Genomic DNA, 57671 nt, shown 5'->3' with positions numbered 1-57671 from the left:
AAACCTTCCTCTTTAGCTTTTTTAAAAGCTTTAGCTAGTTGCATAACGGCAACTGTTCCAGAGCCATCATCATCGGCACCATTCATAATATTACCTTCATCATCCATGCCTACATGGTCATAATGTGCAGACACCACAATTACTTCTTCGGGTTTTTCAGTTCCTTCAATAAAGGCTAATATGTTTTCTGAATCATTGTATTGGTTGTTGAAGTTTGAAGCGGGGATAGCTTGAAAAAATTCACCATTGTTACCAGCTGGAATAGTATTTTCGGTGAAGAAATCAACAATAAAATCAGCGGCTAATTTTTGTCCTTCTTCGCCTGTCATCCTTCCTTGGTACTTATCTGATGAAATTTCATGAAGCAAATCACTTAAGGCCTCTGGAGAAATCATTTCAGCAACTTCTTCTAAAGGCTCCTTTGTGCTTTGTTGCTCTTCATTGTTTTGCATATTACTTTTACACCCGGTAAAGATGAAAGCGATGGCTATACTTAAAAAAAATATATTTTTCATGATTTCTAATTTTAATTTAAACAAAAATACACTTATTTTAAAAACTCAGAACTTAATTGATTCTAGCTTTTTAATTTTCAACGAAAAACAGAATTAAAACACTTGTTTTTAAAAGTGAATAGGTACTAACAAACTAATTTTTTTTATAGTTATTAAACTAAAGCCTATGAAAAACAAAAACAATTTCAAGCTAATAAGGTTTTCTTGTTGTAAGTAATTAGCGCTTAAGGTATTGATTTAGGTTGTAATACTCGGTAAGTTCAGACCACTGAGAATCGTTCATTTTTTGGTCAACATTTTCTTTTTTCAGTGATATTTTTTGTGTTCCAGGTATGGGAATTGGTGGGGGAGGAGTATGTTCTGATTTTCTTATTTTAATTCCTTCAACTAATTCAATAGCTTTGAACCATAAATCGTCATTTTTAGGTGCTAGTTTCATAAAAAGCGCTTCATTTTGAATGGCTTCAGAAAATATTTTTGGAGGGTACAAAACACCATTTACGCCAATGGTCATTTGATTTTCTGAAGGAGCTTTTTGCTTGTATTTCCAAGAATCATAAGGAAGAGCTTTTCCATTTTCATCAAATTGAATCGTTCTTAGTCGATGTCCTATTATGGAGTTTGGATAGTTTACATGTGTTTCATAAAGTGACTCCAACCAGTTTTTATGATAAATCACATCATCATCACAAGTAATGATAGGAGATTCTTTTTCTTCTAAAAGGGTATGGATTAATTTTTTATGAGCTGTTTTTAATTTTGTTTTTTTTATTTTTAAAATATCACCTTCTAAATCTAACACCTTTTTTGGAATTAGGTTCCAATCATTAACATTAATCCATAAATAAATAGTCTTAGGACATAAACTTTGAGTAAGTACGCTTTTTAAGGTAAGGTCTAAAATATTAAATCTTGAAGGAATGGAAGTTAAAGAAACCACTACATTCGCTTTTTCTCTTTTTCCTGCTTCGCTTTTGGCATCAGAAAGTCTTAACTTAAGACTTTTGTACAATGAACTAGGAAGTTGTTTTAGTTTCATAAGCTTATCAACTATTCTACTTTTAAAAATTTAATTTTATTAGATAGGCTAGCTATTAAAGTGCCTATACTTATTCCAATAGTACAGCCCACAATAATATCACCGGGGTAATGAACGCCTATGTAAATTCTACTATAAGTAACAATAATCGCCCATGGAATCAACCAATAATGAATTTTTGGCAGTTTCTTTTTTACTTGTAAAATAAAAAAAGTAGCTAGGGCAAAAGTTGTTGAGGCATGCGCAGAGTAGAAACCAAAACTTCCACATCTTTTTGCTAAAAATCTACCGTACTTCATAAAATCTTCATTGCATGGCCTTGGTCGTTCAAAAAAGTGTTTAGATAAATTAGCTAATTGATCACTTATTAAAATCACAAAGAAAATGGACAGACAAAAAACACCTACTTTTTTAAGATTGTAATTTTTATAAATAAGTAGTAATAAGACCAAAAAAACAGGAATAGAAGTCCATTTTTCAGTCATAATTATCCAGAACCAATCCCACTTTCTACTACCTAATTGATTGAGATAAAGGAATAAATTTGAATCTATTTCATTAATCCATTCAAGCATCTTTTAGTTTTATTTGTTGTTTTTTTGCATAGATTATTAATTCTACTATGCTGATAAAAATAATGGCATAACCCAGCAGTTCAATACTTTCTTCTGAAGCATCTTTTATACTTCTGTATTGCTCTGCAGGAGCATCTATTTTTTCAAATAAATTAATCCAATTATCTTTTTTTCCATAGAGTCTCGAAAAAACGTGAAGTACTGTCAATCCACTAATAAACACCCCGAAACTTAAGTGTTCTTTTATTTGATAAACTTGATTTAAAAAATTATTCCAATTTTTAATAAGTACATAAACAGCAATAGCAACAAAACTATAGGCAAAAATTTTCCATGCGTGCTCCATTAAATATTCGTCAAAAAAAGCATCGTTTTCTCTTATAAAATGAGTAGCTAAAAATAAGCCTAAAATACTAGTATAAATCTTAAATATGCTGAATTTATAAGAACTAAAAAAAAGCAAAACTATTGACAAACCTAAGAAAACTAGTTGAAAGCTTTCTACATAACCATCTTCATTAAATTCTCCGTCAATAAAATCAAACTTTATAATTTGTGTAATTGTTAGCATAACTGCTACATAGAGTGGAAGTCTAAGGTAAATGGAAGTTAAATCGCTAAGTTTTTTATTCATTCTCAAACGGTTTTAATGGGAAAAAATGTTTTTATTACTTTCCAAAAAAAAATTATGCATTGTAATTTAAGCAAAAGAACACATTATTTTTGAAAATGACAACTTATACTAATTTTTAAAATTCATCAGGTTTTAAAATCTTTGTAAAATTAAAACAAATCAAGCTTAATTTAAGTCAAAGTCTTTTTTTTATACTTCAGACTTTTTACAACGAGACTTATAAATTGAACGAAGAATTAGACTCAATTTTCTTAATTTAGGTCAGGTATCAGACAGCGCATTTATCTTTTTACTCGTCAAAACCTAAATTTCACTAAAAATAAGTAAAGCCTTATTGTTTTTTAGTGTTCAGTTTTTTTAGCGACTTCAACTAATTGAACGAGTTATTTATTTATTGTATTTTTGCAAAAAAATAAATTAAGTGGCAAAAATAGGAGATATTGATGTAGGAGATTTTCCATTGTTATTAGCCCCAATGGAAGATGTTAGTGACCCACCTTTTAGAGCTTTGTGCAAGGAACAAGGGGCAGATGTTGTTTATACAGAATTTATTTCTTCTGAAGGTTTGATAAGAGACGCCGCTAAAAGTGTGATTAAACTAGATATCTACGAAAAAGAACGACCTGTTGGTATTCAGATTTTTGGAGCTAACTTAGATTCAATGCTGAAGTCTGTTGAAATTGTTGAAGCTACAAAACCAGATATCATCGATATTAACTTTGGATGTCCTGTAAAAAAAGTTGTATCTAAAGGAGCAGGAGCAGGTATTTTAAAAGACATCGATAAAATGGTTTCACTTACTGAAGCCATGGTGAAACATACTAATTTACCTATTACCGTTAAAACACGTTTGGGATGGGACCATGACCACATTAAAATAATTGAAGTAGCTGAACGTCTTCAGGATGTAGGTTGTAAAGCTATTTCTATTCACGGAAGAACACGGGCTCAAATGTATAAAGGAGAAGCTGATTGGCAACCAATTGCAGCCGTAAAAAACAATCCTAGAATGCATATTCCTGTCTTTGGAAATGGCGATGTTAATACGCCTGAAAAAGCCATGTTGATGAGAGATGAGTATGGCTTAGATGGAGCTATGATTGGAAGAGCAAGTATTGGTTATCCGTGGTTTTTTAAAGAAGTAAAACATTTTTTTGAAACTGGACAACACTTACCTCCTCCAAGTATTCAAGAACGTGTTTATGTAGCAAAAAGACACTTACAAATGGCTATTGATTGGAAAGGAGAGAAATTAGGAGTTTTTGAAACGAGAAGACATTATACCAATTATTTTAAAGGAATTCCTGGAATTAAACCCTATCGCATGAAAATGGTAACCGAAGATCAGGCTGTTGATGTTTTTAAAGCGCTAGATGAAGTTGAGAAAAAATTTGCAGATTATGATTTTATTACTGCATAAACTTCTAATAAATACTTACTTTTGCAATCATTAATCATATATTGTTTAATTTAAGGTCTTGTTAAGTTAGACAAAATCTTAGTCTTTTCTTAAAATTAATACATGACTTTAAAAATTTTTGTTATTTTACATTTAGATTGAATTCGTAATCTTTAATAAACTAATTTCATGAAAGGACCTTTATTTTATTCTAAAATCTTATTGTTTGGTGAATACGGTATTATAAAAGATTCTAAAGGCTTATCAATTCCTTACAATTTTTATAATGGAGCTTTAAAAATTGATGATGAGCCAAGTCAAGAAAATATCAAATCAAATTCTGAGTTGAATCGTTTTGTAACTCATTTAGACCAACTTCAAGAAGAACAACCTGAATTGGTTAGGTTTGATTTAGAGGCTTTGAAAACCGATGTTGCTAAAGGTATGTATTTTGATAGTTCTATTCCTCAAGGCTATGGAGTAGGGAGTAGTGGGGCTTTAGTTGCCGCTATCTATGACAAATATGCTTTTAACAAAATAACTGTACTAGAAAACTTAGAAAAGTCTAAACTGACTAAGCTTAAGCATATTTTTGCTGCTATGGAGTCTTTTTTTCATGGTAAATCTTCAGGTCTAGATCCGCTAAACTCTTACTTAAGTTTACCAATTTTAATTAATTCTAAGGAAAATATTGAACCAGCAGGTATTCCTTCGCAAACAGCCGATGGAAAAGGAGCGGTGTTTTTATTGGATAGCGGTATTATTGGAGAAACTGCACCAATGGTAAATATTTTTATGGAAAACATGAAACAAGAAGCTTTTAGGAAAGTTATCAAAGATTCTTTTATCAAGAAAACAGATGCTTGTATTGATGATTTTCTGAAAGGCGACCTTAAATCACTTCTTAGCAATGTGAAACAATTATCAAATATCGTTTTAGACAATTTTAAACCAATGATTCCAAAACCCTTTCACCAACTTTGGAAAAAGGGAATCGAAACCAATGCCTACTACTTAAAGCTTTGTGGATCAGGTGGTGGTGGTTACATACTTGGATTCACAGAAGACTACGCCAAAGCTAAAGAGTTATTAAAAAATCATAAATTAGAAGTAGTTTATACTTTTTAAACTTTTATCAATGCCCAAAAAATCATCAAAGCTTTTACTGAAATTAGCTGGTCTTTTTTCAGTAGTTAGAGGCTATAATATTTTGATGATTATTCTTGCTCAATACCTGGCTTCAATTTTTATTATTGCACCTAATTATCTAAGTACAGAAGAAATCCTGTTAGACGTTAATTTATTTTTGTTAATCTTGTCTAGTTCGTTGGTAATTGCTTCCGGGTACATTATTAATAATTTCTACGATTCAGAAAAAGACTTAATTAATCGTCCGCTTAAAACACATATCGATAATTTGGTTAGTTCTCAAACTAAACTCTCTTTCTACTTTATTCTTAATCTTTTGGCTGTAATTATAGCTAGTTATGTTTCATTTAATTCGGTAATCTTTTTCTCAATCTATATCTTTACTATTTGGTTGTATTCACATCGTTTAAAAAAATATGCTTTTATAGGAAATTTTGCTGCTGCACTCCTGGCCGTAACTCCTTTTTTCGTTATTTTTATATATTACATTAATTTTGACTTGGTTATTTTTGTGCATGCCCTCTTCTTATTTACTATAATCAGTATGCGTGAATTGGTTAAAGATTTAGAAAATTTACGTGGCGATTTTGCACAAAATTATCAAACTATCCCTGTAAAATACGGGGCTAAACTCTCAAAAAAGCTGCTAACCTTCTCTAGCGTATTAAGTTTAATACCTGTTTATATTTTACTTAATTTTTTTGAAGTTGGTTACATGAAATACTATTTTATTTTAAGTTTGTTGCTCTTACTCCTATTTACAATTAGTGTTTGGTATGCTAAAAAGAAAATCCATTATTTGCTGTTGCACAACCTTTTAAAATTTATAATAGTTTTTGGCGTATTTTGCATTTTGTTGATCGATTTAGACGTTTTTATAAAGCGAATTTTGTAATTAACTTCATGCTTACTTGTAGGATAATTACTTTAGCTTTTTGTAATTTTGAATTCATTAAATTAGAATAGATATACATATATGAAAGTACATTTTATAGCCATTGGCGGAAGTGCAATGCATAACTTAGCTTTAGCTTTACTTGAAAAGGGATATGAAGTAACAGGAAGCGATGATGAAATTTTTGAACCTTCTAAGTCAAGGTTAGGGCAAAAAGGTTTGTTGCCTCATGAATTTGGTTGGTTTCCAGAAAAAATCACCACCCAAATAGATGCTATAATTTTAGGAATGCATGCTAAGAAAGACAACCCTGAACTACTTAAAGCTCAAGAATTAGGATTGAAAATTTATTCTTATCCAGAATTTATTTTTGAGCAATCAAAATATAAAACTAGAGTTGTTATTGGCGGTTCTCACGGTAAAACAAGCATTACCTCAATGATACTTCATGTGTTGAATTACCATAATAAAGAAGTAGATTTTATGGTTGGTGCTCAATTAGAAGGCTTTGATAATATGGTGCATCTTACTAAAGAAAACGATTTTATTTTATTAGAGGGAGATGAATATTTATCATCTCCTATCGATTTAAAACCAAAATTCCACTGGTACCAAGCCAATATAGCTTTAATTAGCGGAATTGCTTGGGACCATATCAATGTCTTTCCAACTTTTGAAAATTATGTGAAACAATTTGAACTTTTTGTAGATGGAATGACTAGAGGCAGTACCTTGGTTTATAATGAAGACGATGTTGAGGTTAAGGAAATTGCCGAAAAAGCTACTAACCCAACACGCAAACATCCTTATTCTATACCTGCCCATTTTATTGAAGATGGAGAAACTTTTTTAGAAACTCCTGAAGGACCCATGCCAATTGAAATTTTTGGTAAGCATAATTTACAAAACTTAGCTGGTGCAAAATGGATTTGCCAACACATGGGCGTAGATGAAGATGACTTTTATGAAGCTATTGCCAGTTTTAAAGGCGCCTCTAAACGACTTGAGTTTTTGTATGAGTCAGATCGAGTGAAAGTTTTTAAAGATTATGCTCACAGTCCATCAAAGGTCAATGCAACTACCCAAGCCGTAAAAAAACAATTTGAAGATAAAAATTTAATCGCTTGCTTAGAATTGCACACGTATTCTAGTTTAAATAAAGATTTCCTAAAGCAGTATAAGGGAAGTCTTACTTATGCCGATGAAGTAGTAGTTTATTATTCTTCTAAAGCTTTAGAAATTAAAAAAATGCCACCTATTTCTAAAGAACAAATAGAAGCCGCTTTTAATTTAAGTGGAATTACTGTTTTTACACAAGCAGAAGATTTTCAAAATTATCTTAAGATAAAACATTACCAAAACGATATTTTACTATTGATGAGTAGTGGTAATTATGGAGGACTAGATTTTGAACAACTAAAGTCCTGGATTGCTTAGTAAAAGAGCAAGCTTAAACCGTATTATTTCTAAACAGATTTTTAAAATTCATCAATTTTTAAGCAGCAACAACTATGGATTCATTAACTCAAATTGTACTTGGTGCTTCAGTAGGGGAGGTGGTCTTGGGTAGAAAAATTGGTAATCGAGCACCACTTTACGGAGCTATTGCTGGAACTATTCCTGACTTAGACGTAATAACAGGTTATTTTTTAGATACGGTAACTGCTATAGAGGTACATCGTGGTTTTTCTCATTCCATAGTTTTTAGCGTTTTAGCTGCTCCATTATTTGGCTATTTACTTTCTTTTTTTGAATCTAAAGCAAGCTGGAAAGAATTGAGTTGGTTGATGTTTTGGGGGCTTTTTACTCACCCGTTATTAGATGCGTTTACTACCTGGGGAACTCAATTATTTTGGCCACTAGATATTCAGTTAGCCTTTAAAAGTATATTTGTCATAGATCCTATATACACGCTTCCATTTTTGTTTTGTTTGATTGTGGCTATGCGAAAACCAAAAGCTTCATTACAAAGGAGAAAATGGAATTACTGGGGAATTGGATTGAGCTCTACTTACTTATTAATAGGCATAGTTTTGAAATTTTTCTCTTACCAGGCTTTTCAGAATGCCTTAGAGGAACAAAATATGAGTTATATTGAATTACAAAATAGACCCGCGCCACTTACTACTTTACTTTGGTCGGCTAATGTAAAAACAGAAGAAGGATTTTATATAGGCGATTATTCTTTTTTTGATACTAAAGAAATAGATTTTAAGTTCTATCCGATGAACAATCATCTAGCTGAAGATATTGTTCAAGAATCAGATGTACAACGACTTAAGTCAATTAGCGAAGGTTGGTACACTTTTACTTTAAATGATGCTAATGAGTTATTTTTTAATGACCTTAGGTTTGGTTTATTAAGTTTTGAACCTGAGGAAAATCGATTTGTATTCAGCTATCGACTTTATCATGACGAAAATAACTTTCAAGTGGAAGAATTCAGGAAAACTCCTGAGGATGGAAAAGCCTTAATGATACAATTGTGGGAAAGAATTAAAGGAAAATAATTCTGTAACCAACACCTTCTATTTTTTGTAGTAATTGTGTGAGATTTTAAATTCAGTTAATAAATCTAATAATTGTGTTATTCGTTCTTGCTCCTTGTATTTAAGCACCTTAATAGCTTTTAAAAAATGACTTTTGGTTTTATTTTGAGACATTTTAAATTGTGCTTTCCCTTTTTTGTAATGCTTCTCCATCACTTTACTAATTTTACCCCAATCTAAAAGAGCATCTATTTGGGTAATTTTTTTAATCTTTCTTGTTCGTAAATCACAAATACAATCGGCAAGGGTTGGGTTTTTATGTGCTTTCATATTTTTTTCCTTGCAACGGTCTTAAATGGTATAATCCCGCTCTAATAAAAAATATAATTTAAATTCGAACAGCACTAGGGACAAGCGAAGTATAATCGCCATTATTTCTAATTACATCCCTTACAATAGAAGAGGAAATATAGCTTTTGCCAGAAGAGGTAAGCAAAAATACCGTTTCAATTTTTTCTAACTTACGATTGGTGTGAGCAATGGCTTTTTCAAACTCAAAATCGGCTGGATTTCTCAAGCCTCTTAAAATAAAATTAGCCTTCATTTTTTTACAATAATCAACTGTTAAGCCTTGATATGTGGATACTTTTATTTTTTTTTCGTCTTTAAAAGTTTCCTGTAAAAAAGCTTTTCGTTGCTCTAAACTAAACATGTATTTTTTTTCAGCATTAACTCCAACAGCCAAAATAATTTCATCAAAAAGCGTAAGTCCACGTAGGATAATATCAAGGTGACCATTTGTAATTGGATCAAAAGATCCTGGGAAAACTGCTTTTTTCATAGGAATTCTATTTCTTCAAAGGTATGAAAATTTAAACTTCTTTATTTTTTAAAACACGCATTAATTGCTTCGGTAAACAAATCTTGGAGCTGGATTCCTGCGGCTTCTGCTTGTTGAGGCAATAAACTAGCTTCAGTTAGCCCTGGACAGGTATTGACTTCTAAAAAGTGAGGTTGGTTATCGTGAAAAATAAATTCAGCGCGGGTAAATCCTTTTAGATTTAGCACGTTAAAAACTTTTATAGCTTCTTGTTGAACTTCATTAGTTTGTTGTTCAGTAAGTTGTGCAGGCGTAATTTCTTTCGATTTTCCTAAGTATTTAGCATCGTAATCAAAGAATTCATTTTCAGAAATAATTTCAGTAACTGGTAAAGCGGTAGTTTCGCCGTTATAATTAATGACCCCTACTGAAACCTCTCTTCCGTCAAGAAAAGATTCAATAATCACCTGATCATCTTCCTTAAATGAGTGGTTGATAGCTTCTTCTAAGTCTTCGGTCTTTTTAACTTTTGAAATTCCAAAGCTACTTCCAGCTCTATTGGCTTTTACAAAGCAGGGTAAGCCAAGCTTTTGCACTATTTCTTCGGGCTTAATTTCATCTCCTTGATTCACAAAGTAGTTTTTAGCCGTTTTAATTCCGTAGGCTTGAAGTACAGAAATGCAATCACGTTTATTGAAGGTGAGGGCAGCTTCATAAAAATTACAAGCTGTTTGCGGAATTTCCATTACGTTTAGATAAGCTTGTAGCAGGCCATCTTCACCGGGAGTTCCATGTATTGTATTAAAAACAGCATCAAATTGAATGAGTTGGCCATCTACTTTAGCCGTAAAATTAGATTTATCTATCAGATGCTTATTATTATTGTCATCCACTAACCACCAATTTTCTTTGGTAATATGAATCTGATAAGGCACAAATTGGTTAGTGTCTATATTTTTGTAAACGGTCTCACCACTTTTAATTGAAATATCAAATTCGGTGGAGTAGCCTCCCATGGCAATGGCAATGTTCTTCTTCATTATTGAAAATCCTCTTTTTTATGTTTCCAGCGCTTGTGAATCCAAAAGTAAAATTCGGGTGCTTTTCTTATTTGCGCTTCAACTAATTCAAAATATTGATCAGTGATTTTAAAATTTTCTATGGATTTTGGTTTTTCTGCTAATTGAATTAATTCAGCTTGGTAAACACCGCGTTTTACTTTGTTTATTTGGAAATAATACACACTAAAATCTAGTCTTTTGGCCATAATTTCAGACCCCACAAACATGGGGGTTTCTTGTCCCATAAAATTTCCCCAATAAGTAATTTTAGCGGCTTTTGGAGATTGGTCTGCTACCATTCCATAATAGCCTCCTATGTGATTTACTTTATTTCTAAGCATTGTTTTGGTAGCTTCGTTTTTGTCAATGATATCAGTATTAAAGCGAGTTCTTATTTTTTTCACCATATTATCAAAATATGGATTCTTTATTTTCTTGTAAATACCAAAGGCTTTTAAATCGGCATCGTAGGTTTTAATTGCAGTAATCCACTCGTAACTTGCGTAATGAGCGCACATGATGATAGCGCTTTTACCGCTGTGATCAATTTCCTTGATAGCTTCTGGATTAGTAATGATAAAGCGTTTTTTTAAATCTTCTGGTTTAAGATCAAGAGTTTTGATCATTTCAAGGAAGATGTCACAGAGATGATGATAAAATTTAACTTCAATTGATTTTAATTCTGCTATAGATTTTTCTGGGAAGCATAATTTTAAATTACTTCTTACTACTTTTCTTCGGAAGCCAAAAATATGATATATCAACACAAAGACAGCATCAGAAAATACATAAATAGCTCTAAAAGGCAGCTTAGAAATAAGCCATAATATAGGATATACGAGATAAAAAATCAGTGCATTCAATCGATGTAATTTTTTTCAAAAGTAAGTAAAATTAATCGGTTTTTATCAAGCAAAAGGACAGGAGGTTTTTCTGCTGTATTTTTTAATGCTTTTTGCCTTAATTTATCTTAACTACCAATGCATGTCTTTCTCTCTAGAACGTCGAAGCAGTGAGGTCTTTCAGAATAAAAGTTGAAGTGTAAGCTGGACAATTGTATTTAAGTGGGGTTTTGGCTTGTAAATACTTGCTTTTTATAGTCGTAATAAGATGAGGATGTTTTTTGAATGTATATTTCGAATTAAAAGCCTAAATTTGAAAACAAAATTTTATTTATGCTTGGTATTGATTTATTAACTTTAATTATCATAGCAGCAAATGTGCTATTTTCTTATAAAGGTTTCCAAGATTACGGATTTTTCCATAAATATAAGTTTAATATAGAGGCTATTAATCGAGGAAACAAAATAGCCTTTATTTCTTCTGGCTTTCTTCATATAGACACTACCCACTTATTAGTTAATATGCTAACGCTTTATTTTTTTGGTGGTATTGTAAGTCAGGCATTAGGTCCTTTTGGCTTTCTGTTAGTTTATTTTGCAAGTTTATTATTGGGGAATTTTTTGTCCTATCAATTTCATAAAGACGAACCTCAATACCAGGCTGTTGGGGCTAGTGGAGCGGTAATGGGAATTTTGTATTCAGCTATTTTGCTTCAACCCGACATGATGTTAGGTTTGTTTTTTATTATTCCAATTCCAGCCTATGTATTTGGAATAGGTTATTTATTGTATTCCATTTGGGGCATGAAATCCAGAACCGATAATATTGGCCATGATGCCCATTTTGGGGGAGCAATGGGAGGCTACTTTTTTACTATTTTGCTACAACCTAGTATTATTGAACAAAGTTTGTATATGGTTATTTTATTGGCCATACCCATTGTGTTATTGTTTATTTTACAGAAGCGGGGAGTGATATAAACCTCAATTTCCTTTAACTTTTTTATAAGCTCGATTGCTTTTCTTTTTCTTATTTTTCGCATAAACAATACTACACATGTTTCAATTAAACAACCCTTACAACCAAAAAGAAATAGCTACATTTAAAGCTCATACCGAAGCTAAACTCACTATTTTTTTAAAGGAAGCTGAAACGGCAGTTCATCTGCACAAGCAACTAACAGATGATGAAAAGCGAAAAATTCTGTTAGAAATAGCTAACCAACTTGAAAACAATAAGCAGTATTTAGCGCACAGCATTACCCAAGAAATAGGAAAACCTATTTCTCAGTCTATTGCTGAAGTAGAAAAATGTGCTTGGTTATGCAAACATTATGCAGCTATTGATTACGCTATTCTACATCCACAACACCTAACAACAGACGCTAACGAGTCTTATAAAACTCTTGAACCTTTAGGGGTTTTGTTAGGAATTATGCCATGGAATTACCCACTATGGCAAGTTTTTCGATTTTTAATTCCGGCTATTGTTGTTGGCAATGCGGTGCTTTTAAAACACGCGCCTAATACCTTTTTATCAGCTCAAAACATTGAAAATTTACTCCAAAAAACCAGTTTAACCAAAGGGTTTTTTAAGTCACTTTTCATTGATATAAAAGCTACAGCCCAACTCATCAGGCATCCTTCTATTAAAGCTGTAACTTTAACAGGAAGCACAAAAGCAGGGGCTGAGGTTGCTAAAATTGCTGGAGCTGAAATTAAAAAAACAGTCCTTGAACTCGGCGGAAATAACGCCCTATTGGTAATGAAAGATGCACCTATTGCTAAAACCGTAGATACTTGCGTTCAAGCTAGGTTTCAAAATACTGGACAAAGTTGTATTGCAGGGAAACGACTTTATGTGCATGAAGCAATTTACAAGGAATTTGTAACTGAATTAAAAGCAAAAGTAAAGCAATTAAAAGTAGGAAACCCTGAAGAGGATGCTACTTATATTGGAGTTTTAGCCAGAAAAGATTTAGCCAAAAACTTGAATAAACAATTAGAAAAATCAATTGAAATGGGCGCTCAACTACTATTAGGCGGTAGTTCTAAGGGTACTTATTTTGAGCCTACTTTAGTTGAAAATTGCCACATGGAAATGCCAGTTTTTAAAGAGGAAACTTTTGGTCCATTGCTAGGAATCGCAAAATTTAAGGAAATAGAAGAAGCTATTGATGAGGTGAATAAATCTGAATACGGACTAGGTGTTTCTATTTTTACAGAAAATGTTCAAGCGCTAAAAAAGTATATTCCAAAGTTTAATGAAGGTGCTGTTTTTGTAAATGAATTAGTAAAAAGCGACCCAAGGCTTCCTTTTGGAGGAGTTAAAAAATCTGGCTACGGAAGAGAACTTTCAACAGAAGCATTAGTAGAATTTGCCAACATAAAAACTGTATATATCAACACCAATAAATAGAGATAAACTAACTCAAATTCAACAGAAGCTAATTTGTTACCCGTTGTTTTAGTTTTGTTTGTCTTGAGTTTTTTTCAGTTCTTGGATTTTGATTGTTATTAGTTTATTAAACCTATTTCTTCCTTTAGTTTACTTAGCAGTGAATCAACATCCTGAAGCTAAAATCATTGCAGATTGTTTAATTCGAAATGCTTTTAGGATACTTATTTTGCCTGAATTTAAATAAAAATAAAGTATATTAATAATTTTTCAAAAGTCTAGTTTTGCTTATTTTTGAACAGATTTAAAAAATTTGGTTTCAACTATGGATATAAAATTTAACAGAAACGAGGACTTCAATAAACTTAAAGTTTCAGAATTAAACTCTAAACTTAAAAAGGTTTATTTAGGTGGAGGCGAAAAGCGAATTGAAAAATTGCATGCTAAAGGTAAAATGACCGCTAGAGAACGCATTGATTTTCTGTTAGATGATTCTAAAGAAGCCATTGAAATTGGTGCTTTTGCTGGTGATGGAATGTACCAAGAGCACGGCGGTTGCCCTAGTGGAGGAGTGGTTGTGAAAATTGGAAGTGTTTCAGGAAAAAAAGTGATTGTTGTAGCAAATGATGCTACTGTAAAAGCAGGGGCATGGTTTCCAATTACAGGAAAGAAAAACCTACGGGCGCAAGAAATTTCCATAGAAAATAAGCTTCCTATTATTTACCTAGTAGATAGTGCAGGTGTTTATCTTCCTATGCAAGATGAAATTTTTCCAGATAAAGAACACTTTGGTAGGATTTTTAGAAATAACGCCATTATGAGCAGTATGGGAATTACCCAAATTGCAGCAGTGATGGGAAGTTGTGTTGCAGGAGGTGCTTATTTACCTATTATGAGTGATGAAGCTCTTATTGTTGAGAAAACAGGAAGTATTTTCTTGGCAGGGAGCTATTTAGTAAAAGCCGCTATTGGAGAAAGTGTAGATAATGAAACGCTTGGAGGTGCTTCTACACATTGTGAAATTAGTGGTGTAACTGATTATAAAGCTAAAGACGACCAAGACGCGCTAAACAAAATTAAAAATATAGTAGATAAAATAGGTGATTTTGACTTAGCCGGTTTCAACAGAAAAAAACCGACTCAACCAAAACTCAATCCCGAGGATATTTTTGGCTTGCTGCCTGAAAAACGAAGCGACCAATACGATATGAATGAAATAATCCTTCGCTTGGTAGATGATTCTGATTTTGAGGAATACAAAGCAGGTTTTGGGCAAACCATTATTACAGGTTATGCTAGAATTGACGGCTGGGCTGTAGGAATTGTGGCTAATCAACGCAAAATTGTAAAAACCAAAAAAGGAGAAATGCAATTTGGCGGGGTAATTTATAGTGATTCAGCAGACAAGGCAACGCGCTTTATAGCCAATTGTAATCAGAAGAAAATTCCATTGGTTTTCTTACAAGATGTTACTGGTTTTATGGTGGGAAGTAAAAGTGAACATGGCGGAATTATTAAAGACGGTGCTAAAATGGTAAACGCAGTAAGCAACTCGGTAGTACCAAAATTTACTGTTGTTATTGGAAATTCTTACGGTGCTGGAAATTATGCCATGTGCGGAAAAGCTTATGATCCTCGATTGATTGTTGCCTGGCCAAGTGCCGAGTTAGCAGTAATGAGCGGAAATTCAGCAGCTAAAGTTTTATTGCAAATTGAGACTGCTAGGCTAAAAGCAAAAGGTGAAAAAATTGATGAAACTAAAGAAAAAGAATTATTCGATAAAATAAAGAATAATTACGATGAGCAAACAAGTCCGTATTTTGCAGCAGCAAGAATTTGGACTGATGCTGTGATTAATCCACTAGATACAAGAAAATGGATTTCTAATGGAATTGAAGTTGCCAACCATGCTCCAATTGAAAAAGACTTTAATTTAGGAGTGATTCAAACCTAATATTTCCTAATCAGTTTTAAAGACAAGGCTGAAGTGTTTTCAAGATAAAAGCTTACTTTTGTACAAAATTTAAAGTATGCGAAATTTATCAACAACCGACTGGAAAAGCGAATTAGCAGACGAAAATGCTGTTATTTTGGATGTAAGAACAATTGAAGAATACAATAATGGATTCATTCCTAATTCAGTATTAATAGATATTCAAGATCCTGCTAAGTTTACCGAAGAGATTGAAAAACTAGACCAATCAAAAAAATACTACGTGTATTGTAGTTCAGGTAAACGAAGTACGTTAGCTTGCCAAGTTATGGAAAATATGGGCTTTACCAACTTAGCTAATCTTGAGGGAGGAATATTAGATTGGGATGGCGAAGTTAAACAAGCTTAACATGCGTTATATATATGTTTTTTTTATATTGATAAATGCAGTTAGTTGGGGGCAAACTAAATTAATTTCTGCTGATGAAATGCAGGAGATACTTCAGCAAGAAAGCGTTCAATTAATTGATGTGCGAAGCGTTGAAGAGTTTAATGAAAATTTTGTAAAAGGAGCTCAGAATATAATTTATAATGAAGATTTTGAAAGTAATATTCAGGAATTAGATAAATCGAAACCGGTTGTAGTTTATTGTCAAACAGGAAATAGAAGTAAAGATTGTTCCTCAATCTTACTTGAAAACGGATTCAAGAAAGTAATGGAACTTGAAGATGGATTAGATCAGTGGATTTTTGAAGGGAAACCCACATCAACTAAGTTGAAAAATACTTCTTCTAAATCAGCTGAAAAGGATAATGAAAAATAATGTATCTCATTTTAATTTTTCAGCGCTACTAATAGTTGTCTTTTTAAGTTTTTTAGCTTGTAAAAACGAAACAACAAAACAAGGCTGGAATACCTACAGAACTCCTTACTATCAAATAACTTATCCAGAGAAATTTGAGTTTGTAAAAAAAGGACAATATGATGAAAAAGGAGATCAGATGCTTCAACAAGCAGAATTTTTCTTATATGTTAACGATTCAACTTCAGATGAAAAAAAAGGCTTTCGTCCTAATATAAATTTACTTGTTCAAGACATTTCAAATTTAAATTATACGTTGAAGGATTATGTAGAGTTATCTGAAAAACAAATACTTAATTTGATAAAAGATTCAGAAATTGTAACGAGTAATTCACACAATGATTTCCATAGAATAACGTATAAGGGTAGTTTAGATCAACGAGAATTATTCTTTTATCAACATTACGAAATATACAACAAACAGGCTTTTATACTTACATTTTCAGCTCAAAATACCACTTTTAAAGAGCAAATTGAAATAGTGAAAAGTGTCTTTGATAATTTTAAGCTGAAGTAATTAAGCTTTCTCTTTTCATACTTTTCTAAATTTTATCTAGCATTAGCTATATTTGTAAAATATCTTGAACTAATGAAAATTCATTTTTATAAATACCATGGAGCAGGAAATGATTTTATAATGATTGATGATAGAAATCAAACACATCAACTAACTTCAGAACAAATTTCATTTTTATGCCATAGGCGATTTGGTGTAGGGGCTGATGGACTCATTTTGTTACAAAACGCAGAGCAATACGACTTCAAAATGCTTTATTTTAACGCCGATGGTAAGGAAAGTACAATGTGTGGAAATGGAGGCAGGTGTATTGTAGCTTTTGCACAACAACTGGGAATAGTTTCAAAACAATGTCAGTTTGAAGCTATTGACGGCTTGCACAAAGCAACTATGCTCACAGATGGAGTGAAGCTTGAAATGCAAAATGTTAATGCGATTGTAGTGAACGATAATCAGTTATTTCTGGATACGGGCTCTCCTCACCATATTTTATTTGTAGATGATGTGTCCTTGGTGGATGTAAATGTGGAAGGAGCTAAAATTAGAAACTCCGCACTTTATGGTAAAGCTGGAAGCAATGTTAATTTTGTAGAAACTGATGGTAATTCAATCGCCCTACGAACTTATGAACGTGGCGTTGAAGCAGAAACTTTGGCTTGTGGAACTGGTGTCACCGCCGCAGCTTTGGCATCACATCACCAAGCCAAAACCAAATTGACCTCAATTGAGGTCAAGGCGCAAGGAGGAAACCTGAAAGTCGATTTTAAGTGGGATGAATCTCAAAAAAAATATTATGATATTTGGCTTAGCGGACCAGCTAAATTTGTTTTTGAAGCTTATATACAATGTTAACATTATCAGGCGAACATATTAAATTAAGAGCCTTAGAGCCAAGTGATATCGATTTTCTTTTAGCTATAGAAAATAACGAAGATTTATGGCATTTAAGTTATACTAATCAGCCTTTTTCAAGACATATTTTAATGAAGTATATTGAAAATGCTAACCAAGATATTTACCAAGCTAAGCAATTGCGATTAGTAATTTCTGACGAAAAAAATACTCCCCTTGGGCTAATTGATTTATACGACTTCGATTTTCAGAATAAACGCGCTGGCGTTGGTATTATAGTTGACCTGAATCATCGCCGAAAAGGTTATGCCATAGAAGCACTAAACCTAGTTTGTAAGTATGCCTTTACAAGGTTAGAGTTACATCAACTATTTGCTTCAATTAATCACGGAAACGAATCGAGTAAACATCTTTTTGAGCAGGCAGGTTTTTCTCAAACTTCAGTAAAAAAAGAATGGAATTTTATAGGAGGTAAATTTTACGACGAATATTTTTATCAAAAAATTAATTATGTACATTAGAAGAATTGTTTTAGCTGTTTTATTAATTGGGTTAGTAGTTATGGGCTTTATTAGCTATACTATTTACCAAACTATTTTTGGTCCTAATACTTCTTTTGAAGAAGAAGAGATGTATATTTTTATTGAAACTGAAGCCACCTATGAAGATGTTTTTCAGCAGTTAAAACCTTATTTAGCCGATAGTGGAGGTTTTCATCAAGTAGCCGAAAAAAAGAGTTATCCACAAAACCTTAGGCCTGGGAAATATAGAATAACAAATGGAATGAATAATAATGAGTTAGTTAACGCTCTGCGTGTTAATAATATTCCTGTTCAAGTAAAATTTAATAATCAACACCATCTTCCTTTATTAGCAGGTAAAATTTCTAAGCAAATTGAAGCCGATAGCACAGCCTTAATTAATGCTTTTATGGACCAAGAATTCTTAGCAAAAAATCAGCTTACTGAAGAAAATTTAATGAGCATTTTTGTACCTAATACCTATCAGTTTTTTTGGAATACTAATGCGGAAGAATTTAGAGATCGAATGTTGAAAGAGTACCAAATTTTTTGGACAAGTAAACGCAGAGAAAAAGCAAAAGCCTTAAATCTTAGTACTTTTGAAGTAAGTACATTGGCTTCAATTGTTCAAAATGAAACAGCTAAAGTAGATGAACGACCAAGGGTAGCAGGTGTTTATGTAAATCGGCTAAAGGCTAATATGAAACTTCAAGCAGACCCTACTTTAATTTTCGCGTTAAAAGAAAGTACTCAGAATTTCGATACTATTGTAAAACGGGTCTTGAACAAAGATAAACTGATTCAATCAAAATACAATACTTATTTATATGCTGGTTTACCTCCTGGCCCCATTGCTATGCCTGATATTTCAAGTATAGATGCGGTTTTGAATTATGAAGATCATCAATATTATTATTTTGTTGCTGATGTACAAAATCCAGGTTATCATAAATTTGCTAAAAACTTGAGACAGCATAACCAATATGCTAATCAATACAGGAATTGGGTAAATAAGCAAAAAATTTATAGATAAACTGAACACCAGTAAGTTTACTAAAATCACTCAAATGAAAATATTATTGCTTAGCGATACCCATTCTTATATAGACGATAAAATTCTGTCTTATGCTGCTCAGGCAGACGAGGTTTGGCATGCAGGAGATATAGGTGATTTAAAAGTTACTGATGAATTACAAAAAGTAGCTTTGCTTAGAGCAGTTTATGGCAATATTGATAGTTACAAAATAAGAGGTGAGTTTCCTCTGCATCAACAATTTGTTATTGATGGTTTGTCTGTTTGGATTACACATATTGGTGGTTATCCAAATCGATATAGTAAGGAAGTAAGGGCTAAACTAATACATCAAAGTCCAGATTTATTTATAAGTGGACATTCGCATATTTTGAAAGTAATGCGAGACCCAAAATTAGATTTATTACACATGAATCCTGGTGCTGTAGGTATTCACGGATTTCATGCAAAACGAACCATGCTTCAGTTTGAAATAAATAATGGAAAATTAGAAAACCTTGCCGTAGTTGATTTTGGGAAGCGAGGCAAAAGTTAACTGATTAAGTGTTGATTATTTGTGTATTGAGAAATTACTTAGAAGAAACTTTTAGTTTTTTATCTTCAGTATTACCTATTTGATTTTCTGAAAATTTTGGCTCTAATCGAACTATTTTTACTGTTTTATTGAGCGGTGCTGATTGCTCAGGCCGCTTGGGTTCATTACATGAAAATTTTAGTAAAAGTACGTTTACTAAAACTAGTGAGGATAAAATGGCAATTAATACGAGCATTGATTTCAGTTAATAGTCATTTATAAGACGTTGATAAGTTGAATTGGTTGCGTGAGCAAAGATTTTTTTTAAATATTTTCAAATTCAATTTTCGTATCAATGAGATTGAGGTTAACAAGTTCGTTTTTTACTTTAGCAAACTCATTGATTTTTATTGGATGTTGAGACCACTCAGTTTGATTAAGCCATTGAATAACGTCATTTTCTTTTTGTTGGTAGTTTTGAGCAATTTCTGAAGCTAAGTTTTTTTGGCTTTTTACTTTTTTAGTAATTTGATTAATTATTTGTAATAGGTCTTCTGCTATTTTTTTGTTTTGGTTATAAAATTGTTTTGTGGTAACAATTACGAAACAAGGCCAAGGAGTAGGAACGTCTTCAATATGCTTTAACTCTCCTTGGTCAACTAGTGGTTTGGTTGTAAAATGCTCCCACATAAAATAATCACTAGATTCTGAGTGAATACTTTTTTTAAGTCCTTCAAGATTATTTGCAATAGTAAAATCAAGCTCGTTGTAATTCCAGTTATGACTTTTGGCGTTTATATATGCCATTAAATGCGAACCAGACCCAAGTCTGCTTACACCAATAGTATCATTTTTAAGGTCTTCAATTTTATTTTTTATTGATCCTGCTTTTACATAGATTCCCCAGTATAAAGGAGTTTCAATATATTTTTGGAGTATTTTAAAGGGTTTATGATCGGCAATTTGTTTTATACTACCTTCGGTTAGCATAATTGCCAAATCAACTTCTCCCGTTTCAAGCGCTTCACTCATTTCGCCAGTTCCTCCGTGAAAATCTATCCATGTTAAATCAATTCCAGCTTGTTTAAATAAGCCTTTTTTAATGCCAATTTTCCAAGGATAGTTAAAGTGTTCCGGTACACCGCCAATTTTTATCTTCTTCATCTTAGTAAATTAAATTTTGGCTAAGTGATTCAAGCTAAATTCAATCAACTCCATAATAGTTTCTTTAGGCCGTTTACTAAAATTTCCTGTGGCACGATTCGCAATTATTGCATTAATAGACAAAGCTTGATGTCCTAAAAGTTTAGCTAAGCCATAAATGGCAGAAGTTTCCATTTCTAAGTTGGTTAGCTTTTCATTTTTATATTCAAATTTAGCTAAACGATCAATAAAATCAGGATGCGAAAGCGGTATTCTCAGCACCCTACCCTGAGGGCCATAAAAACCAATATTTGTACCTGTAAACCCAGTATTTATTCGACTGTTAGAAGAATCATTAAAATGATTTAACAATTCTTGGTCTGCTTTTATAAAATAAGGTTGACCAATGTTTGGTGATAAATCTAAATGCTTAATAAGTTGACTAGAAGCTTCCTCCTCAATAATGTTTTGATGCTTATAAAAATGGATTAAACCGTCAAAACCTAGACCAGCTGAAGAAATCACGAATTGATCAACGTCAATTTCTTTTTGAATACTTCCAGAAGTCCCTATTCTTACAAACTTGAGTTTTTTCAATTGTTTTTTTGGCTTTCTAGTTTCAAAATTAATATTAACCAAAGCATCTAATTCATTGAGTACAATGTCAATATTATCAACTCCAATTCCTGTTGAAATTACAGTCATTTTCTTACCCTTGTAAAATCCTGTTTGTGTTTTGAATTCGCGTTTTTGTGTTTCAAAAATCACTTCATCAAAAAAAGAGGTAACCTTAGCTACACGGTCTTGGTCACCAACTGTAATTATAATATCGGCAATATTCTCTTCCTTTAAATTAAGATGATAAATACTAGCATCTGTGTTTAGGATAAGCTCAGAGTTTTTAATTCCCATATTATTTTTTCTTTACAAAGGTAGTTTTCAAAACCAAGCCTTTCACTTTTTTGCTTCTGCATTCAATTTCATCTGCATTGGCGGTAAGGCTAATGTTTTTAAAACTAGTTCCTCTTTTTAGGTTAACTGAAGTTCCTTTCACTTTCAAATCTTTGGTTAAAACAACGGTGTCTCCTTCATTAAGCGGGTTTCCGTTAGCGTCTTTTACTTCATTCATTTTAGCCCCCAACTTTTTTTGTGTTAAACCCTAAATCTTCAAGAATATCTATAATTTCTTCCCTTGTGTTTCCTTGAATAATAATCTCTTCATTTTTAACTGAACCTCCAACTCCAAGCTCAGTTTTAAAGATTTTAGCTAATTCTTTAAAATCTTTTTTAGCACCATTATAGCCTTTAATTATGGTGTTTACTTTTCCTTTTCTTTTTTCAAAATGACAGTACAATGGTTCATCTTGAATCCATAGTCCGTTTTTTTCATTTTCTTCATTTACGGGTTCTGAAGTAGCGTGTTCAGGAAATAAATCTTTCAATTGATCTTTTAAATCCATAGCGTGTTTTTATTTTTTCTTAAGGTTTTCAAATTGACCTAAGAAACTTTTTAATTGCGGTTTTATTTTTTAACTAAACCAATTTCTACTAATCGTTGGTGTAAAAATTCACCGGCGGTAATATTTTCGTATTGTTTTGGGTTGTTTTCATCAATACATTCTTCTAAGCAATCTAGTTTCATTTCGCTTCTAGGGTGCATAAAAAATGGAATAGAATACCTTGGTTTATCCCATTCTTCTTTAGGTGGGTTGACAACTCGATGAATCGTTGAACGTAATTTATTATTGGTATGGCGTTCAAGCATATCTCCTACATTTATTACTAATTCATCTTCCCCTGGTTTAGCATCTATCCAATCTCCATCACGATTTTGAACTTGTAAGCCACCTGTAGAAGCTCCCATTAAAAGCGTAATTAAATTAATGTCTCCATGTGCACCTGCTCTAACGGCTCCTTTAGGCTCTTCTGTTATGGGCGGATAATGAATAGGTCTTAAAATGGAATTTCCGTTGCTTGCCCAATAATCAAAATAAGTTTCCTTTACACCAATGTGTAAGGCTAAAGCTCTAAGTACGTAAATTCCTGTCTTTTCTAGCATTTTGTAGGCTTGCATACCCGTGTGATTAAAATCAGGAACTTCTTCAACAATCACATTATCTGGGTATTTTTCTTGCAAATTAGCGTCTGTATCAGGTGCTTGGCCAAAATGCCAAAACTCTTTTAAATCACCTTCTTTCTTTCCCTTTGCATGTTCTTTTCCAAAAGACACATAACCTCTTTGACCACCTATGTCGTTTCTCTCGTATTTTTCTTTGGTTTTCGTAGGAAGATCAAAAAATTTTTTAACTTCAACATATAGTTTTTCAACTAAGTCATCACTTAGGAAATGATTTTTTAGGGAAACAAACCCAATTTCTTCATATGCACTTCCAATTTCATCTACAAACTTTTGTTTTCTTTCGGGGTCTTCTGATAAAAAATCTGCCAAATCAACACTGGGTATATTTGTCATTGCCATAGGTTCTAAATTTTAAAGATTAGCAAATTTAATCAATTAAATCTAAATGAGCTTAAAATGATGTCTTAATAGACCGCCAATTCTAGAAAAATGAGTTTTTTTAATCGTGAATAAATTTGTTTGTTCGCCAATATAAAAATCGACTTTCAATTTGTAACACTTGTTTAACTTTAATTCTTTTAGCTTAAACAAAATCTTTCCTACTTTTGAATTAACAAAAATGATTAATGAAAATATACGAATTTAAGGCAAAACAAGAATTACCTATAAGTCAAGAAGAAGCTTGGGAATTTTTATCAAATCCTAAAAACCTTCAGAAAATTATGCCTTCAAGTATGGGTTTTCAAATTGTCTCTGGAGCCAACCAAACTATGTATGCGGGGCAAATTATTCAGTATAAAGTAACTCCATTGCCTGGGTTTAAAACTAAGTGGGTGACTGAAATTACTCAGGTTAAAAAGCCTTTTTATTTTGTAGATATTCAGCTCGATGGCCCCTATAAACTTTGGCATCACAAGCATTTTATTCACCCTACAGACCAAGGTGTTATTATTGAAGACATCGTTCATTACGCTGTGCCTTTTGGTTGGTTGGGAAGCGCATTGCACCCTTTTATTATACGACCTAAATTAGAAGAAATTTTCACGAATCGAGTAGAAAAAATGAATCAATTATTTAAATAAATTTTGCTATGAAAAAGAATATTTTATTAATAGGAGGGAGTACTGGAATTGGCTATGAAACCGCAAAACTCCTTCATGAAAATCACCACATAATTGTTGCTTCAAGAAATCAAGGAGAGCTGGCAAGCCTCAATGTTACCCATCATAAATTTGATGTTATGACAGACGATTTAAGCGAATTAGACTTGCCAGAACAGATTGACGGTTTGGTTTATTTACCGGGATCTATCAATTTAAAACCTTTTAAGATGATGAAAACTGAAGTTTTTGAAGAAGACTTTCAGCTTAATTTTATGGGACTGGTTAAATCGACTAAAGCTGTTTTGAAGCAGTTGAAAAATTCTGAACAAGCCAGTATTGTGTATTACAGTACTGTTGCTGTGCAAACTGGAATGCCTTTCCATACTAGTGTAGCAGCAGCAAAAGGCGCTATTGAAGGATTTGCTAGATCTCTGGCGGCCGAGTATGCACCTTCATTAAGAGTAAATGTGATTGCACCTTCATTAACTAATACACCATTAGCAGGAAAGCTTCTTGGTAACGAAAAGAAAAAAGAGAAAATGGATGAGCGTCATCCTCTAAAACGGGTTGGTGAAGCAATTGATTTAGCTAAAGTAACGGCCTTTTTACTTTCTGATGACAGTAGTTGGATTACTGGTCAGGTGTTGGGCGTAGATGGAGGAATGTCTTCGTTGAATGTAAGCTAGATGATTCAGATTTTAATGAATAAATTTAAAATTTGATTTTATATTATCGCCTTAGATGAATTAATTTAGGTCGATTTTTTATATGCTAGAGTTTAAAAATAAACGATGAAAGAAAAAGTTTCAATATTTTGGTTCAGAAGAGATTTACGTTGGGAAGATAATGTTGGTCTGTATAACGCGCTTCAGTCGGATTACCCCGTCATCCCTCTTTTTATTTTTGATAAACACATATTAAACAAACTTCCAAAGAATGATGCACGAGTGAGTTTTATTTTTGATGAATTGCAGAAAATGAGGAATACTGCTCAAGAAAAATTTGCTTCTTCCATTGCCATGTATCATGGTTATCCTGAGGAAGTTTTTTCGCAGCTAATCTCTGAATTTTCAATAGCAGAAGTGCACACCAACCGAGATTACGAACCCTACGCAAAAAAGAGAGATGCTAAGATAGAAGCTTTGTTAGCTCAAAATGGAGTTGAATTCCATACTTATAAAGATCAGGTTTTTTTTGAACCTAATGAAGTGCAAAAGCAAGACGGCGGCATGTATTTGGTTTATACGCCCTACATGAAGCAGTGGAAAAAAATATTTGAGGATTCAAAATTAACACTAGCTTCTTCAGAAAATCACCTGAATAAGTTATATAAAAATAGTCGATTACCCAATCTTAGTTTAGCTGATATGGATTTTGAAAAATCTGAAATTCAGGTTCCCAACTATCAATTGAATAAAAATTTTATTGAAGATTATGAATCAACCAGAGATATTCCTTCAATTGAGGGAACCTCAAGATTAAGTCCTCATTTGCGATTTGGTACTGTAGGTTATCGAAAAATACTTCAACAAGCCATGAAAAGCAAAAATGAAATTTTTTGGAATGAGTTGATTTGGAGAGAATTTTATAAGGCTATTCTATACCATTTTCCTGAAACTGTAAACCGTTCATTTAAGCCGAAATACGATCAAATTGAATGGCGAAATAACGAAGATGAATTTGAAAAATGGAAACAAGGAAAAACAGGCTACCCAATAGTTGATGCTGGTATGCGCCAACTTAATGAAACCGGTTGGATGCACAACCGAATTAGAATGATAGTTGGAAGTTTTTTATGTAAACATTTGCTTATTGATTGGCGGTGGGGAGAAGCTTATTTTGCAGAAAAGCTGTTGGATTATGAAATGTCTTCCAATATTGGCGGTTGGCAGTGGATAGCAGGAAGTGGAGTAGATGCAGCACCTTATTTTAGGGTGTTTAATCCTTATTCTCAAACCGATAAATTTGACAAGCAAAAGAAATACATCAATAAATGGGTGGCAGAGATCAATACATCAACTTACCCCGAACCTATGGTTGAGCATAAAATGGCTAGACAACGCTGTTTAGCTACCTATAAATTAGCATTGAAAAGTTAATCTTTAAATTCAAGTAATGAATTAATTAGTTTAATTTTGATTTTTTGTCAATTACTAGCAAACTATTGAGGAGGCTATCAACTTTTTAAAACATAAACAATGAGATTTCACACAAGAAAATGGATAAAACCAAACGATTTAAATCCAAATTCATCACTTTTTGGAGGCCGGCTTTTAGAGTGGATAGATGAAGAAGCCGCGTTGTATTCAACTATTCAAACTGAAAACCATCGAATGGTGACGAAATATATGAGTGAGATTGAATTTGTAAGCTCAGCCAAGCAAGGAGATATTGTTGAAATTGGTATTGATGTAGTTAAATTTGGAAAATCCTCTGTTACACTCACCTGCGAAGTAAGGAACAAAATGACAAGAAAAACCATTATTAAAATTGGAAAAATTGTAATGGTTGGCCTAGATGAACACGGAAACCCAAAACCTCACGGAAAAACAAAAATTGAATTTGTAAAAGATCGTTTAAATGAAGACTATTAAGATTTTATAGCCTTATCATATAATACCTCTACAAATTTAGACCATTTGTTAAGTTGAAAAAAATATTAACTTTAAACAATGGAAACAATGCGAAAATCACGAAGAAAATTCACTTCAGAATTTAAAACAAAAGTCGCCTTAGAGGCTTTAAAAGAGCGTTATAGTTTATCAGAACTAGCAGAGCGTTTTGAATTGCACCCGAACCAAATTAGTCAATGGAAGCAAGAGTTTTTAGAAAAATCAAAGGATGTTTTTGACAAAAAATCACCTAAACCCAGCAGAAGACGGAATAACCTTGTACCGTGGCATAAAAAAATGGATGGAAAGATATCATAATAGAAACCATCAGGGTATAAACAAAAAGCCTATAGAAAAATATAAAAATGCAGCTTAAAATTCAACTAAGAAAAAACTAAAAGTGGTTTAAAGAAATGAGGGTATTATACACATAGCTTTGGATATTATACTAATGCTAAACCCTCAAATAACTTTGCTTATCAAATAAGCATTAATAAGGACTCTATAAAAGTTGAAGAATATTGAAAAACTGATCCTAATAATTAAGCTTTTCATTTAAAAAAACGCTGTTCAATTGTAAAATTGCATTTTACGACCATAATCCATCTTTTTCAATCCGTTCTTTTCTGCCCTAAATCGCCTAGAATCAATTTAAAGTACAAGCTTATTTTAATTTTTAGTATAAAAATCCACTTAAAATTATATTTTTGTAAACCAATAATTTAATGTTTAATCAAACAAATCAAATTCAATGAAAGTAACAGTAGTAGGAGCAGGAGCAGTAGGTGCAAGTTGTGCCGAATATATTGCCATCAAAAATTTTGCGTCGGAGGTAGTTTTAGTCGATATTAAAGAAAACTTTGCAGAAGGTAAAGCAATGGACTTAATGCAAACCGCCTCATTAAATGGTTTTGATACAAAAATTGTTGGAAGCACAAACGATTATACTAAAACAGCCAATTCTGATGTAGCTGTAATTACCAGTGGTATTCCGAGAAAACCAGGAATGACACGTGAAGAATTAATTGGAATAAATGCAGGTATTGTAAAAGAAGTTGCCCAAAACATCATTAAACATTCGCCAAATGTGATTTTAATTGTGGTAAGTAACCCAATGGACACCATGACCTATTTAGCTCATAAAGAATTAGGTTTACCTAAAAATCGAATTATAGGAATGGGAGGTGCTTTAGATAGCGCTCGTTTCAAGTACCGTTTAGCTGAAGCCCTAGAATGTCCAGCTTCAGATGTTGACGGAATGGTAATTGGAGGTCATAGTGATACTGGTATGGTGCCACTAACTAGCTTGGCAACAAGAAACAGTGTTAGAGTAACAGAATTTTTGTCTGATAATCGCTTAGACGAAGTAGCTGCCGAAACACGCGTTGGTGGTGCAACATTAACAAAAATGTTAGGAACTTCCGCTTGGTATGCACCAGGTGCAGCAGTTTCTTCTTTGGTTCATTCAATTGCTTGTGACCAGAAGAAAATGTTTCCTTGTTCAACTTACCTTGAAGGAGAATATGGCTTAAATGATTTATGTATTGGAGTTCCTGTGATTTTAGGAAAAGACGGTATAGAAAAAGTTGTAGAATTAGACCTAGCTGAAGCCGATCAAAAAGCACTTCAAGAAAGTGCAGAAGCCGTTAAGAAAACAAACTCACTCCTAGAGTAGTATAGTATAATTATAATTAAAACCTTCAGTAAGCATCAATCCATAACTGGTTTTTTGTTGGCTGAAGGTTTTTTCTTTTAGGATGAAATTATATGTGTAGAATAATTGTCATTTCACTTCACAAAACCTATATTTGTCCGTTTTTTAAATTAACATAATTAAATAAAGCATAATGCACAACAAAGGATTAATCAAATTATTTGCAATACTGTTTGCTGTAGTAAGTATTTATCAGCTTTCGTTTACCTACATTGCTAATAAAATTGAGGGCGATGCTGAAAATTTTGCTGTTCAAGCTGTAAGCGACCAACTTGAAAATTACCCCGAGCAGCGTGATTTGAAAGCACAACGTTATTTAGATTCAATAGCTAATGAACCTTACATTGCTGGAATAACCTACAATGTTGCCAAAGAAAAAGAATTAAACAGAGGTCTTGACTTAAAAGGAGGGATTAATGTAATTCTTCAGATTTCTGTAAAAGAATTGTTGGTTGGTTTGTCTAATAATTCGAAAGATGAAAAATTCTTACAGGCGCTTGAAGCTACCGATGAAGCTTTCAAAACAAGTGCAGAAAATTACTTGGAAACCTTCTTTGATGAATTTGAAAAAATTGAAGGAGCAAGATTGGCTTCACCAAGTATTTTTGCCAACAGAACTCTTGAAGAAGTTGATTTTGATGCCGAAAATTCTGATGTTAGGCCCACCCTAAGAAGAAGAATTGACGAAAGTATAACTTCTGCCTTTGAAGTTATTAGAGAGCGTATTGATAAATTTGGTGTAACCCAACCTAATATTCAGCGTTTAGGAAATTCAGGAAGAATTTTAGTTGAATTACCTGGTGCAAAAGATATTAGTCGTGTGCAAAATTTACTTCAAAGTACAGCCCAATTAGAGTTTTGGGATGTGTTTAAAGGAAGTGAATTTCAGGAGTTTTTATTTGAAGCTGACCAAGTTATTGCAGCTGAATTAAATAAAGATTCTTCTAAACAAGAGAAGGAGGAAGATGAGATTGATGACGTTGATGCAGATATAGACGATTTATTAGCTTCAGACGATATTGACGAAGAAAACTTAGCAGATAAGAAACCTCTATTAAGTAGGTTGGAATCTTTAGGAAATCCCGAAGGACCAGTGATTGCTTACTTTTCTGAAAGAGATACAGCCACTGTTGGAGCATACTTAAGAAAAGATGCCGTTCGTGCTAAATTACCAGCAGAGCTTCGCTATGCCGAATTTGTTTGGGGAAAACCAGCGAAAGAGTCTAATATAGTAGAGCTTTACGCTCTTAAATCTAATCGAAACAAAGAACCGCAATTAAGTGGTTCGGTAGTCACCAACGCACAGCAAAGCTTCGATCAAATGGGGCGTGTTGCTGTAACCATGCAAATGGACCGACGAGGAGCTAAAAAATGGGAAGAAATGACCAAAAATGCAGCTCAAAACAGAAGTCAAATTGCTATTGTTTTAGATAATATTGTTTACTCTGCACCAGGAGCTTCACAAGCTATCTCTGGTGGTCGTTCTGAAATTACAGGTGAGTTTAGTGTTAAAGAAGCTCAAGATTTGGCCAACGTACTTAGAGCAGGTAAACTTCCAGCAAAAGCAGAGATTATTCAAAGTGAAATTGTAGGGCCTTCACTAGGACAAGAGGCTATTGAAGCAGGAATATACTCATTTATTATTGCCTTAATTTTCGTTTTGCTTTGGATGATTTTCTACTACGGTAGAGCAGGTGTTTATGCAGATGTAGCTTTGGTAATCAACATCTTATTTATCTTCGGTATTCTTGCAGGACTAGGCGCCGTACTTACTTTACCTGGTATAGCTGGTATTGTACTTACCATTGGTATGTCGGTTGATGCTAACGTTCTTATCTTTGAACGTATCAGAGAAGAATTAAGAGATCCCGAAAAAGACACTAAAATGGCTATTAATGATGGATTTAAAAATTCATTATCTTCTATTTTGGATGCGAATATCACTACGGGATTAACGGGAATTATTTTATTAGTTTTTGGAACTGGTCCAGTGAAAGGTTTCGCTACAACCTTATTAATAGGTATAGGTACATCCTTGTTTACCGCTATTTTTATTACTAGAATGTTTATTGATAAGTACGCTGTTAAAAATAAACCTATCGATTTTGCTACTAAAATGACTAAAAATTTCTTAGTGGATATTTATGTGAAGTTTTTAGAAAAACGTAAAGTTGCTTATATCATTTCAGGAATTATAATTGCAGTAAGTATTTTTTCTTTAACTACTAATGGTCTTAATCAAGGAGTCGATTTTGTTGGAGGTAGAACATATACAGTAAGATTTGACCAATCTGTTAACGCAGTTGAGTTGAAAAGTAAAATTAATGAACGCCTAGGTTCTCCTGAAGTTAAAACTTTTGGAGCTAACAACCAAGTGAGAGTTACTACTAATTATAAAATTGACGTTGAAGGACAAGGCGTAGATCAAGAAATTCAAACTATTTTATTTGAAGAGTTTAAAGACATTCTACCTGCAGGATTTACTTTTGAAGATTTCCAAGTTGGTGGAGAAAATGAAGAATATGGTATTATGTCCTCTATGAAAGTAGGACCAACTATTGCTGAGGATATTAAACGAGCATCTTATTATGCTATTTTTGGATCTTTATTAGTTGTATTTATTTATATTTTATTGCGATTTAGAAAGTGGCAGTTTAGTTTAGGGGCTGTGGCAGCTGTAACTCACGATGTTTTAATTGTTTTAGGAGTATTCTCACTAACTTACAATTTCATGCCTTTTAATATGGAAATTAATCAGGCATTTATTGCGGCTATTCTTACGGTAATTGGTTACTCCCTTAATGATACGGTAGTTGTATTTGACCGCGTTAGAGAAGTACTGAAATTAAAACCAGACGGAGTTCTTAAAGGAGTAATTAATGATGGTATTAGTAGTACTTTAAGTAGAACTATAAATACCTCCCTCACTACTTTAGTGGTTTTAATTGCAATCTTTATCTTTGGAGGAGAGAGCATTAGAGGCTTTATGTTTGCACTTATTATTGGTGTGCTTGTTGGTACTTATTCATCGGTATTTATTGCAACTCCTGTAATGTACGATACAGCTAAGAAAAATGGAATAGACCTAAGAACACAAGAGGAAAAAGAGGAAGCAGAAGGCTTAGCAACTGGCCAAGCTTAATTTTGTTTATCACTTAATAATTAGAGCCGCACTTAATCAGTGTGGCTTTTTTTTTGGATATAAAAAAATAATTCTCTGATAAATAGGTATTAAATCCAGTTTAGAGAGAAAATAATAGATCAGTTATTGCAATATGAAAAAGCCAAAAAGTATGAGGCTTACTTCATCTATTGTTTTGCATAAAACATAGTCTTGATTTAAACTTAGATTGAGCTTCATCTTAATAATTTTTAAAAGAGTTGTTTTAGATTGTTGTAAATAGTAAATTTATAAGATCTCTATAAGAAAGATTTAGGTGAGTATATTATTGAATTGTTTAGAGGTATTTTACTTAAAGCTTATATTTTCAAATAGTTCTTGTTTACATTTTCTACAACTAATTTTTTTGAAGATGGAAGCTTCAATTTTAAATAATTTTAAGTGATGCATTAGCATTCTTAATGACTTTTTTCAACTTAGAACTCATTAATTATAATGTATAAACTCATTTTTGAAACAATAAAAAGGCTGTCTTATTCAAGACAGCCTTTTTATTTCATAGCAATTTTTTATAAATTTACTTACTTGAAGTTGATGTAGATTTCATTGCTAAAGCAAATACTACTAAACCAAATCCAATTTTGTTTACAGAGTCACCAATATTGTAAACTACATTCATAGCTCCTTGAGCAGCATCAATGTTCTCTACTAATTGAACTCCAAACAATCCACCTTCAGTTCCTAAAATGTAACCTACTGGGTAAATTGCCCAACCTACTAACACAAACCAACATAAGATTTTGTGAGCAGTTAATACATTTCCACCTGCGGATTCTGCTAATTTCTTAGCCTCACCAAACCAAACAATGTAAACAATAATGAAGTAAGCAATACCCGAAACTAATCCCCATACCCATTGCATAGTTGGACTATCCATAGACATAGCTTCTCCAAAATATCCTGTAACTAACATTACAACTGACCAAAAAATCAGTTTCCACATTAAAGATTGTTTAGCTCCTGCAACTCTTAAAATAAGGAAGAACTCAACACACATTAATGGTACTGTTAAAATCCAATCTACATATCTAAAAAATGTTGGAGATTCGCCATAAGCATCCCAATAATCTCTCATGTAGAAGTAATGTACTGCGGCAATAAAGGTAATTAAACCTGAAACTAACACAGAGGTCCGCCACTTATTGTCAAACTGACTAAGTGATAAAAAGAAAAATGCAGAAGCTGCCATCATGGCCATGCTTCCAATGAAAAACGTAAAACCGGTGTAATCGTCATTGGCGATTTTGGCAACATCGGCTAATAAATACATAAAATTACTCATAGCTTTAAAAATTTTTGTTCAATCAAATGTAGTGAAAACTTAAACAACAAAAATTATTATTAAGAAATATTTTTGACTATCTTTGATGAAAATTGAATTTATCAAGGTGAAAATTTATGTAATCTCAATTGTGTCAAGCTTTTTAGCTATAATGTTAAATTTTTTGTTAAAAAATTATTTGCTCGATATTTCAGGTCTTTTTTTAGTTCTAAGTCTTGGATTACTTCATGGAGCAAACGATTTATCTCTTATAAAAAAAATTAAATTAAATTATTCACAAAAAATTACAAGTTATACCCTAGTCTATTTGAGTTTAGTGCTTCTTGTACTTGGTGCTTTTTACTTTATCCCAGTAATAATTTTGGTAGCTTTTATTCTGATTAGCGCTTATCACTTTGGAGAACAACACCTTCAAATGAATAGGAAGTTCACTAAGCCATTGTTTAAATTTATTTATTTTACTTTTGGACTAAGTATATTGATAGGTCTGTTTTTCTTCAATTCAGCATCTACATCAGAAATTATAAGTGATATAACTAACTACTCAATTCCTGCTTACTTTTATCAATACGCATTGTTTTTTGCATTAACTCTACTCATGATATCATTTTTACTAGTTTTACTTCGAAATGAACTAAAGTTAATTTTTGTTCTCAAGAAAATATTCGATTTGGTATTAGTATTTTCAGTTTTTTACTTTTCTGAATTGCTGTTTGGCTTTGCAATCTATTTTGTGTTTTGGCATACTCTTCCTTCCTTAAATGATCAAATAAAATTTCTTTATGGAGAAAATTCAAAAGCAACTTGGCTTACTTACCTAAAAAAATCACTTCCTATATGGCTCATTTCAATCCTTGGTCTTTTTCTCCTTTATTACCTTTTTGGTAATGATAATTTGTATTTAAGTATTATGTTTGCCTTTATAGCAGCAGTAACTTTTCCACATGTAATTGTTATTGAGCGTATGTTTGAAAAGTATAATTCTAAAAATTTAAATCAATGAAAAATTATTTAATACTTGTTTTATTCGTTTTTTTTGTAAGTTGTTCATCAGAACATCAAATTATTGAAGGTAAGGTGGTTAATGCAAATGATGATCCAGTAGAAGACGTTCTTGTGCAAGTGATGGGAACCGACTTATTTGAATATACCAACGAGGACGGCTATTTTAAAATTGATACAAAAAGCAGAGGAGAGGAGTTGATTTTTAATAAGGAAGGTTATGAATTTCAAAGAGCATCAATTAACCAAGTAAAAGAGGTGTTACTGTCTAAAAAAGATTAAGCGCTGATTGTATGTTTTTTAGTTATTTTTTTCCCTTTCTCTATTGATTCTTGTGACTGAATAATTTCCCATAATTTATCAGAAGCTTTTTTTCGTGCCTTCTCTAAGTCTATAATCGGTTTAGGATAGTCAATCCCGAATTCAAAACCATACATTTTTTGTTCCATTGGGGTTAATTTCCATGGTTCATGGATAAATTCTTTTGGAATCTTATTTAATTCTGGAACATACTTCATAATAAATTCACCTTCTGGGTCATGTTTATACGAATTTTTAATTGGGTTGTAAATACGTAATGTATGTATTCCCGTTGTACCAGCTTGCATTTGTAACTGTGGATAATGTATTCCTGGTTCAAAATCTAAGAATAAAGAGGCTAGATGATTTGAAGCTAACTGCCATTTTTGCCAAAGTAAATGACAAAAGAACGAAACCAATAAAGCACGCATCCTAAAGTTGAGATAGCCCGTTTGTTCTAGGCAGCGCATGCTTGCATCAACTAATGGAAAACCTGTTTTTCCTTTTTTCCAAGCTTCTATTAAATAAGGATTTTGTTTTTGCTGAAGTTTATTGAAAGCCGAATTGAAGTTCTCAAATTCAATACGTTCTTCCATTTCAAACTTTTGAATGAAATGAGCTTGCCAGCGTAAACGGCTAGAAAATTGATGAATAGCATTTTTGTTTTTTAAATTACTTTTTTGTTCTTCTAACTTTTGAAGTACTTCCCTTATTGAAATATTGCCCCAAGCAATATAAGGAGAAAGCCTACTACAGGAGGTTCTGGCCAGTAAAGGTTTTGAAATGTTAGATGGATAGTTAATATGTCTTTTATTTAGAAAACTATTCAAGTACCTCAATCCAAAACTTCTGCCTCCATGTTGAAAATTTGAGTTAGGTGAATAGTTTGGATTCCATCGTGATAAATGATTATATAAACCATTGATATCATTTAGGCTCACAAAAGAGGAGCTATTTCCATGAAAAATTAAACGCGTTTTATTCATGTGATTTTCCCAAGAATTCACCCAACTTTTTCTTGATTTTAATCTTCTTATTACTCCATTATTTATAAATTCTTTCCAGGCTATTTTCTCTGAATGAAAATACTTCTTTACATCAAGATCTCTTTGGTAGGTTTTATCCAATCCAGTTTCTTGATGACTAAATACGTGCTTAATTCCAAGGATTTGATGAATGCTTCTAAAACATTGAATAGCTTCTCCGTGAATACAAAGAATTTCGGTTTGATGATTTTTTAATTGAAGCTGGAGTTCTTCAATAGATTGATAAATGAACCTGAAGTGTCGTTGACTATAGTGGGGGTCTTTTTCAATGATAGGTTCAAATACATAGAGCAAAAGAATCTGTTCGTTTTGCTGAAGCGCTGCATGTAATGCTTGGTTATCTTCTAATCTTAAATCACGTTTAAACCATACTATATTTACCATTTGGTAAAGTTAATACGTCTTCAACGTGATTAAAAATTGAGTAATCAACTTTAGTTAATTTTTAGCTTTACTTTAGGCAATTTGTGCTTGCTTTTTTGCAGCTTCAATAAAACTCACAAATAGCGGATGGGGTTGCGCTACCGTACTTTTGTATTCAGGGTGATATTGAACTCCAACAAACCAAGGATGATTGGGTAGCTCTACCACTTCAATTAATTGAGTTTTTGGGTTAATCCCAGTGCAAAGCATGTTGTTCTCTTCTAATTTTGAAACATACTTATTGTTTAATTCGTAACGATGCCGATGCCTTTCTGAAATCATTTCAGCATTGTAAATCTGATTGCTTAAACTTCCTTCTTTCAATTCACATTCCCAAGCTCCTAAGCGCATAGTCCCTCCTAAGTCTGTAATATTTTTTTGGTTGTCCATCAAATCAATTACCGGGTGCGGGGTGTTGGGGTTCATTTCTGTAGAGTTAGCATCTTTTAATCCTAACACATTTCTGCTAAATTCAATTACAGCCATTTGCATACCTAAGCAAATTCCGAAAAAGGGTATTTTGTTTTCACGTGCAAATTTTACTGCTTCAATTTTTCCTTCAATCCCTCGTTCACCAAAGCCTGGAGCAACAAGAATTCCGTGTAGGTTTTTAGTTTCTGGGTTGTTTTTAAAAATAAATTCAGAATGAATATTAATCACATTTACTTTTACATCGTTTTCTGCGCCAGCATGAATAAACGATTCTAAAATCGATTTATACGAGTCTTGAAGTTCTATGTACTTGCCAACTAATCCAATATTAACAACTTCGGTAGCATTTTTAAATTTCTGCAGAAATTTATTCCATTTTGTTAGGTCTGGAGATGTATCTTGAGGAAGGTTTAGTTGAGCAAGTGTGATGACATCTAAGCCTTCCTTCATCATCATATTAGGTACATCGTAAATAGTTGAGGCATCTTTAGATTCAATAACAGCCTTGCGTTTTACATTGCAAAAACGAGCCAGTTTATTTCTTAAATCTTCACTCAAGTCATGCTCCGTTCTACATACCAGAATATCTGCCGCTACACCGCTTTCCATTAGCGTTTTTACAGAATGCTGGGTGGGTTTTGTCTTTAGTTCTTTTGCCGCTGCTAAATAAGGGACAAGGGTAAGATGAATGACTAGCGAGTTGTAATCGCCTAGTTCCCATTTTAACTGCCTTACTGCTTCAATATAAGGAAGTGACTCAATGTCTCCAACAGTTCCGCCAATTTCGGTGATAATGATATCGTACTCGCCAGAATTTCCTAAGATTTGGATACGTTCTTTAATTTCATTTGTGATGTGTGGAATAACTTGTACGGTTTTTCCAAGGTAATCTCCACGTCTTTCTTTCTCAATTACACTTTGGTAAATTTTACCTGTAGTTACATTGTTGGCTTGTGAGGTGTTTACATTAAGGAAGCGTTCGTAATGCCCTAAATCTAAATCGGTTTCAGCACCGTCTTCCGTAACAAAGCATTCACCATGTTCATACGGATTTAAGGTTCCTGGATCAATATTGATGTAGGGGTCTAATTTTTGAATGGTGGTTTTATATCCTCTTGATTGAAGTAATTTTGCAAGTGATGCAGCAATGATTCCTTTCCCTAGAGACGAAGAAACACCGCCGGTAACAAAAATGTATTTTGTATTAGCCATGACGTGTTGATTTGATGTCTTTACGGGACGCAAAACTAAGGCTTTTTTTACAAATTAGAAGTATTAATCTAACTATTTATAATGCAATATGTGGAAACAAATGGCTAGTTTGTTTTTTTAAAACAGATTGTTTTACTCAAAATTTCGATAAAACTTCAAGAAAATTAAGCACTACATTTCTAAGATTCGTTTACGCTCTTTTTCGTATTCTTCTTTAGTAATTAAGCCATCGTCGTACAAGGCTTTTAATTCTCTAAGTTGATCGGCTTTTGATAAGATTGATTTCTTTTTTTCTCCTTCTATCTTTTTTTGATGGCCTTCAATGGCTTGCATTTCGTAAGTTCTTGATGGCTTGTATTTCATTGTCCATAAAAATGGAAATAAGAAAAATATACCACCAATAATAGCACCTACATCAGTTTCTTCATCTCTAGAAAAGGAGTTTTCAAAATCTTGGTAACCTTCCTTTTTTAACTTCACTAGAGTAGATGAGCCTACAATCTTAGTATCTCTATGGGTGTATGGAGTTGTGCCAACATATTCTCCATTCAAATATACCTTTGCTTTAGAAGGGGTAGAATTAATAGTAGTTGTGCTAGAGCAACTTGCTAATAGGATAATAGTTGCCAAAAAAATTGCTGTAAGCTGAACTTGTTTTTTCATACTATTGTAAAAATAAGATTTAAACAAATTTAAAGATAAAATTCTAATTTATAACATTGATATAAACTTCTTTTTGCTTAACTTAAAATTAGCTTAATTAGCTTAATTAGTTTAATTTTTAAAAGAGAACTTTTCTAACACAATACTAAATTTTGAATAGTATTTTCTTGGTGTTTTTATGACTCGTTTATTCTTTATTTTACTAAAGCTATTGTAGAAACTAAAGTGAGCTTTAATTACCGCCAAAAAATGCATTGGTTTTAGTTGAAATAAGAAATAAAATGCTGCAAAACCATCCAGGATTAGGCGAAGTAATAATTTGATATAAATATTTCTTGAAGGGGCATTCTTTACTAAATTATAGAGCGAATTTCTAAAGTTTAAAAATGTTTTTCTAGGATTTAAGGTATTTAAAGTGCCTCCTCCTAAATGAAAGATTTCACTTTTAGGCGTGTAATAAGTAAGGAAACCAGCATTGCGCATTCGCCAACACAAGTCAATTTCTTCCATGTGAGCAAAATAGTCTTCATCAAATCCTCCTACTTCATAAAAAACTGATTTTCTAATTCCTAAACAAGCACCTGAAGCCCAAAAAATTTCTTGAATTTGATTGTACTGACCTTCATCTTTTTCAATTTGATTAAACATTCGTCCTCGGCAATAAGGGTAAGCAAAATAATCAATGAGGCCACCAGCTGCTCCAGCGTATTCAAAATAATCTGGCTTTTTATAATCTTTAATTTTTGGTTGAACGGCAGCTATATTGTTGTTTTCTTCTATAAGTTGAATAATAGGTAAAATCCAATTTTTAGGCACTTTTACGTCGTTGTTTAACAAGATGCAAAATTCTTCTTTAACTTCTTTTAAAGCTTGATTATAACCACCTGCATAACCAAAGTTTTTAGATAACTGAATAATTTTTACCTGAGGAAAGTTTGCTGTTGTCCAAGCTACTGAAGTATCGTTTGAAGCATTATCTGCTAAGTAAACTTGAGCGGGCCTGCTAAAATTTGCCACCGAAGGTAAAAACTCCTTGAGTAATTTTAGCCCATTCCAATTCAATATAACTACGGCGGTGGTAATCATTTATACGTAGGTAATTTGGGTAAAAATGTATATTCCTGTAGTTCTTTGTTCATTTCACAAAAATAGTGATTAATTCCATTAGTAATCATTAAATACCTAGCGTTTAATTCCATATTGTATTTCGCTATTTGATCAAATGTAGCCTGAGAAATAGGAATAGAAGGAGCTTTACATTCAACGATTAAATTAATTTCTCCATTGGGTTCAAAGGCAACAATATCATATCGCTTAATTCGGCCATTAATTACAATTTTACGCTCTTCACTAAGCAAAGTAAGCGGATAAGCTAAATGTTTGTGCAAAAATTGAACACAATGTTGTCTTACCCATTCTTCAGGGGTGAGTACCAAGAATTTTTTACGCAAAATAGAGAATATAGCTGTTTTATTTTCTCTATTTTTGACCCTAAATTCAAAAGCGGGAAAATTCAATTTTTGCATTGATTTTTTAAGTTTATTGCAAATATAAGTGTTCTATAATGAAGAAAGCAGCTCAATTACTTAATGATTTACAACAAAAAAAATACGCGCCTATCTATTTTTTGGTAGGAGAGCACGAAACTTTTTTTGTAGATCAAATTGCAAAATATATTGAAAACCATGTGCTTACTGAGGAAGAAAAAGGTTTTAACCAAAGTGTCTTGTATGCTAAAGACGTGAGCATGAATGAAATTGTTGAAGCTGCTAAGCGATATCCTATGATGGCAGAATACCAAGTAATTATAATTAGAGAAGCCCAAGATTTATCCAGGCAACTAGATCATTTAGAAGCTTATGCAGAACAGCCTCAACCCTCAACAATTCTAGTTTTTTGTTACAAATACAAAAAACCAGATGGGAGAAAGAAAGTGATTAAAACCATAAAAAAAACAGGTGTTTATTATGAAACAGCGAAGATTTATGATAATAAAGTACCTGAATGGATAGTTCAAACCTTGGCTCAACATCAATTTAGCATAGACCCAAAGGCAAGTTCTATGTTGGTTGAATTTCTTGGAGCAAGCTTGTCTAAGATTTATAAAGAATTAGAAAAATTAATGCAAATTTTACCTCAAGGAAGTAGAATTACCCCTGAGGCTGTTGAAGAAAATATAGGAATAAGTAAAGACTTTAATAATTTTGAATTAACCAATGCTATAGGTTTAAAAGATGAAATTAAAGCTTTTAAAATCATTCATTACTTTGCGCAGAATTCAAAAAATAATCCTTTGCCATTTACGGTAGGAGTGCTTTTTGGTTATTTTGAAAAACTACTTATATATCATTCCTTAAAGGACAAATCCAATACTAATGTAGCTAAACAACTTGGTGTGCATCCATTTTTTACGAAAGATTACAGTATTGCAGCCAAAAACTATCCCCTTAAAAAAGTGAGTAAAGCTATTTCATTGTTAAGGGAAATCGATGTAAAGTCTAAAGGAGTTAATTCTACTGTTATGCCTCATGGTGATCTGCTTAAGTCATTTTTGGTCCAAGTAATGAGGGGCTAATCATTAAGTACTCAGCGTAGCTTAAAAGCATTATTTTAGAATGGATTTAATTTTTTAAAGAGCCCTCAAATACAATTTCAAAAATATAGGGTCACTTCTATAGATTCTATTCACGAGTTCAAAAGTTACTTAATTCGATAAAAAAAGCCTTTCCGAATTTTGGAAAGGCTTTGGCGTAAAAAAAAACAATTGAATTCAGATGAAAATCAATACAGTAAAAGACTTCTTAATTTTTCTAGGTCGTCTTGGGTGAACCCTAAACCTTCTATAAAATAATTTTCGACGCTAGAGTACTCCTTGTTTATCTGAGCATAAGCTTCATCTAGATAGCTTTCTCTCACTTCCATGAAGGGTCTTAGTGTGGTGTGGTCTATGCCGTAAACTGCAGCTTTTTCTAGCGTTTCTTCGTTTTCTGCGTAGCGATAATAGTTAGACATCAGATAGTCTGCATAAATGTCTTCCTTGCTAACGCCTAGTACATCTAAAAGTAAAGCTGAGGCCACGCCAGTTCTGTCTTTTCCAGCGGTACAATGATATACCAGTGGTGTTTCATTTTTGTTTAGTTTTTGATACAACGACTTGTAACTATCTTTAAATTTAACAGCAAAATCTCGTGTAGCTTCTGCCATAAATGCGGCGCTTTTTTCAGCATCAAATTTTTTGATTTCTTTTATCATTTCCTTTTCTCCACCACCACCCATGAGGCTGTCTTTGCCAACAGGAAGATGGAAGTAAGCAAAAGAGGCATTGCTTGTGATACGGTCTGGTTCTTCAGTGGTTTCAGAAGTGGTTCTTAAATCACAAATGGTTTTAATGCCTAAATTTTGTAATTTTTCTACATCATTTTCTGTGATATCTGAAAGCTTATCAGCTCTATAAATCATTCCAAACTTTACTCGTTTTCCATCTTCAGTTTTCATACCGCCTAAATCTCTAAAGTTATGCGCACCTTCAAGCATGATTTTTTTATTACTGAAGACTAAGGAATCACCTTCCTTGTTCACAAATCCAAAAAATTGTCTAGTGGTGGCTTCTGGATTTTGTTGGTAATCTTTCACAGGAACTAAAGTGTTCCAATCCAATTCTTCAGCAGAAGATGCCACGCTCATTTTCCATTCTTTTTCATCTTGAAAATTCATGGCATACTCACCAGTCTCATTTTGAACAATGTCTATTTCAGTAGTAAGTGTTTTTGGGGGTTGCTCCCCTTTTTCATAATCTGCGCATGAAGCGAGAGAAATGGCGATAAGAAATACTATAAAATTAAGTTTCATAAGATTTTTTAATTAAAATAATTGATAAGAAATACCTAGTTGACCTCTCAATGAGTAGTACTCAACTTGTTCAGGTCGGTTAACGTTGCCATGGAAATAACGCAGTGGTTCATTGGTCAAATTATTCAACTCCAAGAATACCCTTACTTTGTTATTGAAGGCATAAGCGGCAGAAAAATCAATGGTTAAATTTTCATCATACCAGCGGTTGTGTTCTGGGCCGAATTCTGAAAACCCTACAACATTTTTTCCTTTGTAGTTTGCTGCAATACGGGCTAGAATTCCGTATTTTTCATAAAATAAAGAGGCATTGTAAAGGTGCTGAGATTGATTAGGTAAAGGTTGTTTTAGAATTGATTTTTCAATAGTGCCAGCGCCATTCACATTAAAAACAGGAACATCTACTTCAGAGTCTGTGTAGGTATAATTCACATCTATACCAAAACCACTCAAGACTCCTGGCAGAAAATCAAGTCGCTTAGATAAACCTGCTTCAAAACCTACCAAATAACCGTTTTCTAAGTTTCTTGGCTCTGTAATGGTGTATAATAAGCCATTAATGTTTTGTTGACTTGTACTGTTGAAAATATCATCTGTGATTCGCTTATAAAAAACGCCTCCAGAAAGCACACCCACGTTATCAAAAAAGTATTCACCCATCAAATCAAAATTATCTGAAAAAGTAGGGTTCAGGTCAGGATTACCTCTAGAAATAACCTGGAAAGCATCATTTTGAGTTGTGCCTGGGTTTAAGCTACCAAAACTTGGTCTAGCAAAAGTTCTTGTGTAGGCTGCCCTAATATTGATGTTGTCTTCAGGCGAATATTTAAGATGCGCCATTGGTAAAAAGGCGTTTGTGGTTCTATTTCCTTCTGCCACTACAATACTTGGATTCTCATCTTCATCTAAAATAACTTTGTTACCCGTATAATCTATGCTTGTCATTTCGTTTCTAAAACCACCAATGAAGGAAAGCTTTTCGTTGATATTGTAAGTTAGCATTGCATATCCTGCAAAGACATTTTCTGTTCCTTCAAAAAAACTTGCCGCTGAAGATGGGTTATTTTCGTCTTGGCGAATTCTTATGGCGTTTAGTTCATCGATAGATTCTGGTCTGAACAAGTTAAGAAGTTCATCTTGTGTTACTTGATCGACTAACTGGTCGTTATAATTTTCACCTAATTCTGTTAAGAAGCCACCGTTGCTAGGAAATGCTTCAGTTTCATAATTATTTAGGAATGGAAAAGGAGAATCTGGAACCCCTACAAGCGCACCAGGGACAAATATGGTGAGGGGAGAGGCTTCACTTCTGGTTTTCGATCTAAATTTTCCACCAAATTTGAATGTCAACTTATCTGAAGCTTCATGCTCTACATCTAGCTGACCTATATAATCTTGTTCTTCACTAGACTGTTCAAAATTCAATAAGTTTTCAATAAACAGTTGGTCTGGAGAAAGAGGATTTGCCATATTTGGCTGAATATTATTGAAAGGATCACCGGCAACCCCTTGTGGAGCGTCACCCTCTAGGTATTTATATCCATCAGGAGAAAGGCCTTGGAAGCCAACATTTTGCTGTCTGAAAATTCCTAATAAAAGTCCTGCACCTTCATCTGGATTTGGAGTAGGAGTAGATCCTAAATTAGCTTTAGTTCTATAAGTAGCCCCTTTCCAGCTCAAAGATGTCTTTTCAGTAAGTTGATGCTCCCCACCAAATTCTCCTCCGCTAAGGTAGGTGCCCCAAATGGCTTTTCTTTGTCTGATTTGAGCAGCATCTTCATTGAATAAAAATAAGAATTCTCTAGATCTTTCATCATCTTCAAAACTTGTCGAAATTCCTCTAAAGAAGATTTTATGATCATCATTAAAATTGTATTCTGCCCCAACATTTAGTCCTAACGTTGAGCGTTTCCCTATATAATCTCTAAGCTCTAATTGACTAACAGAAAATTGCTGGTTAGGGTCTTCCAAATCAGCATTATATCCCACTTCATAATTGTCTGTACCCCAGTTGCGCTCCCATGCGGCACCTGAAATTATGATGCCTAGCTTATCGTTAAAAAATCGATCGCCATAAAGTACAGAAGCGTTATAGCTTCCGTCTTGAGCCTGGTTGTTGTATCCACCAGCTAGGTTTACGTTCAGTGTTCTTTCATAAGGCGCAGTTCTTGTAATAAAATTGACCGAACCTCCAATAGCATCACCTTCCATATCTGGAGTTATTGCTTTGGACAACTGAACATATTGAATTAATTCTGAAGGAAAAATATCCAAAGGAACTGATCGGTCTGATCCTGTCCCTAAGCCATCAGACGTCCCCACAGCAGCTGGTAGTCGGTTGCCATTGATAAGATTGGAGTTCCATTTTAGAGGAGCACCTCGCACACTTACATATCTTCCTTCCCCATGGTCTCTTTCTATTGAGACACCTTGAATCCTCTGAACCGCTTCGGCTGCATTTCGGTCGGGTAGTTTTCCAATAGCATCTGCTGCCAGAACATTCATAATGGCTGCAGATTTCTTTTGAATTGATAAGGCTCTTGCTTGCGATGGTCTGTAGGTACTTTTTACAACTACCTCTTTTAGTTCGCTATAATCCTCTTTTAAGGTAATTTCACCTAAATCCATTGAAACTCCCGCCTCTAGGTTCAAGGTTTTTTCATAAGTCTGATAGCCTAAGAAAGTTATGCTAAGTGTCGTTTCACCCGATGGTACATTTTTAATTGAAAACCGACCAGACAAATCTGTTACTGTTCCTATTTCGGTGCCTTCCAATTTTATTTCAGCTCCAGGCACAGTGCCATAGCTGTCTATAACCACACCTTCTAATTTAGAGGTGTTGCTCTGTGCGTAATTCATAAACGTTCCAAAAATGAATAGCGCGAAGATTAAAATACCCAATCTATTATTTTTAGTAAGTTTCAAAAAATGCTTTTTTCTCATGTTTTCTTAATTTGTTTAATTATTATTCCACAAATATTCACATGAAAATCAAATTTTAAGTCACACCCATTTTCCTGACCCATTTTACAGTTTTACCCAATTATATGACACTTTTTATTTGTTTAAATAGTTGATTATGAATACTTTGTTTGTTATTAATAAATTACAATCAATAAGTAAATAAAACATTAATTCAGGTTAAGCAAATAGAAAATGAGCTGGAATGAATTTTATAGTCATAATTCACACCTAAAAATATCTTCAGCTCAAAGCTCTTCTTGTGAAACATAATTCATTTTGAAAAAGTTTTTTCTCTAAATTGAAATGAATAACCAGTACTAGTCGATTTAATTAGATATTAAATTAAATGCTTCAAGAAGCAAGAGCTTTCTTTTTAAATTCTGAAGGTGTTTGCTGTGTAAACGATTTAAAGTACCGATTGAATGAAGATTTAGAATTAAAACCACATTCATGAGCTATATCTATGAATGATTTTTTTGAGTTGGTTTCCATGATGATTTCTTTAGCCTTTTCTACTCTGAATTTGTTGATGTACTGATAGAAGTTTTTGTGGTAGTACGAATTAAAAACTTGTGTGAGGTGATGTTTTGGTATTCCAGCTTTTTTGGATAAGACTTCTAAAGAAAGGTCTTCATTAAGCCATGGTTTAGAATTTTTAATATAAGTTTCTAGTTGTTCAGCAATGCGTTTTAATTGCTCATTAGAAAGTGCCGACTTATAATATTTTCCTGAGGTAATTTCTTTTTTTCTTAAAACCTCTTTCTTTTTATTTAAAATATACAAATGCTGCATGAGCAACACGGATATGGATATGAGCGAAATATAAATAATAGATCGTGGGATAAAGTGCTCATTGGCATCAGAACTTAACAATGCTCCTAATGCAAAGCTAATGATTGGCGGTATAAACAGAAGTAAATTGATGATGAATAGCCTTTTCCATTCAAAACCCTGGTAGCGGTGTTTGTTTTTGTAAATAATTCTCAAATTAAGGATACCATATGTTGTTATAGATAGGTAATAAGCAAGGATTGTAGAGATCCTGTAATAAAATAAGAGTGTTTCAGGAATTTGATTGTATAGAAAGCTAAACAATATCAAATAAATATATACAGCTGAAGCCAAAAAGAAAACTAAGAAATGTATCCAATTCTTAAGAGCTTGCTTCAAGTTGTAAAACTTTAGGATATAGAGGTACAAAATAGGACCATAGCCTAAGGTGAAGCAGGTAGTTAGGTTTCTGAATAAATCTACTCTGTGGAAAACTGTTAGGATCAAAAACTTTAAGAGAAAATGAGCTATAGCAAATGAAAAGAAAAGTGCAATTATGCGTTCTGTATTCTTCAGTTTTCCAGAAGTAAGCAGCAACAGAAGTAAAACAGCAAACTGAAACAAGGCGATAAATAGTATGTAAGTCATCTGCTATTATTAAAAAAACAAACTAAATTGACTAAAAAACCATCAAATTTTTAATTGACAAATGTTGCTAAACACCAGTTAAATCATTTTGTCTAAACTTTAAGTTATTGTAAAGTATTCGAGAAGTAAATAATATTCCTGAAATTGACTGAACTAGCTTATTTAAAATTAAAATAAATAAGACGAAAATGTTTGAATTAAAATAGGTTTACGAATAATTGATTAGAAGTTCGTTATTTTTGCGAAAATTGAATTTTAAAGATTATAAAACAAAAAAACTATGAAAGTAGAAGACGTTAAAAGTTCTCAACAAGCAATAGACTTAGAAGATAAATACGGTGCTCATAATTACCACCCCTTACCAGCAGTGCTAAAAAAAGGTGAAGGTGTTTTTGTTTGGGACGTTGAAGGCAAAAAATACTACGATTTTCTTTCTGCTTATTCAGCTGTAAATCAAGGGCATTGTCATCCAAGAATTGTTGGTGCTATGTCTAAACAAGCTGGAACGATTACCCTAACTTCTCGTGCTTTTCATAATAATGTATTAGGTGTTTTCGAAAAATACGCTACTGAATACTTTAATTTTGATAAGCTTTTACCTATGAATACAGGAGCAGAAGCTGTAGAAACTGCGATTAAAATTTGTAGAAAATGGGCGTACGAGAAAAAAGGAATTGCTGAAACTGAAGCTCAGATTGTAGTTTTTGAAAATAACTTTCACGGAAGAACAACTACAATAATTTCATTTAGTAATGACGAAGGAGCTAGAAAGAACTTTGGCCCCTATACACCGGGATTTATTAAAATTGCTTATGATGATACAGCTTCATTAGAAAAAGTTTTAAGTGATAATAAAAATATAGCGGGTGTTTTAGTAGAACCAATTCAAGGTGAAGCTGGGGTTTATACACCTCAAGATTCGTTTATTCCTGAAGTAAAAAGACTTTGTAATGAAAATGAAGTGCTTTTTATGGCCGATGAGATTCAGACCGGTATTGCAAGGACCGGTGCTTTATTAGCCGTTTGTGGTAAATGTAATTGCCAAGGACACTGTGAGCGACAACCTACTTATTCAAGACCCGATTTACTCATTTTGGGTAAAGCTTTATCTGGTGGAGCTTATCCAGTTTCTGCGGTTTTAGCCGATGATACTATTATGGAAGTAATTCAACCTGGACAACATGGTTCTACTTTTGGAGGTAATCCAGTTGCCGCTGCGGTTGCAATGGAAGCTTTAGAAGTTGTAAAAGATGAACAACTTGCCCAAAATGCAAGAGCTTTAGGTAATTTGTTTCGTTCTGAATTGCAAAAATATATAGATCAATCTTCAATTGTGAATTTAGTTCGCGGACGAGGGTTACTAAATGCGATCGTAATTAACGATACCGAAGACTCTTCAACAGCATGGAAAATTTGTATGGCATTGAAGGAAAATGGGCTGTTAGCAAAGCCAACTCACGGAAATATCATTCGTTTTGCTCCTCCTTTAGTGATTAACAAAGAGCAGTTATTAGATTGTGTTTCAATAATTAAGAATACTTTAAAAGAATTTGAAAAATAATGTTATAGTTTAGCATTTTCTAAAATTGCTTAGAAATGAATATTGCTCATAGCTGAAAGCATTCATTTTTAAGCAATTTTTTTATTCTTCAACTTTTAAATTCCTTCTTGTAAAATCGATTCTAATTTATCTTTCAAGCTACTGAAAAGCGCGGTATTACATTTTTTTTGGATAAAAAGCTAAAAAACTTCTAGTTAGCTAATAAGAAAAGAGCTTATATATTCCGTCTTGCTGGAAAATATAAGCTCCTATGGGTTAAATTTTTTTTTTATTAATTGTTATCTGCCTTATTATCGGGCTTTTCTTTTAGATTTTCTTCAGCTTCAGCTCCATTTTTATCATCCTTAACTTCTTCATTTGTAGTTGGAGTTTTTCTGTCTTCTTCAGCTTTCTTTTTTTCGGAAGTTAATCGAGAAGCTTTTGAAGCTTTATTTTCAACCATTTCCTTTTTCTTAAAGGGTCTTTTTCCGAAGATTTTTTCCATATCATCTTTAAAAATTACTTCCTTCTCTAGCAATTTTTCAGCTAAATTAACCAACTTATCTTTATTGTCTTTAAGGATGTTAATTGCTCTATTGTATTGCTCTTCAATAATTTTCGAAATTTCTTGATCGATAAGTTCAGAGGTTTTTTCACTGTAAGGCTTTGTGAAATTAGGTTCTTGGCCCTGAGAATCGTAATAAGTTAGGTTTCCTACTTTTTCATTCAAGCCGTAGATGGTAACCATAGCTTTTGCTTGTTTGGTCACTTTCTCTAAATCGCTCAAAGCTCCAGTAGAAATTTTATCAAACATAACTTTCTCTGCAGCTCTACCTCCCATGGTAGCACACATTTCGTCAAGCATTTGTTCAGTCCTAACAATTAGTCGTTCTTCAGGTAAATACCAAGCAGCACCCAACGATTGTCCTCTAGGCACTATGGTGACTTTTACTAATGGAGCGGCGTGCTCTAATAACCAACTTACAGTGGCATGACCAGCTTCGTGATAAGCAATTGCCTTTTTCTCGTCTATAGTCATGATTTTGTTCTTTTTTTCAAGACCACCAATAATACGGTCAACAGCATCTAAGAAGTCTTGTTTTCCAACTGCTTTGTGATCATTTCTAGCCGCAATTAAAGCAGCTTCATTACACACATTAGCAATATCTGCACCAGAAAAGCCTGGGGTTTGTTTAGCTAGGAAATCGGTATCTAGTTCATCATCAATTTTTTTCAAAGGTTTCAGGTGAACTTCAAAAATTTCTTTTCTTTCGTTTAAATCGGGTAAATCAACATAAATTTGTCGGTCAAATCTTCCCGCCCTCACTAAAGCTTTGTCAAGAACGTCTGCACGGTTGGTAGCAGCAAGCACAATAACATTAGTTTTACTTCCAAACCCATCCATTTCGGTGAGCAGTTGGTTAAGTGTATTTTCTCTTTCATCATTTGAACCAGAAAAATTATTTTTTCCACGGGCTCTACCTATGGCGTCAATTTCGTCAATGAAAATGATTGCGGGAGATTTGTCTTTAGCTTGTTTAAACAAATCTCTAACTCGTGAAGCTCCTACCCCTACAAACATTTCAACAAAATCTGAACCCGACAAAGAGAAGAAAGGTACTCCTGCCTCTCCTGCAACTGCTTTTGCTAATAAGGTCTTACCTGTACCTGGAGGACCAACAAGTATAGCTCCTTTAGGAATTTTACCGCCTAAGTTGGTGTATTTATCAGGTTTTTTCAAGAAATCTACAATTTCTTGAACTTCATCCTTAGCCCCTTCAAGGCCAGCAACGTCTTTAAATGATGTTTTTACATCAGTTTTTTCATCAAAGAGTTTAGCTTTTGATTTTCCGATATTGAATAATTGACCACCAGCTCCACCACCGGCTCCACCGCTCATTCTTCGCATGATAAAAATCCAAATTCCAATAATCAAAACAAAAGGAAGAAGCCCAATTAATACATCACCCCAAACATTAGTTCGTGTATCAAATGAAACTTTAGTTTCTAAGTTATTTTCCCTAATAGTTGAATTTACTTTATTTTCAAAATTTTGTAAATCTCCAAATTCAAATTCGTAGTGAGGAGTGTTAGGAGAAGGGAAAACTTCATTATCTGTTACTCGTTGGTGCTGAGGTTGTTCTTTTGCTTCTGGGCTCAAGTAAACTTCAGCAACACGATTGTTTTTAATAATAACTACACGTTCAATATCACCATTTTTCAAAAAACTTTCAAATTCGCTTGGACTTGTTTCTTGAATTTTGCTAAAACCGCTGCCACCAAATAGTTGTACACCTATAAATATGGCAATAATCCCAATATATATCCACCATGAACTAAACTTTGGTTTTTTGGGTTTACCTGATTTATTATTAATAGATTTCTTGCCCGAATTTTTGTTGTTACTTTTCTTATTAGTAGAACTCATCTAAATTTCAATTAGTAATTTGTTGATATATTTGTTATTTCAGCATCGCCCCAAAGGTCTTCTATTGCGTAATATTCTCTAATCTGTTTTTGAAAAACATGCACTACTAGATTGATGTAATCCATAATTACCCACTCAGAATTTTCTGCACCTTCTACGCTAAACGGCTTGTCTTGAAGCGCTTTACTTGCTGTTTTTTTAATGGAGTTAGTAATAGCATCTACTTGGGTATTCGAGCTTCCGCTACAAACGATAAAATAATCAGACACGGTATTGTCTAATTTTCTTAAATCTAAAATGGCAATATCTTCACCTTTTACTTCTTCTATTCCCTTTATAACCTGCGTAATAAGTTGATCAGTATGATTATTGTTCAATGCTTGTATAATTTTTAAAATTTTACGCAAAGTTATGTTTTTTTGTTGTATAATAGGGGTTCTTAACAAAAGATTTATCTTCAAAAATAGTACAGATTTTGAAAGTTATTAGACATAAAAAATGCGCTTCAACCAACGATGAAATCAAGCGTTATTTTAATCAAATTAGTACACCGACTCCTGTTTGTTTAATTACCGATAATCAATATGGAGGAAAAGGGCAACTCGGCGCAAAATGGTCTAGTTTGCCTAATAAAAACCTAACTTTTTCATTTTTATTTCCGAACATTAATTTAAGCATAGAAGAAACTTTTAAAATCAATTTACTAACTATCTTGAAGCTAAATGAAGCTTTTAAATCTCAAGATATTACTAATTTGCTTTTTAAATGGCCTAACGATTTAATTCTTCAAAATAAAAAAATTGGAGGAATTCTTATTGAAAATATTTTACAAGCTAATCTTATTAAAAGAAGTGTAATAGGAATAGGTATTAATCTTAATCAAACCGATTTTAAAAGTCATCCAAAAGCAAGTTCATTAAAACGTATTTGCCAACGTCCTTTTGATATAGATCAATTTTTTAGGCAAATAATTCTTCATTTTGAAGACTTTGAGGAACAATTACATGCCATGTCTTTTAATTTTCTTCTTCAAGCTTATCATCAACTTCTTTTTAGGCTTGGTAAAACTTCTATGTTTGAACTTAACGAATCATTTCTTCCAGGAATAATTAGAAAAGTAAATAAAAACGGTAGGTTGGTAGTTGAGTTTGAAGATCGGTTAATACAAGATTTTGATGTAAAAGAAATCAAATTAATTTATTAAAAAATCAATGGACTACACAATTATTTAATTTTTGAAAACTAAATTATAGTGCATGTTCTTTAGCGTTAAAAAGCGCAAAGTTTATTTCATGTTTTTATTGAGCCCATTTTAAGCCAAACCAATTTGACAATTATAAAGGAGTAAATTTATTTTTAAAGTTTTTGAATATTTTCAGTTAATGTATTGATGAATTTTTTAATGGGCGATTTAATCATCATACTCATCATTGCATTAAACTCTCCTTCAAAAATCAACTGGAATTTCGAAGAATTTTCAGCAATTTCTTCAATGTTTGCGGTTAATGTAAAAGGTAATTTATCACTCTTTGCCCCCAAGATAATCTTCGAGTAATCAGTTTTTTCTTTAAGTTGTGATTTTAAAACAGGCATTCCTTTAAGTTGAAACAAAAAGCTTTCTTGATCAAGAAGTTCAAACTTTTCAATGCTTTCTGGCATTATTTTTTCAAAATTTTCTACACTAATTAAAAAGTCAAATATCTCTTTTTGGCTTTTGCTAATTTTTACTTCTGGGCTTTCTAAATGCATTTTTTTATTTATTTGTTATTCCAGTTTGCGGGATCTAATCGCCAACTTTTTAAGGTGTTTAATTCTTTGTTATTTAAATAGTTGGTATCAAAAGCTTGCTGAATTAAAAATTCATAATTGCTTAAACTTAAAAAATCAATTTCGGCATTTTGTAAATTTTCAACAGAAGTATTGAACCCGTATGTAAAAATTGCAAACATTCCTTTAATTCTAGCATTTGCCTCACTTTTTAAAGCATTAACAGCGTTAATACTGCTATTACCAGTACTAATTAAATCTTCAACCACCACTACATTTTGGTGTTGCTCTAAGTGACCTTCAATTTGATTTTTTCTACCGTGTTTTTTAGGTTCTGGACGTACATAAACAAAAGGCAAGCCTAGCACGTCTGCAACCAATGCCCCAATACCAATTGCACCTGTGGCAACTCCTGCAACAACATCGGGTTTTCCCCATTTGGTTTCAATACCTTTGGCTATTTCATGAGCAACATAATTTCTTATACTTGGGTAAGAAAGAATAATTCTATTGTCACAATAAATTGGAGACTTCCATCCACTTGCCCATGTAAAAGGGGTTTGAGGATTCAATTTTATTGCTTTAATTTGCAATAGTAATTCGGCTGTTTTTTTGGCGGTTTGTTCATCTAAAATCATAAGTGCAAATGTACAAAGTTTTTCTTAACGACATTCCAATAATTCTTTCTACTGAAGAAAATTTTGGTACGGGATATGTTAATTTCCCAATCAAGAAAGTGAAAATCAAATCTTTAATTAAAGATATAAAAAATGGCAAATATTTTTATATTAACCTTTACCATAAAAAAGAAAAAAAGCTTTTAAAGCACTTAAAGAAAAAATTAAAGACTATTTCTGCCGGGGGGGGATTAGTTGTTAATTCTAAAAACGAAATTTTATTCATTTTCAGGAATCAGCGTTGGGATTTGCCTAAAGGTGGAAAAAAAAGACGTGAGACTATGGAAGAGTGTGCTATAAGAGAAGTGAAAGAGGAAACAGGCATAGATCAGTTGGAAATCACAAAATTTCTAACCGTCACCTATCACATTATGAAACGCAAAGGAAAATATAGGTTGAAAGAAACTTTTTGGTTTGAGATGTATTCCGATTCTGATACGAAGTTAACGCCTCAACTTGAAGAAGGTATTACAGAAGCTAAGTGGAAAGCTAAAAAAAAGACAGAAAAAGCTTTAGAAAACTCCTATGCCAATATCAAGCAACTATTTTCACTTTACCAAACTAATAAATCTTAAAAATAGGGTAACGCAAATATTCTTTTTCTTGTAGCTCCGCTGTTTTATAAATCCAATTTAATTGAGCGTTCGGGTCTTTTGCAAAAGATTCGTCTTTACTTTTCAGTATTTCAAATTCTTTTCTTAAGCTTGAATTTTTCATCAGTATTTCATAAGCTAAGTCTTCAAAAACATAGGGAGAAAAGCCTTCTTTTCTTTGTAAAATAGTATCAAAAAAATTCCAATTAAAAAATGAATCGGTGGCCTCTGGTTCCAAAACTTCAACGATATATCTAATTGCGGATTGCTTAGGGTCCACTAAAATATCCCCCTTCTTAAAAGTAAGTTTGTTTTGGTTTTCCTCGGTTTTAGTATGGTAGTGAAGGTAATGACCTTCATAAGGATTTTTTAATGTTTTGTAGTCTTTTATTTTCACTTCAGTCACTTCAATTAGGCTATCTTTTTTCAATTTAATAAGCTCAACTTCATTTGCTTTTAAGCGCTCAACAACTCTTTCCCAAGCCTGGGGAACTAAATAAAATTTTGGAAGCTTTACATGCTTACTGCTTTTGTAATTATTGTAATAGTCTATTTCAAAATTATCAGGTTGGTGGTTCAAGTATTTTAATCGCTTAAATCCAGTTACTTGGCTATTTTCGTAAGTGTATTTATAACCTTTAAATTCAAAATTGGTGATTTTAGTTGAGTCAATTTTCCAATGCAGGGGGTATAATTCTTGCTTTTGCCAATAATCTTTTTGTGCTCTTCTTTTTGTTTTTATCGTTTGATAGTTAGCGTCTAAAAAGTTAATACTTTCTATTAATGTTTCATAGGTGGCCATAACACGTTTTTCATAGTTTTTAAGCATATGTGTTTCAATCATAAAACTAAGCGTATGCCAAAGTGAGGTATAGCCACTAGAATATCTAGGTGTGTCTAAATATTGAGAAAAGCCATTATTTGGTGGGGCATTGTAAACATTAACGTAAGGAGTTGATGGAATTCCTTTTTTATTTAATTCTTTAGTAATATACGGAATCATTTTTTTTTCTTGATAATCGGCTAAGGGCCCACCAAGCTTATTGTGCTGACTAAATAAATGGGTTAGTGTATATTGGTAATCTGCTCCATTACTTACATGATTATCTATAAAAATATCGGGCTTGACCAAATGAAATATTTTATAAAAAGCAAAGGCGTTTTTAGTATCTGCTTTTACAAAATCTCTATTCAAATCATAGTTTCTTGCGTTACCTCTAAACCCGTAGGCTTCTGGCCCATTCTGATTAACCCTTGTGGTGCTATTTCTATTTAGCATACCACCAATATTATAGCAAGCAATGATATTAATTTGCGTGTGTGCTGGACGGTTTAATTTTTCTTCTGAATAATTTTTAAGTAAACGTATAGTCGCTTCAATACCATCGCTTTCACCAGGATGAATATTGTTATTAATCAATATTTTTGACAAACTACTTTTTCTGGGTTCAATTTGAATTAAATGAATGGGCATACCAGCATCCGTGTTTCCAATGGTATCTAAATTTATAAACAGATGTTTAGAAGCCATTTCTTCTAAAAAACCAATGAATTCTTGATAAGTTGCTGTTTTGTTATTTGCAAGATTAGCTATTTCAAGCTTCGACTGACTCAAAACTGGAAAGCTCATAATAAATCCTACAATTAAGTAAAATAGTTTATTCATAGTTTTTAGTATTTCTTAGAGCTTACTAAACTATAAAAAATTATTAATTGTTTTTAAGTTTGCTATTTAAAATGATTTGCAAGCTTTATTATTTAATTTGACTAGTCTAAAAAGTCAGTAAAATTCAAATCGTTATTTTTATCTCAAAATAAGACAACAGTTCATGTTGAAGTCCTTTTTTTGTATTTAAAAAAATGAAAAATAGATTCTTACTTATAGGAATACTTCTTTTATTCAATTTACAATTTTGTTTTTCACAAAAAGATACTACTTTATTAGATACCATTCAATTAGCTACAAAATTAGAATTAGACCCCAGAAAAACTACTTCACCTATTTATTTGGTTAACGAAAAGGAAATCAATAGAGCTAATAATGTTTTATTAACTCCAGTTTTAAATCGTATTCCAGGGATCTATATGCAAGAGGGTAGTACTAATACGAATCGTATTACTATACGAGGTATTGGAGCAAGATCACAGTTTTCTACAAACCGATTGAAGGTTTACTTGGATGACATCCCCATTACTTTTGGAAATGGCGAAAGTATATTTGAAGATATAGATTTAGAAAACTTAGCTGAGTTGAAAGTGATAAAAGGCCCCAATGCTACAATTTATGGCAGCGGACTAGGGGGTGTACTTCAATTAAAACATAAAGAATCCATTAAAACTGGAAGTCAAGCAAAAGTAAATTACACCACTGGAAGTTTTGGGCTCCAACGCTATAATGCAATAGCTACTATTCAGGATGAGAATACAAATTATTTAGTGAGTTATTCCACTATGCAATTGGATGGTTTTAGGCAAAATAGCGAATATGAAAGAGAATCAATCAATTTTAAAGCTAGGCTTGCTTCTAGTCAGAATACCAGCCTTAGTTTTCTAGGTGTATATACAAAACTCAAAGCCTATATTCCAAGCTCTATTACTCCAACAGATTTTCAAAATAACCCAGAAATTGCGCTCAGCAATTGGTTAGAATCTCGTGGTTTTGAGTCCTACAATCGCCTTAATTTGGGTTCAAATTTAAAGCATCAATTTTTAGCTAATTTAAAAAATTCCACTTCAATTTTCATGAATTTTAGAGACAGCTATGAACCTCGCCCGTTTGATATCCTTGCTGAAGCTAATTTTTCTTTTGGAGTGCGAAGTGTTTTTGATTACCATCAGAAACTTTTTGGAAATGAACTAAAACTTCAGTTTGGAACAGAATTTATGCAAGAGTTTTATTCAAGTTCAACTTCCGAAAACCTATACAAAGATTATAATAATCAAGGAAGTGTGCGTGGCGATTTGCTTACAAACTTCGGACAAGAACGCTTTTATATTGATTATTTTGTTGATGCTAATTATGAGGTTAGTGAAAAGTGGTATTTAGATTTTGGCTTCGCTGTTAATTCTACCCAATATCTCTTGGAAGATTTATTTTTAAATGATGGTAGCGATACCTCAGGAAACTTTTCGTATGGTACTCAATTTTTACCCAAAGTTGGGCTCAGTTATTTGCTGAGCAAAAACCAAAACATTCAAGCTTCAGTAAGTAAAGGTTTTTCTGTGCCTACGGTTGCTGAAAGCCTAACGGAAGAAGGCTTGTTTAATACAGACTTAAGCCCTGAAAAAGCTTGGAATTATGAGCTAGCCTGGAAAGCAAATTGGTTGAGCAATCAACTTACTTCTGAAGTAAATGTTTACCGAATGAATGTGAATAACCTAATTGTAGCTGAACGCATAGAAGAGGACAGGTTTGTAGGAAAAAATGCTGGATCAACAAGACATGACGGAATTGAAGTTGTTTTAAAATCTTTTGTAGGAATTGCTTCTCAAATTTACATAGAACCTTATCTTTCTGGAGCTTTTAATTTTTTTAAATTTAGAGACTTTGTTGACGGAGAGGAAGATTTTTCAGGCAATGACCTTACGGGAATACCAAGCGAACAGATTAACTTAGGTTTAGATGCCTTATTATTTAGGCATTGGCGCTTTTTTTCTAACTGGAGTTACGTAGGGAACACTCCAGTAAATGACTCAAATTCTCAATTTGCTCCAAGCTATCAACTCATTAATTTGAAATTGGATTATCAGTGGCAAATTCACCCCCAACTTAAGTCGTTAATTAGCCTTGGTGTGAATAATTTATTAGACCAAAATTATGTAGCTAGCGTGCTTCCTAATGCCGTAGGTTTTGGAGGAGCAGCGCCGCGTTCCTTCTATCCTGGCTTACCTAGAAATTATTTTGGAAGCATAAATTTTGTGTATGATTTTTAAAGTATTGGCGTTTGGATCAAACGCCTTTACAATAAAATGCGGGATTATTTTTGAATTGATAGTTTTGTTCTCATTACAGGGAGATACCGCATACCCCCTTTACTTTTTTGTCATTCCGCACGAGCGATAACGAGATGCGGAATCTTATGGATTGGAATTCTGAACATGTCTTTGGTTATACCATTTATCAATTGAAATTACCGCAATAAAACGCCCTTTTTCCCTTTCTGTTTCATTATAAAAAGAAACCATAGCTACG

General features: G+C 32.9%; 57 protein-coding genes (1 of these 57 running past the window's edge). 29 read left to right on the top strand and 28 right to left on the bottom strand.

Going from position 1 to position 57671, the window contains the following annotated elements; genetic code table 11:
* The 4 genes from G7034_RS03395 to G7034_RS03380 form a co-directional block, all read right to left on the bottom strand.
* Nucleotides 1-515 carry the 5' end (the start) of a M28 family metallopeptidase gene (locus tag G7034_RS03395; RefSeq protein ID WP_166399558.1) on the bottom strand. Its footprint begins 517 nt before the window's first position, so 515 of the gene's 1032 nt are visible here — the first part of the coding sequence; its start codon is at nucleotides 513-515; its stop codon lies beyond the left edge, outside the window.
* Nucleotides 516-732: 217 nt separating this feature from the next.
* Entirely contained in the window at nucleotides 733-1554 is an 822-nt protein-coding gene (locus G7034_RS03390) for a hypothetical protein (protein WP_166399557.1), read from the bottom strand.
* 11 nt (nucleotides 1555-1565) lie between these two features.
* Nucleotides 1566-2129, bottom strand: a complete 564-nt coding sequence (locus G7034_RS03385; protein ID WP_166399556.1) for a phosphatase PAP2 family protein — start codon at nucleotides 2127-2129, stop codon at nucleotides 1566-1568.
* Entirely contained in the window at nucleotides 2122-2763 is a 642-nt protein-coding gene (locus G7034_RS03380; protein ID WP_166399555.1) for a hypothetical protein, read from the bottom strand. The genes G7034_RS03385 and G7034_RS03380 overlap by 8 nt, the downstream gene beginning before the upstream one ends.
* 421 nt (nucleotides 2764-3184) lie before the next feature.
* On the opposite strand from G7034_RS03380, the gene dusB reads away from it, so the two are divergent.
* The 5 genes from dusB to G7034_RS03355 all read left to right on the top strand — a co-directional run bounded on the left by dusB (nucleotide 3185) and on the right by G7034_RS03355 (nucleotide 8716).
* Nucleotides 3185-4183 carry a tRNA dihydrouridine synthase DusB gene (dusB, locus tag G7034_RS03375; protein WP_166399554.1) on the top strand — a complete coding sequence of 333 codons (999 nt, stop codon included), beginning with the start codon at nucleotides 3185-3187 and terminating at the stop codon, nucleotides 4181-4183.
* A 168-nt stretch (nucleotides 4184-4351) separates the two neighbouring features.
* Entirely contained in the window at nucleotides 4352-5290 is a 939-nt protein-coding gene (locus tag G7034_RS03370) for a mevalonate kinase family protein (RefSeq protein WP_166399553.1), read from the top strand.
* A 10-nt stretch (nucleotides 5291-5300) separates the two neighbouring features.
* Entirely contained in the window at nucleotides 5301-6206 is a 906-nt protein-coding gene (locus tag G7034_RS03365) for a geranylgeranylglycerol-phosphate geranylgeranyltransferase (protein ID WP_166399552.1), read from the top strand.
* A gap of 81 nt (nucleotides 6207-6287) precedes the next feature.
* Nucleotides 6288-7643 carry a UDP-N-acetylmuramate--L-alanine ligase gene (locus G7034_RS03360; RefSeq protein WP_166399551.1) on the top strand — a complete coding sequence of 452 codons (1356 nt, stop codon included), beginning with the start codon at nucleotides 6288-6290 and terminating at the stop codon, nucleotides 7641-7643.
* A 74-nt stretch (nucleotides 7644-7717) separates the two neighbouring features.
* Nucleotides 7718-8716 carry a metal-dependent hydrolase gene (locus G7034_RS03355; protein WP_166399550.1) on the top strand — a complete coding sequence of 333 codons (999 nt, stop codon included), beginning with the start codon at nucleotides 7718-7720 and terminating at the stop codon, nucleotides 8714-8716.
* Nucleotides 8717-8734: 18 nt separating this feature from the next.
* Here G7034_RS03355 and G7034_RS03350 read toward each other — a convergent pair whose 3' ends face one another.
* Genes G7034_RS03350 through G7034_RS03335 form a run of 4 tightly spaced genes read right to left on the bottom strand, consistent with a single transcriptional unit; the run spans nucleotide 8735 to nucleotide 11439 of the window.
* Nucleotides 8735-9025, bottom strand: coding sequence for a hypothetical protein (locus G7034_RS03350; protein WP_166399549.1), 291 nt, complete (start codon nucleotides 9023-9025; stop codon nucleotides 8735-8737).
* A gap of 58 nt (nucleotides 9026-9083) precedes the next feature.
* Entirely contained in the window at nucleotides 9084-9536 is a 453-nt protein-coding gene (gene coaD, locus G7034_RS03345; protein WP_166399548.1) for a pantetheine-phosphate adenylyltransferase, read from the bottom strand.
* 41 nt (nucleotides 9537-9577) lie between these two features.
* Nucleotides 9578-10555: a D-alanine--D-alanine ligase gene (locus tag G7034_RS03340; RefSeq protein ID WP_166399547.1), complete on the bottom strand. Its 978-nt coding sequence runs from the start codon at nucleotides 10553-10555 to the stop codon at nucleotides 9578-9580.
* The gene (locus tag G7034_RS03335; protein WP_166399546.1) at nucleotides 10555-11439 is read right to left on the bottom strand and encodes a lysophospholipid acyltransferase family protein; all 885 of its coding nucleotides are present in this window, start codon (nucleotides 11437-11439) and stop codon (nucleotides 10555-10557) included. Before G7034_RS03335 ends, G7034_RS03340 begins: the two co-directional genes overlap by 1 nt.
* A gap of 312 nt (nucleotides 11440-11751) precedes the next feature.
* On the opposite strand from G7034_RS03335, the gene G7034_RS03330 reads away from it, so the two are divergent.
* The 10 genes from G7034_RS03330 to G7034_RS03285 all read left to right on the top strand — a co-directional run bounded on the left by G7034_RS03330 (nucleotide 11752) and on the right by G7034_RS03285 (nucleotide 20070).
* Nucleotides 11752-12399 carry a rhomboid family intramembrane serine protease gene (locus tag G7034_RS03330; RefSeq protein ID WP_166399545.1) on the top strand — a complete coding sequence of 216 codons (648 nt, stop codon included), beginning with the start codon at nucleotides 11752-11754 and terminating at the stop codon, nucleotides 12397-12399.
* Nucleotides 12400-12475: 76 nt separating this feature from the next.
* On the top strand, nucleotides 12476-13837 hold the full coding sequence (locus tag G7034_RS03325) for an aldehyde dehydrogenase family protein (RefSeq protein ID WP_166399544.1): 1362 nt from the start codon (nucleotides 12476-12478) through the stop codon (nucleotides 13835-13837).
* Nucleotides 13838-14141: 304 nt separating this feature from the next.
* Complete coding sequence (locus G7034_RS03320; RefSeq protein WP_166399543.1) at nucleotides 14142-15770, top strand: acyl-CoA carboxylase subunit beta; 1629 nt, start codon at nucleotides 14142-14144, stop codon at nucleotides 15768-15770.
* A 76-nt stretch (nucleotides 15771-15846) separates the two neighbouring features.
* Nucleotides 15847-16158: a rhodanese-like domain-containing protein gene (locus tag G7034_RS03315; RefSeq protein WP_166399542.1), complete on the top strand. Its 312-nt coding sequence runs from the start codon at nucleotides 15847-15849 to the stop codon at nucleotides 16156-16158.
* 1 nt (nucleotide 16159) lies between these two features.
* Nucleotides 16160-16573, top strand: coding sequence for a rhodanese-like domain-containing protein (locus G7034_RS03310; RefSeq protein ID WP_166399541.1), 414 nt, complete (start codon nucleotides 16160-16162; stop codon nucleotides 16571-16573).
* Nucleotides 16563-17129, top strand: coding sequence for a hypothetical protein (locus G7034_RS03305; RefSeq protein WP_166399540.1), 567 nt, complete (start codon nucleotides 16563-16565; stop codon nucleotides 17127-17129). The genes G7034_RS03310 and G7034_RS03305 overlap by 11 nt, the downstream gene beginning before the upstream one ends.
* 72 nt (nucleotides 17130-17201) lie before the next feature.
* Nucleotides 17202-17981 carry a diaminopimelate epimerase gene (gene dapF / locus G7034_RS03300; protein ID WP_166399539.1) on the top strand — a complete coding sequence of 260 codons (780 nt, stop codon included), beginning with the start codon at nucleotides 17202-17204 and terminating at the stop codon, nucleotides 17979-17981.
* Entirely contained in the window at nucleotides 17975-18502 is a 528-nt protein-coding gene (locus G7034_RS03295) for a GNAT family N-acetyltransferase (RefSeq protein WP_166399538.1), read from the top strand. The genes dapF and G7034_RS03295 overlap by 7 nt, the downstream gene beginning before the upstream one ends.
* Nucleotides 18492-19535, top strand: coding sequence for an endolytic transglycosylase MltG (gene mltG / locus G7034_RS03290; RefSeq protein WP_166399537.1), 1044 nt, complete (start codon nucleotides 18492-18494; stop codon nucleotides 19533-19535). The genes G7034_RS03295 and mltG overlap by 11 nt, the downstream gene beginning before the upstream one ends.
* Nucleotides 19536-19569: 34 nt before the next feature.
* The gene (locus G7034_RS03285) at nucleotides 19570-20070 is read left to right on the top strand and encodes a metallophosphoesterase family protein (RefSeq protein ID WP_166399536.1); all 501 of its coding nucleotides are present in this window, start codon (nucleotides 19570-19572) and stop codon (nucleotides 20068-20070) included.
* Between the two features lie 34 nt (nucleotides 20071-20104).
* Here G7034_RS03285 and G7034_RS03280 read toward each other — a convergent pair whose 3' ends face one another.
* From G7034_RS03280 to G7034_RS03255, 6 genes are all read right to left on the bottom strand, one after another.
* Complete coding sequence (locus G7034_RS03280; protein ID WP_166399535.1) at nucleotides 20105-20305, bottom strand: hypothetical protein; 201 nt, start codon at nucleotides 20303-20305, stop codon at nucleotides 20105-20107.
* A gap of 68 nt (nucleotides 20306-20373) precedes the next feature.
* Entirely contained in the window at nucleotides 20374-21213 is an 840-nt protein-coding gene (locus G7034_RS03275; protein ID WP_166399534.1) for an ABC transporter substrate-binding protein, read from the bottom strand.
* A gap of 9 nt (nucleotides 21214-21222) precedes the next feature.
* Nucleotides 21223-22104 carry a nucleoside phosphorylase gene (locus G7034_RS03270; protein ID WP_166399533.1) on the bottom strand — a complete coding sequence of 294 codons (882 nt, stop codon included), beginning with the start codon at nucleotides 22102-22104 and terminating at the stop codon, nucleotides 21223-21225.
* A 1-nt stretch (nucleotide 22105) separates the two neighbouring features.
* Nucleotides 22106-22321: an alkylphosphonate utilization protein gene (locus G7034_RS03265; RefSeq protein ID WP_166399532.1), complete on the bottom strand. Its 216-nt coding sequence runs from the start codon at nucleotides 22319-22321 to the stop codon at nucleotides 22106-22108.
* Between the two features lies 1 nt (nucleotide 22322).
* Nucleotides 22323-22652 carry a translation initiation factor gene (locus G7034_RS03260; protein WP_166399531.1) on the bottom strand — a complete coding sequence of 110 codons (330 nt, stop codon included), beginning with the start codon at nucleotides 22650-22652 and terminating at the stop codon, nucleotides 22323-22325.
* A gap of 62 nt (nucleotides 22653-22714) precedes the next feature.
* Nucleotides 22715-23665 carry an isopenicillin N synthase family dioxygenase gene (locus tag G7034_RS03255; RefSeq protein WP_166399563.1) on the bottom strand — a complete coding sequence of 317 codons (951 nt, stop codon included), beginning with the start codon at nucleotides 23663-23665 and terminating at the stop codon, nucleotides 22715-22717.
* A gap of 233 nt (nucleotides 23666-23898) precedes the next feature.
* On the opposite strand from G7034_RS03255, the gene G7034_RS03250 reads away from it, so the two are divergent.
* The 7 genes from G7034_RS03250 to secDF all read left to right on the top strand — a co-directional run bounded on the left by G7034_RS03250 (nucleotide 23899) and on the right by secDF (nucleotide 31843).
* Nucleotides 23899-24354, top strand: coding sequence for an SRPBCC family protein (locus G7034_RS03250; protein ID WP_166399530.1), 456 nt, complete (start codon nucleotides 23899-23901; stop codon nucleotides 24352-24354).
* Between the two features lie 8 nt (nucleotides 24355-24362).
* Nucleotides 24363-25061, top strand: coding sequence for an SDR family NAD(P)-dependent oxidoreductase (locus G7034_RS03245; RefSeq protein ID WP_166399529.1), 699 nt, complete (start codon nucleotides 24363-24365; stop codon nucleotides 25059-25061).
* A 105-nt stretch (nucleotides 25062-25166) separates the two neighbouring features.
* Nucleotides 25167-26474: a cryptochrome/photolyase family protein gene (locus G7034_RS03240; protein WP_166399528.1), complete on the top strand. Its 1308-nt coding sequence runs from the start codon at nucleotides 25167-25169 to the stop codon at nucleotides 26472-26474.
* A gap of 99 nt (nucleotides 26475-26573) precedes the next feature.
* Complete coding sequence (locus G7034_RS03235) at nucleotides 26574-26969, top strand: acyl-CoA thioesterase (RefSeq protein ID WP_166399527.1); 396 nt, start codon at nucleotides 26574-26576, stop codon at nucleotides 26967-26969.
* Nucleotides 26970-27047: 78 nt separating this feature from the next.
* On the top strand, nucleotides 27048-27305 hold the full coding sequence (locus G7034_RS03230) for a transposase (protein ID WP_166399526.1): 258 nt from the start codon (nucleotides 27048-27050) through the stop codon (nucleotides 27303-27305).
* Nucleotides 27306-27738: 433 nt separating this feature from the next.
* Nucleotides 27739-28662: a malate dehydrogenase gene (gene mdh, locus G7034_RS03225; RefSeq protein WP_166399525.1), complete on the top strand. Its 924-nt coding sequence runs from the start codon at nucleotides 27739-27741 to the stop codon at nucleotides 28660-28662.
* 172 nt (nucleotides 28663-28834) lie between these two features.
* A complete protein-coding gene (gene secDF / locus G7034_RS03220) occupies nucleotides 28835-31843 on the top strand; it encodes a protein translocase subunit SecDF (RefSeq protein ID WP_166399524.1) in 3009 nt (1002 codons plus the stop codon).
* Between the two features lie 556 nt (nucleotides 31844-32399).
* Here the strand turns inward: secDF and G7034_RS03215 are convergent.
* The gene (locus G7034_RS03215; RefSeq protein WP_166399523.1) at nucleotides 32400-33164 is read right to left on the bottom strand and encodes a bacteriorhodopsin-like; all 765 of its coding nucleotides are present in this window, start codon (nucleotides 33162-33164) and stop codon (nucleotides 32400-32402) included.
* Nucleotides 33165-33342: 178 nt separating this feature from the next.
* Here G7034_RS03215 and G7034_RS03210 point away from each other — a divergent pair, with 178 nt between their 5' ends.
* Complete coding sequence (locus tag G7034_RS03210) at nucleotides 33343-34167, top strand: Brp/Blh family beta-carotene 15,15'-dioxygenase (protein ID WP_166399522.1); 825 nt, start codon at nucleotides 33343-33345, stop codon at nucleotides 34165-34167.
* Entirely contained in the window at nucleotides 34164-34448 is a 285-nt protein-coding gene (locus tag G7034_RS03205) for a carboxypeptidase-like regulatory domain-containing protein (protein WP_166399521.1), read from the top strand. The genes G7034_RS03210 and G7034_RS03205 overlap by 4 nt, the downstream gene beginning before the upstream one ends.
* Here G7034_RS03205 and G7034_RS03200 read toward each other — a convergent pair.
* From G7034_RS03200 to G7034_RS03180, 5 genes are all read right to left on the bottom strand, one after another.
* Nucleotides 34445-35896 carry a cryptochrome/deoxyribodipyrimidine photo-lyase family protein gene (locus tag G7034_RS03200; RefSeq protein WP_166399520.1) on the bottom strand — a complete coding sequence of 484 codons (1452 nt, stop codon included), beginning with the start codon at nucleotides 35894-35896 and terminating at the stop codon, nucleotides 34445-34447. The two genes, G7034_RS03205 and G7034_RS03200, sit on opposite strands and share 4 nt — an antisense overlap.
* Nucleotides 35897-35968: 72 nt before the next feature.
* Nucleotides 35969-37579, bottom strand: a complete 1611-nt coding sequence (locus tag G7034_RS03195) for a CTP synthase (RefSeq protein WP_166399519.1) — start codon at nucleotides 37577-37579, stop codon at nucleotides 35969-35971.
* Nucleotides 37580-37750: 171 nt separating this feature from the next.
* Entirely contained in the window at nucleotides 37751-38242 is a 492-nt protein-coding gene (locus G7034_RS03190) for a PEGA domain-containing protein (RefSeq protein ID WP_166399518.1), read from the bottom strand.
* A 111-nt stretch (nucleotides 38243-38353) separates the two neighbouring features.
* The gene (locus tag G7034_RS03185) at nucleotides 38354-39328 is read right to left on the bottom strand and encodes a glycosyltransferase family 2 protein (protein WP_187349855.1); all 975 of its coding nucleotides are present in this window, start codon (nucleotides 39326-39328) and stop codon (nucleotides 38354-38356) included.
* Nucleotides 39325-39768 (bottom strand): type I restriction enzyme HsdR N-terminal domain-containing protein, encoded by a 444-nt coding sequence (locus G7034_RS03180; RefSeq protein WP_166399517.1) that lies wholly within the window; start codon nucleotides 39766-39768, stop codon nucleotides 39325-39327. Before G7034_RS03180 ends, G7034_RS03185 begins: the two co-directional genes overlap by 4 nt.
* A 38-nt stretch (nucleotides 39769-39806) precedes the next feature.
* On the opposite strand from G7034_RS03180, the gene holA reads away from it, so the two are divergent.
* The gene (gene holA / locus G7034_RS03175) at nucleotides 39807-40817 is read left to right on the top strand and encodes a DNA polymerase III subunit delta (protein WP_166399516.1); all 1011 of its coding nucleotides are present in this window, start codon (nucleotides 39807-39809) and stop codon (nucleotides 40815-40817) included.
* A 206-nt stretch (nucleotides 40818-41023) separates the two neighbouring features.
* Here the strand turns inward: holA and G7034_RS03170 are convergent, their stop codons facing one another.
* The 3 genes from G7034_RS03170 to G7034_RS03160 all read right to left on the bottom strand — a co-directional run bounded on the left by G7034_RS03170 (nucleotide 41024) and on the right by G7034_RS03160 (nucleotide 46474).
* Nucleotides 41024-42091: a tyrosine-protein phosphatase gene (locus G7034_RS03170; protein WP_166399515.1), complete on the bottom strand. Its 1068-nt coding sequence runs from the start codon at nucleotides 42089-42091 to the stop codon at nucleotides 41024-41026.
* Nucleotides 42092-42103: 12 nt separating this feature from the next.
* Complete coding sequence (locus G7034_RS03165) at nucleotides 42104-44950, bottom strand: TonB-dependent receptor (RefSeq protein ID WP_166399514.1); 2847 nt, start codon at nucleotides 44948-44950, stop codon at nucleotides 42104-42106.
* 456 nt (nucleotides 44951-45406) lie between these two features.
* Entirely contained in the window at nucleotides 45407-46474 is a 1068-nt protein-coding gene (locus tag G7034_RS03160; protein WP_166399513.1) for a helix-turn-helix domain-containing protein, read from the bottom strand.
* 280 nt (nucleotides 46475-46754) lie between these two features.
* Between G7034_RS03160 and rocD the strand changes: the two genes are divergently transcribed.
* Nucleotides 46755-48035 carry an ornithine--oxo-acid transaminase gene (gene rocD / locus G7034_RS03155; RefSeq protein ID WP_166399512.1) on the top strand — a complete coding sequence of 427 codons (1281 nt, stop codon included), beginning with the start codon at nucleotides 46755-46757 and terminating at the stop codon, nucleotides 48033-48035.
* Between the two features lie 271 nt (nucleotides 48036-48306).
* On the opposite strand, the gene ftsH is transcribed toward rocD, so the two are convergent.
* Together ftsH and rsfS are read right to left on the bottom strand one after the other, a co-directional pair.
* On the bottom strand, nucleotides 48307-50442 hold the full coding sequence (gene ftsH / locus G7034_RS03150; protein ID WP_166399511.1) for an ATP-dependent zinc metalloprotease FtsH: 2136 nt from the start codon (nucleotides 50440-50442) through the stop codon (nucleotides 48307-48309).
* Between the two features lie 11 nt (nucleotides 50443-50453).
* Nucleotides 50454-50840: a ribosome silencing factor gene (gene rsfS, locus G7034_RS03145; RefSeq protein WP_394351932.1), complete on the bottom strand. Its 387-nt coding sequence runs from the start codon at nucleotides 50838-50840 to the stop codon at nucleotides 50454-50456.
* A 77-nt stretch (nucleotides 50841-50917) separates the two neighbouring features.
* Between rsfS and G7034_RS03140 the strand changes: the two genes are divergently transcribed.
* On the top strand, nucleotides 50918-51646 hold the full coding sequence (locus tag G7034_RS03140) for a biotin--[acetyl-CoA-carboxylase] ligase (RefSeq protein WP_166399509.1): 729 nt from the start codon (nucleotides 50918-50920) through the stop codon (nucleotides 51644-51646).
* 152 nt (nucleotides 51647-51798) lie between these two features.
* Here G7034_RS03140 and G7034_RS03135 read toward each other — a convergent pair whose 3' ends face one another.
* Nucleotides 51799-52191 (bottom strand): SRPBCC family protein, encoded by a 393-nt coding sequence (locus tag G7034_RS03135; RefSeq protein ID WP_166399508.1) that lies wholly within the window; start codon nucleotides 52189-52191, stop codon nucleotides 51799-51801.
* A gap of 8 nt (nucleotides 52192-52199) precedes the next feature.
* A complete protein-coding gene (pyrE, locus tag G7034_RS03130; protein ID WP_166399507.1) occupies nucleotides 52200-52847 on the bottom strand; it encodes an orotate phosphoribosyltransferase in 648 nt (215 codons plus the stop codon).
* An 8-nt stretch (nucleotides 52848-52855) separates the two neighbouring features.
* On the opposite strand from pyrE, the gene G7034_RS03125 reads away from it, so the two are divergent.
* Nucleotides 52856-53461: an NUDIX hydrolase gene (locus G7034_RS03125; RefSeq protein ID WP_166399506.1), complete on the top strand. Its 606-nt coding sequence runs from the start codon at nucleotides 52856-52858 to the stop codon at nucleotides 53459-53461.
* Here the strand turns inward: G7034_RS03125 and G7034_RS03120 are convergent.
* On the bottom strand, nucleotides 53448-55145 hold the full coding sequence (locus G7034_RS03120) for a M14 family metallopeptidase (RefSeq protein WP_166399505.1): 1698 nt from the start codon (nucleotides 55143-55145) through the stop codon (nucleotides 53448-53450). The genes G7034_RS03125 and G7034_RS03120 overlap by 14 nt on opposite strands.
* Before the next feature lie 194 nt (nucleotides 55146-55339).
* On the opposite strand from G7034_RS03120, the gene G7034_RS03115 reads away from it, so the two are divergent.
* On the top strand, nucleotides 55340-57412 hold the full coding sequence (locus tag G7034_RS03115; RefSeq protein WP_166399504.1) for a TonB-dependent receptor family protein: 2073 nt from the start codon (nucleotides 55340-55342) through the stop codon (nucleotides 57410-57412).
* Nucleotides 57413-57671: the final 259 nt, after the last annotated feature.

Origin of the sequence: Psychroflexus maritimus, from assembly GCF_011089875.1 — a bacterium.
GTDB classification, from domain to species: Bacteria; Bacteroidota; Bacteroidia; order Flavobacteriales; family Flavobacteriaceae; genus Psychroflexus; species Psychroflexus maritimus.
The sequence above is the reverse complement of the archived record's forward strand: the minus strand, read 5'-3'. Positions and strand labels throughout refer to the sequence as shown.

What these genes read in the sequence shown, in the direction of transcription:
- G7034_RS03385 (WP_166399556.1), bottom strand. Translation starts at nt 2,129, where the DNA reads ATGCTTGAATGGATTAATGAAATAGATTCAAATTTATTCCTTTATCTC.
- G7034_RS03305 (WP_166399540.1), top strand. Translation starts at nt 16,563, where the DNA reads ATGAAAAATAATGTATCTCATTTTAATTTTTCAGCGCTACTAATAGTT.
- G7034_RS03250 (WP_166399530.1), top strand. Translation starts at nt 23,899, where the DNA reads ATGAAAATATACGAATTTAAGGCAAAACAAGAATTACCTATAAGTCAA.
- G7034_RS03265 (WP_166399532.1), bottom strand. Translation starts at nt 22,321, where the DNA reads ATGAATGAAGTAAAAGACGCTAACGGAAACCCGCTTAATGAAGGAGAC.
- G7034_RS03170 (WP_166399515.1), bottom strand. Translation starts at nt 42,091, where the DNA reads ATGAAACTTAATTTTATAGTATTTCTTATCGCCATTTCTCTCGCTTCA.
- ftsH (WP_166399511.1), bottom strand. Translation starts at nt 50,442, where the DNA reads ATGAGTTCTACTAATAAGAAAAGTAACAACAAAAATTCGGGCAAGAAA.
- G7034_RS03195 (WP_166399519.1), bottom strand. Translation starts at nt 37,579, where the DNA reads ATGGCTAATACAAAATACATTTTTGTTACCGGCGGTGTTTCTTCGTCT.
- dapF (WP_166399539.1), top strand. Translation starts at nt 17,202, where the DNA reads ATGAAAATTCATTTTTATAAATACCATGGAGCAGGAAATGATTTTATA.
- secDF (WP_166399524.1), top strand. Translation starts at nt 28,835, where the DNA reads ATGCACAACAAAGGATTAATCAAATTATTTGCAATACTGTTTGCTGTA.
- G7034_RS03235 (WP_166399527.1), top strand. Translation starts at nt 26,574, where the DNA reads ATGAGATTTCACACAAGAAAATGGATAAAACCAAACGATTTAAATCCA.
- G7034_RS03320 (WP_166399543.1), top strand. Translation starts at nt 14,142, where the DNA reads ATGGATATAAAATTTAACAGAAACGAGGACTTCAATAAACTTAAAGTT.
- G7034_RS03120 (WP_166399505.1), bottom strand. Translation starts at nt 55,145, where the DNA reads ATGAATAAACTATTTTACTTAATTGTAGGATTTATTATGAGCTTTCCA.
- pyrE (WP_166399507.1), bottom strand. Translation starts at nt 52,847, where the DNA reads ATGATTTTAGATGAACAAACCGCCAAAAAAACAGCCGAATTACTATTG.
- G7034_RS03215 (WP_166399523.1), bottom strand. Translation starts at nt 33,164, where the DNA reads ATGAGTAATTTTATGTATTTATTAGCCGATGTTGCCAAAATCGCCAAT.
- G7034_RS03230 (WP_166399526.1), top strand. Translation starts at nt 27,048, where the DNA reads ATGGAAACAATGCGAAAATCACGAAGAAAATTCACTTCAGAATTTAAA.
- G7034_RS03370 (WP_166399553.1), top strand. Translation starts at nt 4,352, where the DNA reads ATGAAAGGACCTTTATTTTATTCTAAAATCTTATTGTTTGGTGAATAC.
- G7034_RS03285 (WP_166399536.1), top strand. Translation starts at nt 19,570, where the DNA reads ATGAAAATATTATTGCTTAGCGATACCCATTCTTATATAGACGATAAA.
- G7034_RS03205 (WP_166399521.1), top strand. Translation starts at nt 34,164, where the DNA reads ATGAAAAATTATTTAATACTTGTTTTATTCGTTTTTTTTGTAAGTTGT.
- G7034_RS03180 (WP_166399517.1), bottom strand. Translation starts at nt 39,768, where the DNA reads ATGCAAAAATTGAATTTTCCCGCTTTTGAATTTAGGGTCAAAAATAGA.
- G7034_RS03260 (WP_166399531.1), bottom strand. Translation starts at nt 22,652, where the DNA reads ATGGATTTAAAAGATCAATTGAAAGATTTATTTCCTGAACACGCTACT.
- G7034_RS03240 (WP_166399528.1), top strand. Translation starts at nt 25,167, where the DNA reads ATGAAAGAAAAAGTTTCAATATTTTGGTTCAGAAGAGATTTACGTTGG.
- G7034_RS03115 (WP_166399504.1), top strand. Translation starts at nt 55,340, where the DNA reads ATGAAAAATAGATTCTTACTTATAGGAATACTTCTTTTATTCAATTTA.
- G7034_RS03160 (WP_166399513.1), bottom strand. Translation starts at nt 46,474, where the DNA reads ATGACTTACATACTATTTATCGCCTTGTTTCAGTTTGCTGTTTTACTT.
- coaD (WP_166399548.1), bottom strand. Translation starts at nt 9,536, where the DNA reads ATGAAAAAAGCAGTTTTCCCAGGATCTTTTGATCCAATTACAAATGGT.
- G7034_RS03380 (WP_166399555.1), bottom strand. Translation starts at nt 2,763, where the DNA reads ATGAATAAAAAACTTAGCGATTTAACTTCCATTTACCTTAGACTTCCA.
- G7034_RS03270 (WP_166399533.1), bottom strand. Translation starts at nt 22,104, where the DNA reads ATGGGAATTAAAAACTCTGAGCTTATCCTAAACACAGATGCTAGTATT.
- G7034_RS03255 (WP_166399563.1), bottom strand. Translation starts at nt 23,665, where the DNA reads ATGACAAATATACCCAGTGTTGATTTGGCAGATTTTTTATCAGAAGAC.
- G7034_RS03275 (WP_166399534.1), bottom strand. Translation starts at nt 21,213, where the DNA reads ATGAAGAAGATAAAAATTGGCGGTGTACCGGAACACTTTAACTATCCT.
- G7034_RS03165 (WP_166399514.1), bottom strand. Translation starts at nt 44,950, where the DNA reads ATGAATTACGCACAGAGCAACACCTCTAAATTAGAAGGTGTGGTTATA.
- G7034_RS03280 (WP_166399535.1), bottom strand. Translation starts at nt 20,305, where the DNA reads ATGCTCGTATTAATTGCCATTTTATCCTCACTAGTTTTAGTAAACGTA.
- G7034_RS03390 (WP_166399557.1), bottom strand. Translation starts at nt 1,554, where the DNA reads ATGAAACTAAAACAACTTCCTAGTTCATTGTACAAAAGTCTTAAGTTA.
- G7034_RS03315 (WP_166399542.1), top strand. Translation starts at nt 15,847, where the DNA reads ATGCGAAATTTATCAACAACCGACTGGAAAAGCGAATTAGCAGACGAA.
- G7034_RS03350 (WP_166399549.1), bottom strand. Translation starts at nt 9,025, where the DNA reads ATGAAAGCACATAAAAACCCAACCCTTGCCGATTGTATTTGTGATTTA.
- G7034_RS03360 (WP_166399551.1), top strand. Translation starts at nt 6,288, where the DNA reads ATGAAAGTACATTTTATAGCCATTGGCGGAAGTGCAATGCATAACTTA.
- G7034_RS03340 (WP_166399547.1), bottom strand. Translation starts at nt 10,555, where the DNA reads ATGAAGAAGAACATTGCCATTGCCATGGGAGGCTACTCCACCGAATTT.
- G7034_RS03355 (WP_166399550.1), top strand. Translation starts at nt 7,718, where the DNA reads ATGGATTCATTAACTCAAATTGTACTTGGTGCTTCAGTAGGGGAGGTG.
- mdh (WP_166399525.1), top strand. Translation starts at nt 27,739, where the DNA reads ATGAAAGTAACAGTAGTAGGAGCAGGAGCAGTAGGTGCAAGTTGTGCC.
- G7034_RS03310 (WP_166399541.1), top strand. Translation starts at nt 16,160, where the DNA reads ATGCGTTATATATATGTTTTTTTTATATTGATAAATGCAGTTAGTTGG.
- G7034_RS03200 (WP_166399520.1), bottom strand. Translation starts at nt 35,896, where the DNA reads ATGGTAAATATAGTATGGTTTAAACGTGATTTAAGATTAGAAGATAAC.
- G7034_RS03245 (WP_166399529.1), top strand. Translation starts at nt 24,363, where the DNA reads ATGAAAAAGAATATTTTATTAATAGGAGGGAGTACTGGAATTGGCTAT.
- G7034_RS03365 (WP_166399552.1), top strand. Translation starts at nt 5,301, where the DNA reads ATGCCCAAAAAATCATCAAAGCTTTTACTGAAATTAGCTGGTCTTTTT.
- holA (WP_166399516.1), top strand. Translation starts at nt 39,807, where the DNA reads ATGAAGAAAGCAGCTCAATTACTTAATGATTTACAACAAAAAAAATAC.
- G7034_RS03125 (WP_166399506.1), top strand. Translation starts at nt 52,856, where the DNA reads ATGTACAAAGTTTTTCTTAACGACATTCCAATAATTCTTTCTACTGAA.
- G7034_RS03295 (WP_166399538.1), top strand. Translation starts at nt 17,975, where the DNA reads ATGTTAACATTATCAGGCGAACATATTAAATTAAGAGCCTTAGAGCCA.
- mltG (WP_166399537.1), top strand. Translation starts at nt 18,492, where the DNA reads ATGTACATTAGAAGAATTGTTTTAGCTGTTTTATTAATTGGGTTAGTA.
- rocD (WP_166399512.1), top strand. Translation starts at nt 46,755, where the DNA reads ATGAAAGTAGAAGACGTTAAAAGTTCTCAACAAGCAATAGACTTAGAA.
- G7034_RS03135 (WP_166399508.1), bottom strand. Translation starts at nt 52,191, where the DNA reads ATGCATTTAGAAAGCCCAGAAGTAAAAATTAGCAAAAGCCAAAAAGAG.
- G7034_RS03325 (WP_166399544.1), top strand. Translation starts at nt 12,476, where the DNA reads ATGTTTCAATTAAACAACCCTTACAACCAAAAAGAAATAGCTACATTT.
- G7034_RS03185 (WP_187349855.1), bottom strand. Translation starts at nt 39,328, where the DNA reads ATGATTACCACCGCCGTAGTTATATTGAATTGGAATGGGCTAAAATTA.
- G7034_RS03190 (WP_166399518.1), bottom strand. Translation starts at nt 38,242, where the DNA reads ATGAAAAAACAAGTTCAGCTTACAGCAATTTTTTTGGCAACTATTATC.
- G7034_RS03330 (WP_166399545.1), top strand. Translation starts at nt 11,752, where the DNA reads ATGCTTGGTATTGATTTATTAACTTTAATTATCATAGCAGCAAATGTG.